Annotated in this window: 43 protein-coding genes; 19 read left to right on the forward strand and 24 right to left on the reverse strand. The window is 62.1% G+C overall.

The annotated features are described in order from the left end of the window. Positions 1 to 988 precede the first annotated feature (988 nt). The 3 genes from JQ567_RS35160 to JQ567_RS35170 all read left to right on the forward strand — a co-directional run bounded on the left by JQ567_RS35160 (position 989) and on the right by JQ567_RS35170 (position 2,868). Positions 989 to 1,324, forward strand: coding sequence for a hypothetical protein (locus tag JQ567_RS35160; RefSeq protein ID WP_212443060.1), 336 nt, complete (start codon positions 989 to 991; stop codon positions 1,322 to 1,324). A 537-nt stretch (positions 1,325 to 1,861) separates the two neighbouring features. Further along, complete coding sequence (locus JQ567_RS35165) at positions 1,862 to 2,146, forward strand: hypothetical protein (protein WP_212443061.1); 285 nt, start codon at positions 1,862 to 1,864, stop codon at positions 2,144 to 2,146. 551 nt (positions 2,147 to 2,697) lie between these two features. Continuing rightward, positions 2,698 to 2,868, forward strand: coding sequence for a hypothetical protein (locus JQ567_RS35170; protein WP_212443062.1), 171 nt, complete (start codon positions 2,698 to 2,700; stop codon positions 2,866 to 2,868). 108 nt (positions 2,869 to 2,976) lie between these two features. Here JQ567_RS35170 and JQ567_RS35175 read toward each other — a convergent pair whose 3' ends face one another. From JQ567_RS35175 to JQ567_RS35220, 10 genes are all read right to left on the reverse strand, one after another. Then, entirely contained in the window at positions 2,977 to 3,231 is a 255-nt protein-coding gene (locus JQ567_RS35175; RefSeq protein WP_212443063.1) for a hypothetical protein, read from the reverse strand. A gap of 55 nt (positions 3,232 to 3,286) precedes the next feature. Continuing rightward, a complete protein-coding gene (locus JQ567_RS35180; RefSeq protein WP_212443064.1) occupies positions 3,287 to 3,496 on the reverse strand; it encodes a hypothetical protein in 210 nt (69 codons plus the stop codon). Between the two features lie 142 nt (positions 3,497 to 3,638). Further along, entirely contained in the window at positions 3,639 to 4,145 is a 507-nt protein-coding gene (locus tag JQ567_RS35185) for a ferritin-like domain-containing protein (RefSeq protein ID WP_192736919.1), read from the reverse strand. Between the two features lie 229 nt (positions 4,146 to 4,374). After that, positions 4,375 to 4,587, reverse strand: coding sequence for a hypothetical protein (locus JQ567_RS35190; RefSeq protein WP_212443065.1), 213 nt, complete (start codon positions 4,585 to 4,587; stop codon positions 4,375 to 4,377). A gap of 171 nt (positions 4,588 to 4,758) precedes the next feature. Continuing rightward, positions 4,759 to 5,037, reverse strand: a complete 279-nt coding sequence (locus JQ567_RS35195) for a hypothetical protein (protein WP_212443098.1) — start codon at positions 5,035 to 5,037, stop codon at positions 4,759 to 4,761. A gap of 75 nt (positions 5,038 to 5,112) precedes the next feature. Further along, entirely contained in the window at positions 5,113 to 5,325 is a 213-nt protein-coding gene (locus JQ567_RS35200) for a hypothetical protein (protein WP_249165936.1), read from the reverse strand. 106 nt (positions 5,326 to 5,431) lie between these two features. Further along, a complete protein-coding gene (locus JQ567_RS35205; RefSeq protein WP_212416675.1) occupies positions 5,432 to 5,662 on the reverse strand; it encodes a hypothetical protein in 231 nt (76 codons plus the stop codon). Positions 5,663 to 5,823: 161 nt separating this feature from the next. Further along, complete coding sequence (locus JQ567_RS35210; RefSeq protein WP_212443067.1) at positions 5,824 to 6,066, reverse strand: hypothetical protein; 243 nt, start codon at positions 6,064 to 6,066, stop codon at positions 5,824 to 5,826. Positions 6,067 to 6,330: 264 nt separating this feature from the next. Then, on the reverse strand, positions 6,331 to 6,471 hold the full coding sequence (locus tag JQ567_RS35215) for a hypothetical protein (RefSeq protein WP_212443068.1): 141 nt from the start codon (positions 6,469 to 6,471) through the stop codon (positions 6,331 to 6,333). 204 nt (positions 6,472 to 6,675) lie between these two features. Then, positions 6,676 to 6,855, reverse strand: a complete 180-nt coding sequence (locus JQ567_RS35220) for a hypothetical protein (RefSeq protein ID WP_212443069.1) — start codon at positions 6,853 to 6,855, stop codon at positions 6,676 to 6,678. 188 nt (positions 6,856 to 7,043) lie between these two features. On the opposite strand from JQ567_RS35220, the gene JQ567_RS35225 reads away from it, so the two are divergent. Next, positions 7,044 to 8,087 carry an HWE histidine kinase domain-containing protein gene (locus JQ567_RS35225; RefSeq protein ID WP_212443070.1) on the forward strand — a complete coding sequence of 348 codons (1,044 nt, stop codon included), beginning with the start codon at positions 7,044 to 7,046 and terminating at the stop codon, positions 8,085 to 8,087. A gap of 212 nt (positions 8,088 to 8,299) precedes the next feature. Here the strand turns inward: JQ567_RS35225 and JQ567_RS35230 are convergent, their stop codons facing one another. The 3 genes from JQ567_RS35230 to JQ567_RS35240 form a co-directional block, all read right to left on the reverse strand. Beyond that, positions 8,300 to 9,604 (reverse strand): M20/M25/M40 family metallo-hydrolase, encoded by a 1,305-nt coding sequence (locus JQ567_RS35230; RefSeq protein ID WP_212443071.1) that lies wholly within the window; start codon positions 9,602 to 9,604, stop codon positions 8,300 to 8,302. Between the two features lie 28 nt (positions 9,605 to 9,632). Further along, positions 9,633 to 10,148, reverse strand: a complete 516-nt coding sequence (locus JQ567_RS35235) for a hypothetical protein (protein WP_212263482.1) — start codon at positions 10,146 to 10,148, stop codon at positions 9,633 to 9,635. Positions 10,149 to 10,280: 132 nt separating this feature from the next. Next, the gene (locus JQ567_RS35240; RefSeq protein ID WP_212443072.1) at positions 10,281 to 11,825 is read right to left on the reverse strand and encodes an acetolactate synthase large subunit; all 1,545 of its coding nucleotides are present in this window, start codon (positions 11,823 to 11,825) and stop codon (positions 10,281 to 10,283) included. A 221-nt stretch (positions 11,826 to 12,046) separates the two neighbouring features. Between JQ567_RS35240 and JQ567_RS35245 the strand changes: the two genes are divergently transcribed. Together JQ567_RS35245 and JQ567_RS35250 are read left to right on the forward strand one after the other, a co-directional pair. Further along, a complete protein-coding gene (locus tag JQ567_RS35245; RefSeq protein ID WP_212443073.1) occupies positions 12,047 to 12,628 on the forward strand; it encodes a L,D-transpeptidase in 582 nt (193 codons plus the stop codon). 163 nt (positions 12,629 to 12,791) lie between these two features. Next, positions 12,792 to 13,571: a DUF2927 domain-containing protein gene (locus tag JQ567_RS35250; protein WP_249165937.1), complete on the forward strand. Its 780-nt coding sequence runs from the start codon at positions 12,792 to 12,794 to the stop codon at positions 13,569 to 13,571. A gap of 209 nt (positions 13,572 to 13,780) precedes the next feature. On the opposite strand, the gene JQ567_RS35255 is transcribed toward JQ567_RS35250, so the two are convergent. Beyond that, on the reverse strand, positions 13,781 to 14,713 hold the full coding sequence (locus JQ567_RS35255) for a hypothetical protein (RefSeq protein ID WP_212443075.1): 933 nt from the start codon (positions 14,711 to 14,713) through the stop codon (positions 13,781 to 13,783). 397 nt (positions 14,714 to 15,110) lie between these two features. Between JQ567_RS35255 and JQ567_RS35260 the strand changes: the two genes are divergently transcribed. Beyond that, positions 15,111 to 15,422 carry a hypothetical protein gene (locus JQ567_RS35260; RefSeq protein WP_212443076.1) on the forward strand — a complete coding sequence of 104 codons (312 nt, stop codon included), beginning with the start codon at positions 15,111 to 15,113 and terminating at the stop codon, positions 15,420 to 15,422. Positions 15,423 to 16,621: 1,199 nt separating this feature from the next. On the opposite strand, the gene JQ567_RS35265 is transcribed toward JQ567_RS35260, so the two are convergent. Next, positions 16,622 to 18,424 (reverse strand): sulfatase-like hydrolase/transferase, encoded by a 1,803-nt coding sequence (locus JQ567_RS35265; RefSeq protein WP_212443077.1) that lies wholly within the window; start codon positions 18,422 to 18,424, stop codon positions 16,622 to 16,624. 654 nt (positions 18,425 to 19,078) lie between these two features. Continuing rightward, positions 19,079 to 19,834 carry a methyltransferase domain-containing protein gene (locus JQ567_RS35270; protein WP_212443095.1) on the reverse strand — a complete coding sequence of 252 codons (756 nt, stop codon included), beginning with the start codon at positions 19,832 to 19,834 and terminating at the stop codon, positions 19,079 to 19,081. 573 nt (positions 19,835 to 20,407) lie between these two features. Between JQ567_RS35270 and JQ567_RS35275 the strand changes: the two genes are divergently transcribed. After that, entirely contained in the window at positions 20,408 to 21,397 is a 990-nt protein-coding gene (locus tag JQ567_RS35275; protein ID WP_212443078.1) for an ABC transporter substrate-binding protein, read from the forward strand. Positions 21,398 to 21,505: 108 nt separating this feature from the next. Here the strand turns inward: JQ567_RS35275 and JQ567_RS35280 are convergent, their stop codons facing one another. Both JQ567_RS35280 and JQ567_RS35285 read right to left on the reverse strand, forming a co-directional pair. Then, entirely contained in the window at positions 21,506 to 22,348 is an 843-nt protein-coding gene (locus tag JQ567_RS35280) for an alpha/beta fold hydrolase (RefSeq protein ID WP_212443079.1), read from the reverse strand. 13 nt (positions 22,349 to 22,361) lie between these two features. Beyond that, entirely contained in the window at positions 22,362 to 23,405 is a 1,044-nt protein-coding gene (locus tag JQ567_RS35285; RefSeq protein WP_212443080.1) for a tripartite tricarboxylate transporter substrate binding protein, read from the reverse strand. A gap of 117 nt (positions 23,406 to 23,522) precedes the next feature. Here JQ567_RS35285 and JQ567_RS35290 point away from each other — a divergent pair, with 117 nt between their 5' ends. Next, positions 23,523 to 24,521: a LysR family transcriptional regulator gene (locus JQ567_RS35290; protein ID WP_212443081.1), complete on the forward strand. Its 999-nt coding sequence runs from the start codon at positions 23,523 to 23,525 to the stop codon at positions 24,519 to 24,521. 21 nt (positions 24,522 to 24,542) lie between these two features. Here the strand turns inward: JQ567_RS35290 and JQ567_RS35295 are convergent, their stop codons facing one another. The 3 genes from JQ567_RS35295 to JQ567_RS35305 all read right to left on the reverse strand — a co-directional run bounded on the left by JQ567_RS35295 (position 24,543) and on the right by JQ567_RS35305 (position 28,140). Next, positions 24,543 to 25,667: a M48 family metallopeptidase gene (locus tag JQ567_RS35295; protein WP_212443082.1), complete on the reverse strand. Its 1,125-nt coding sequence runs from the start codon at positions 25,665 to 25,667 to the stop codon at positions 24,543 to 24,545. 66 nt (positions 25,668 to 25,733) lie between these two features. Beyond that, positions 25,734 to 26,885 carry a DUF898 family protein gene (locus JQ567_RS35300; RefSeq protein WP_212443096.1) on the reverse strand — a complete coding sequence of 384 codons (1,152 nt, stop codon included), beginning with the start codon at positions 26,883 to 26,885 and terminating at the stop codon, positions 25,734 to 25,736. Positions 26,886 to 26,967: 82 nt separating this feature from the next. Beyond that, complete coding sequence (locus JQ567_RS35305) at positions 26,968 to 28,140, reverse strand: isovaleryl-CoA dehydrogenase (protein WP_192736591.1); 1,173 nt, start codon at positions 28,138 to 28,140, stop codon at positions 26,968 to 26,970. 233 nt (positions 28,141 to 28,373) lie between these two features. Here JQ567_RS35305 and JQ567_RS35310 point away from each other — a divergent pair, with 233 nt between their 5' ends. The 4 genes from JQ567_RS35310 to JQ567_RS35325 all read left to right on the forward strand — a co-directional run bounded on the left by JQ567_RS35310 (position 28,374) and on the right by JQ567_RS35325 (position 32,351). After that, positions 28,374 to 29,660 (forward strand): cytochrome P450, encoded by a 1,287-nt coding sequence (locus JQ567_RS35310; RefSeq protein WP_212443083.1) that lies wholly within the window; start codon positions 28,374 to 28,376, stop codon positions 29,658 to 29,660. A 107-nt stretch (positions 29,661 to 29,767) separates the two neighbouring features. Further along, positions 29,768 to 31,042, forward strand: a complete 1,275-nt coding sequence (locus tag JQ567_RS35315; protein ID WP_212443084.1) for a cytochrome P450 — start codon at positions 29,768 to 29,770, stop codon at positions 31,040 to 31,042. A gap of 152 nt (positions 31,043 to 31,194) precedes the next feature. After that, a complete protein-coding gene (locus tag JQ567_RS35320; RefSeq protein WP_212443085.1) occupies positions 31,195 to 31,761 on the forward strand; it encodes a thiamine pyrophosphate-binding protein in 567 nt (188 codons plus the stop codon). Beyond that, complete coding sequence (locus tag JQ567_RS35325) at positions 31,761 to 32,351, forward strand: thiamine pyrophosphate-dependent enzyme (RefSeq protein ID WP_249165939.1); 591 nt, start codon at positions 31,761 to 31,763, stop codon at positions 32,349 to 32,351. Before JQ567_RS35320 ends, JQ567_RS35325 begins: the two co-directional genes overlap by 1 nt. A 207-nt stretch (positions 32,352 to 32,558) precedes the next feature. Here JQ567_RS35325 and JQ567_RS35330 read toward each other — a convergent pair whose 3' ends face one another. Further along, a complete protein-coding gene (locus tag JQ567_RS35330; protein ID WP_212443087.1) occupies positions 32,559 to 33,482 on the reverse strand; it encodes a LysR substrate-binding domain-containing protein in 924 nt (307 codons plus the stop codon). A 110-nt stretch (positions 33,483 to 33,592) separates the two neighbouring features. On the opposite strand from JQ567_RS35330, the gene JQ567_RS35335 reads away from it, so the two are divergent. The 4 genes from JQ567_RS35335 to mdlC all read left to right on the forward strand — a co-directional run bounded on the left by JQ567_RS35335 (position 33,593) and on the right by mdlC (position 38,530). Then, positions 33,593 to 34,762: an acyl-CoA dehydrogenase family protein gene (locus JQ567_RS35335; protein WP_212443088.1), complete on the forward strand. Its 1,170-nt coding sequence runs from the start codon at positions 33,593 to 33,595 to the stop codon at positions 34,760 to 34,762. 9 nt (positions 34,763 to 34,771) lie between these two features. Next, positions 34,772 to 35,899, forward strand: a complete 1,128-nt coding sequence (locus JQ567_RS35340; protein WP_212443089.1) for a CaiB/BaiF CoA-transferase family protein — start codon at positions 34,772 to 34,774, stop codon at positions 35,897 to 35,899. Next, on the forward strand, positions 35,896 to 36,750 hold the full coding sequence (locus JQ567_RS35345) for a MaoC family dehydratase N-terminal domain-containing protein (protein ID WP_212443090.1): 855 nt from the start codon (positions 35,896 to 35,898) through the stop codon (positions 36,748 to 36,750). Before JQ567_RS35340 ends, JQ567_RS35345 begins: the two co-directional genes overlap by 4 nt. Positions 36,751 to 36,901: 151 nt before the next feature. Further along, a complete protein-coding gene (mdlC, locus tag JQ567_RS35350; RefSeq protein WP_212443091.1) occupies positions 36,902 to 38,530 on the forward strand; it encodes a benzoylformate decarboxylase in 1,629 nt (542 codons plus the stop codon). A gap of 129 nt (positions 38,531 to 38,659) precedes the next feature. On the opposite strand, the gene JQ567_RS35355 is transcribed toward mdlC, so the two are convergent. Next, entirely contained in the window at positions 38,660 to 39,454 is a 795-nt protein-coding gene (locus JQ567_RS35355; RefSeq protein ID WP_212443092.1) for an SDR family oxidoreductase, read from the reverse strand. A 230-nt stretch (positions 39,455 to 39,684) separates the two neighbouring features. On the opposite strand from JQ567_RS35355, the gene JQ567_RS35360 reads away from it, so the two are divergent. Next, the gene (locus JQ567_RS35360) at positions 39,685 to 41,148 is read left to right on the forward strand and encodes a YcjX family protein (protein WP_212443093.1); all 1,464 of its coding nucleotides are present in this window, start codon (positions 39,685 to 39,687) and stop codon (positions 41,146 to 41,148) included. After that, entirely contained in the window at positions 41,145 to 42,176 is a 1,032-nt protein-coding gene (locus tag JQ567_RS35365; protein WP_212443094.1) for a YcjF family protein, read from the forward strand. Before JQ567_RS35360 ends, JQ567_RS35365 begins: the two co-directional genes overlap by 4 nt. On the opposite strand, the gene JQ567_RS35370 is transcribed toward JQ567_RS35365, so the two are convergent. Continuing rightward, positions 42,096 to 43,673 carry a glycosyltransferase family 39 protein gene (locus JQ567_RS35370; protein WP_212443097.1) on the reverse strand — a complete coding sequence of 526 codons (1,578 nt, stop codon included), beginning with the start codon at positions 43,671 to 43,673 and terminating at the stop codon, positions 42,096 to 42,098. The two genes, JQ567_RS35365 and JQ567_RS35370, sit on opposite strands and share 81 nt — an antisense overlap. Positions 43,674 to 43,899 lie beyond the last annotated feature (226 nt).

Consider the following 43,899-nt stretch of genomic DNA (forward strand, 5'->3'; position numbering starts at 1 on the left):
AGAGGGCGCAGGGAATGCCGGATGCGCGCTGCACCCGCGGTCTCGTGTGCGATTGTGCAATAGAAAGCTGCACACGAGCATACAGGGCAGCGGAGAGCATCCGACATTCCCTGCGCAATGGCTTTACGGCTTATAACGCGATCTCCCCGGTCGGGCCGTGCTCGTTGTCACCGTCGCCGCGCAGGGCGTGAGCCCTTGCGCAACTTGACGCCAGCATACGGGGCGTCAGGACCACGCGTCTTTACCGTACGCCTTTGCCGCGCTCGTCAGTCGCGACATCAGCGTCCACCGCAACCCGTCCCTCGTTGTGACGATGGCCAACGCCCCTCTGAGCAGGACGGGATGGCGATATATGTGCCCCTGATTTGCCTTCGGGAAAAGCGAAATATTTTTTATTTTGGGGCTTGACATGACTTCCGATAACCAGAAGTGATTTGCCCGTCGGGTCAGTTTGTCGCGCAAAGGAGCAGACCGATCAGCGCGCAGACTGCATTTGCCGAGGCGGATTCGGAAGCGTCGCGGCTTTCGCGTTTTCCGACCGCTCATCGGCAATCGCTTTGGTCACCTGCGATAGCCGTCGCGTTTCGGAGTACTCCGGAAGAGTGACTGCAGCTCGCTGACGAGCCGGGCTATGATGCCCATAAGTAGGAACGCGACTTAGGATGGAAGACAAGATTTACTTCGCGCTGGTCGGCGTAGCCGGGCTGATCGGATCGTTTGTCACTGCAGCCTTCATGCCGTTGAGTGGGCGATAGGCAATATCTGACCGCCTCTTCTCTCACCTATCTGCCTGACGGGTCCGGCCGAATGCGGTGCAGGTCTCTGCAGGGTCTTGGCTATTGATGCCACGGAAAGTGCGGCGGTTGGCAAGAGCGGATGTACCTCTTGCCAATGCCAAGGCCCCGGAGCGATCCGGGGCCTTTTCGCAGTCCGGAAGCAATCACTCTGCGCTGTTGTGATTGCGGGTATCGTTGCGTGGAGTTGCTTGATGAGTAAGTCCATCTGGACGCTATCGATCGTTCCAAACGAGCACAATCGAGAAGTCTACCTGGTGGTCGATGACTTTGGCTCCCTCGGCCGAGCATGGCGGGGGAGCGGTGTCGGCGATACCGGCCTGGAAACGGTCGTGCGCGATCTGTTGGAGGGTCAATACTGCAACCCCGTCCGCGTTGCCGGTTTTAATGTCGCTGAGGGATGGTGCAGAGACGTTTCAGCAGAGGTCGCCCACGAACTGCAGAAACGTTGCTCAGATCAGATGCGAGAGCTGCCGAGCTTCCTGCAGGAGTTCGTCCACCGGCATGCCGGGAAAGCGACGGCCAGGTAGCGCCTGCCTGGCAGCACGTTGCCGACCAAACGAGTCTAATCTTCCCACGTGCGCTGGCCGCACCGGCATTCAAACATGTGGACGATGCAGCCGGTGCGAGGATTCACTATCGTTCGAATCAGGGCCAACCGCTTCCCGCATGTGCTGCAGATCTTGTTGGTGTGGCTTTCCAAAACAGCCACCTCCTCACCGCGGATTAATTCCATAACCGCCTCCGTGCCGATTCTGTTTTGAGGGGTCAGACCTTAAGTCAGGTCCCCGACATAGTACGAGGGGGCGCGAACTATTCCAAATGAATTCGAAGCTGCGCCTCCATTCGAAAAGGGTCAGCCTGCAATACCTACCGCTCCGCGCTATTCGCAATACACGCAAGGTCGCCGAAGAGACGGAATGCTGGCACAGCTTCGCCCGGATCGGGAAAATGCAGCAACTGACTGCAATGAATTGTCGGCTAGCGGGCAGACAACGAAACCAGAAACGATTTCAATCTGTCCCCGCCTGAAGGCTGTGCAATCGCTCAATTGAACAGGTGGACGGATGGCTCACCAAATCAACAGATTGATTGTCGGCACTCGTTTCAAGGTGAATCAACTCGGATCAGTCCGGTGCCCGGCGCTGGCCGGCAAGACCGGGACCGTTACCGGAATTAGCTATCGCAACACGGGCGTTGCCGTGCTGTTCGATGGCACCAAGAGACCAACTTACCTGCACAGGGATTTTATCAGCTCCGTCTCCGATCATTCGTTGACGACAAACGAGGCGGGTTACGCAAACGCTAACCCGCACCACGAGCTCAAGCGAAGCAATCGGCTGCATGCATAGCTAACCATCTCGTCGACGCGAGACTGTGCCGCTGGCTTCTGCGAGCGCGGATTCTCGCTCGCAGTGTGCCCGACGGGTCAAATTTGTCCCACCGGGAAGAAGGCCGCTCAGCGCGCGGACCGGTTGCCGAAATATTCCGCACCGGACGATTGCCGACGCTGCCAATCCTGTCCCGCAGGCTATGGATTTTTTCGCCCAGCGTGGATTGATAGCGCGGGAGGTCGCTCGCGAATTGGTTGACCTAACTCGCATCTCTCCACAGATATGGCGTGCACTGCGATATTGATCGGGAAGAAATGGCAAATTGCCGATGCCTCGCGCCTCGTTGCTTCTTCGCAGACAGGAACGGAACCAAATCTGACCACTGCGGTTTGATCGGCTGATCACGTCGTCTACAACGCCACCAAGGATCAACTCAAGGCGCTGCCGGAATTCAAATACTGATTCGAATGGCCCGGCTTGGTCGTCGGGCCATTTTCAGGAAGCTTCATACTGCGATTGGGATTCTTCAGGCGACACGAAAAGCGCGCCGCCTATGGAGGTGGCAAATCATGGTTGACCAACATCAGGTTAACTCGATCATCGCGGACGCGATTTGCGAATGCTTCAAAGATCATTCCGAGCGAAGCATTGGCTTTGAGGAAGCCAAACAAATGGCAAAATGCGTCGTCGAGGCCCTGGCTGACGCCCGGCTGGAGATCCGCGTGCGTCAACAGGATTGAATGTTTGCGAGGCGCCTGGGCTTCCATACTGCCGTCGACGACGGCGGACTACAGCGGGCCCGCGCTTCGCGCGGCCCCTGCCGGGTTAATCCGCCTGATGGTCTTTCATCACTGAATCGTTTCATGCACGTCGAGAATGGGCACGTCCGGCGTGTTCATGATCTCGGCAATGATATTGTATGACACGTCAACCGAGCCGGGCTTGTTCGGGTTCATCTTGACCGCCTTGACGTGAAGCGTCGCGCGAACCAGCCGGCCGTCGCTCAGGGTTATCTCGGTGACGCCGTGACGAACGCGGGAAACGACAGTTTCCGGGCGACGACCGATGTTGAAAGAAAATGGTTGTGCGTAACCGAACTTCATCGCCTCACCCTCGCATTTAACTCGCAGTCTCGTAACTTGCGCACGTGCTTCCCGATCAGATTTTCGGCGCCCGGCCTGCCCGGTCGAATACCGGCACCTTCTCGACATCGTCGGGTGCAGCGGCAGACGGCGTATCTTCGGCAGCATGCCGCAGTGCCTCGGTCTCGGCGTCGAGGCCGTCAACGGTTTCATTGGCCTGGCTGCCTGAATCGTGCGGTCGTGTCGGAACCTGGCCGTCAGTCTTGGCTGGATTCTGCTTTGCCATTGTCTGTCTCCTTTGGAGGTCAACACACCAATGAACCGCGGCGCGGTCGGTTCCGTTGCGTTTACGTGATCGCAAGTGAGCAAACGCAGAAAGGCCCCAGCGTAAGGCTGGAGCCTTTCGTCGATGATGTCCGCTTGCCTGATTACGCGGCTTGCGCGGTCTCGGCGTGACGGTTTACCTCGGATTCCGCGAGCTGGCTCAGGGCGCTGTCCGTCGCCTTTTCTTCTTTCAGCGTCGCGTCGAGCAGTTTTACGGCGTCCTTGTAACCCAGTTCACTCGCCCAGGTCTTCAGCGTGCCGTAACGGGAAATCTCGTAGTGCTCGACGGCCTGCGCGGCAGCCAGAAGGCCGGCATCAAGCGCGGGCATGCCCTTGTACTCGTCCATGACTTCCTTGCCCTCGTCGAGAATTCCCATGATGGCATCACAGGTCTTGCCCTTCGGGGTCTCGTCGATCGACGCAAACACCTGCTCCAGCCGCTCGACCTGGCCATCGGTCTCGGCCAGATGCTTTTCAAAGGCTGCCTTGAGCTTGGGCGACTGCGCCGCCTTGGCCATCTTCGGCAATGCCGAGAGGATCTTCTTTTCCGCGAAGTAGATGTCCTTCAACGTATCGAGGAACAGGTCTTGCAGTGCTTTTTCTTTCGCCATAACGGCCTCCGGCTGTTGGATTGTGTTGCGGTAGAACCAGCCGTACCGGGAGTTGTTCCTCAACTGCGTCCCGCTGTGACGATTCATTTTTCTCGGCTCATTTTGTTTTTCGGCGGCGCTGCAGCGGCTGTAGGTGAATCACAAAGGCGCTCGTTGCACTCGTTGTCGCGATATCGCTTACGACCGGTTTGCCTGGATCGAAGGACGCGGCCACAACCCACGTCAACGGTCAGAGCGTGATCGGAAAGGCCGCTACCGACTGATCGATGGAACGGAATCCCTCACTGCTTTTGCTCGGGATGGCGCGCGGCCTTTCGGCCGTCATTTGCTTTATCAAACCGGCGATCCCGTCCAGCGTGAGCTGGTCAGTCACGTAGCTTGATATGCGCTTGTGGTGTTCGATCTTGCCGTCGAGTTCGGCGCACCTTTGCGCATTGCTCACCCTGCATATTCAGGCGGGAGCACGACACTCTCATCGCCGGTGGAGGCCAGGGCGGGACGGCGATAAGACGGCAACTCCGATCATTATGTCGGGTTCTCTGACCTAATGACCCAAGCTGGATCGCCCGGGTGAGGCAGATTAAACGGCCACCGGCAGCGATGCTGCGACAGGTTACCCATAGCGGGAGGGCTTCGAAGGCAACGCACGCGACGGAGTAGCCATCGTCTTCGGCTGCGAAGGCGCGACGCGTGGCATTCCTGTTTCGATGGCCGGTTTGGCGCCCTCGGCCGCGCGATTCTCGCGGGAAGCCAGGATCTGTTCGGCGAGGTATTCCCACCGCTCGGCCTCACCGAGCAACCTCCAGCTATTGTCCGGATCGCACGCGGCCTGTTGACGGCAGAGCAAGGCCGTCGCGCGATACGCTTCAGCGCTCTTGAAACCGCTTTCCATAAGATCCTCCCCAGCTTTCGCGAGGTGCGACCATCCCCGCGTGAGGAGCAGAACGTTCCAGCCGGAGCCCTGTTCCTATGACGCCAGCGACAGGCCCTGTTCGGCTCGAAAACGCTGGTAGGAGGCGATGGCGGTGTTGGAGAGAAGCAGCCGGCGGCGCTCGCCGCGGCGAACCATCGTCTCGATCGTGTCGAGCAGGTGATTGGCCGCGGTGTCGGGATGGCCGAGTTCGCCCGTTGCCTCCAGATAGTCCCAGGCGATCTGGAAGGAATCTTCAATCGTTGTCATCAGCGTCTCGGTCATGAAGGCAAACGCCGCCGAGGATGACCTGTTCCGTGACCATCTGCCGCTTGAAGTACGTCGCGCGCGCCAGCGGTTCGGGCGATGTCGCGCCTCAAGGAACGTGATCGTTCCTGCTGCCGCCGATGCGATGCGGCTTGTTCAGGAAGTATCCGCGATTGCCGAGTGCGGCTTCCGCGTATTGGTCGATCGAGACGATGATGGCCTGGACGTGCTGGTAGCACCAGCCTTCGCGGCAGGCCAACATCCGGACTTCGGCGAGCGCCTTGATCCAGGGCGGATTATCCGCGTTGTGGTCGTACCATTTCAGCGGATCTGACGGCATCGGAATGGCCTCGCTTCATCAAATCTTCCAGCTCCGCCCGCTTGCGCGAAAGCAGGAGGTCGGCCGTCGCGTTGTCGAGGCCGGCTTGATCCAGCCGGCGAACTGCCGAGCCCAGTTCGGCAAGCTGCCTGCGCAGCTTTTCGATTCTTGATTTCCAGGCCTCATCGCACACGGCGGCCGCGCGCACCTTTCAAGAGCCCCTTGAAAGGCCCCTTGCCGACGGCGCGGCAATCCGCTTTCAGCCGCTCATCGACATCGAGCAGGCGTTCTTCGCCGCCGAGCCTGTTCCGCTCGCTGATCAGCCCGAGCATCACGACGCGCATGGCCATCAGCTGCATCGAGGCCTCCGCGCAGTCCTCGTCGCGGTTGATGTGTTGGCGGATGGTACTCTCGGCATCCAGCATTTCAGAGCGCAAGAACCTGATTTTCCTACGGATTTCGTTCAAGCTGTTGTCCATGGCTCACCTCACCGGGGTTGGAGCCTATAGAGAACAAACAAAGAACAAATATCAAGTTAAGAATGCGGGCGGAGCCAAAAATCTTTGCAGGATCTTTGCCAAGGATCTTTGCCAAGGATCTTTTGGGGTCAGGCCGGATCGGCTGGTGAACGGGCACAGGCGCGGCGGGCTCGTAACCGGCGACAAGCGGTCGGGCGAGCAATCACGTCATCAGATCCCGAACACCCAGACCGCGACGATGGTGATCAGGGTCGCGAGCCCGCTGATGGTCCATCCGGTTGCGTAGAGGATGTTGTCCTGGCCGGTGCCGCGCATCGCGTCGGCATCCGCGGTTGCTGATCGCCAGTGCATGGCGCATCTCCACAGAGAGTCTGCCCGGATAATAAACGCCGGCTGAGGTTCCCGGTTCCATCATTCGGATTACACCATCGACCATTCCGGACTACACCATCGACGCCAGGACCAAGGCCAAAACCGGCGCCGCGAGCAGCGCACAAAAAAGGCCGCCCTCGGGGCGGCCTTTTTCATTCCTCGCGCCATCGACGCGGATACCCGTCACACCGGCAACAGACGATCCATCTTCACGGGCGCCAGCTCATCCTCGTCCCTGACGATGATGGTGACGTCCCAGCCTTCGCTGGCCCACACCCGCGCCTTCGCGAGCGCCATTAGCGAACTCGTCCTGTCCATCCTGACGGTCTCGTTTTCCCGTTCCGCCACGATCCTGTACGCCATTCTGGTTCCCCTTACGCGTCGTTCTGACTAGCGGGAACATTTGAATCCGGCTTTGACCGCAATTTGCTGACAATTTGTCCAATTGGCGGCCTAGCGGGCGCGCCGACGGCAAAAGGCCATATTTCGCCGCCCCCCGGGAACGTTTGCCTTTGTGACGAATTAGCGCAGTTCGGGCGGGGAGAGACAGTATGTTGAATTTGTTCAGGCATTCAGACGAAGCCGACCTCGAAAATATCCTGGCCCGGCACGCCATCAGGAACACCGCCGCTGCTGACGACACGGAATCGCAAGAGAAGCAGTTCCGTGATCTGCTGCAGGCGCTGCCCGCCGCCATCTACACCACGGATGCCGAAGGCCGGATCACATTCTTCAACCGCGCCTGCATCGAGTTCGCCGGCCGCACCCCGAAGATCGGCGACATGTGGTGCGTGACCTGGAAGCTGTTCTGGCCGGACGGCACGCCGCTGCGCCACGAAGACTGTCCGATGGCGATTGCGCTCAAGGAAAACCGCCCGGTGCGGGACGTCGAGGCGATCGCCGAACGGCCCGACGGTTCGCGTATCTGCTTCATGCCCTACCCGACGCCGCTACGCGACGAGGCCGGCCGGCTGCTCGGCGCCGTCAACATGCTGGTCGACATCACCACCCGCAAGCAGGCCGAAGAGCGCATGATGCTGCTGACCGGCGAAGTCGATCATCGCTCGAACAATCTGCTCGCCGTGATCCAGGCCATGCTGCGGCTGACCAAGGCCGACACGGCGGAAGAATTTCAAGCCGCGTTCCAGGGCCGGCTCCGCGCGCTCGCCAATGTGCAGCGGCTGTTCTCGGTGTCGCGCTGGACCGGCGCCTGCATCCAGACCATCATTCAGGAAGAACTTCGCCCCTATGGCTCGACGCGGGTCAGCATGACCGGGACCGACGTCCGGCTTCCCGCTTCACTCGCGCAGGCCATCGCGGTGGCGATACACGAACTAGCGACCAACGCCGCCAAATACGGCTCGCTCTCGGGCCCCGCGGGCAAGATCGACATCCACTGGCAGATCGATGAGGCTGACAGCCTCCTGCTGCGCTGGACGGAATCCGGCGGTCCCCAAATTGCCCAGCCGATGCGGAAAGGTTTTGGCGTCGACGCCATCGACGGCATGGTCCGCACCCTCAGCGGCCGGATCACGCGGCAGTGGAAGCCCGAAGGACTGGACTGCGAATTGTCGTTCCCGGGCATCGGGGCGTAGGGTCGCGGTTAGCGCCGGCGTTCGTTTAACCTCGCCCCGCTTGCGGGGAGAGGTCGAATTGCGAAGCAATTCGGGTGAGGGGGTACCGGTTTAACAACGCGCCCAAGACTCGCGGAGAGAGCCCCTCACCCCGACCCTCGAAGAGCGCGCTTCGCTCGTCTCGACCCCGCAAGCGCGGGGCGAGGGTGAAGAGTTCATCGCGGTCGCCTTACTCACTTCCCCTGCCTGATCACCAGCGCCGGCTTGGTCACGCCATCCAGCCCCGTCAGCATCAGAACCGTCAGCAGTGCGTTCTGCGGGCCGAAATACGCATCGGTCGGCTTGTACCATTCGTTGCGCGAGTGCCAGTTGCCGCCCTCGCCGCCGCCGCCGATGGTGACGGCGGGAATGCCGAGCGACATCGCGATGTTGGAGTCGGTCGAGGAGCCCGCAAAGGTCACGCGCGGCGCGCGGGTGACGGCGGCGACCGCGCGCTGCGTCGCCTGAACGATCGGGGAATCCATCGGCACGATTCCGGCGGGCCGGTCGCCGATCATCTTGGCCTCGACGTTAAGCTTGTCGGACTTCCAGCGCGCGTTTTCATCCGCCACCGCTTCCTTGACCAGATCGAGCAGGCGCGCCTCGAGCTTGAGCAGCTCGTCGGTCGAATTCGAGCGCATGTCGACCGCCATCCGCGCTTCGGCCGCGATGGCGTTGACCGAGGTACCGCCGACAACGGTGCCGACCGTGAAGGTGGTCTTGGGATCGGACGGCGGCTGCAGCTCGGAGATTTTGGCGATCGCGCGGCCCATGGCGTGGATCGCGCTCGGCAGACCGAATTCCTGGAACGAGTGGCCGCCGGGGCCCCTGAAGATGAACTCGTAGCGATGGCTGCCGGTCGCCTGGTTGACGACGCGGGTGATGCCGAGCCCGTCGATCGAGATGAAGCCGTCGATGTCCTTGTGATCGCGGAACAGCGCCTTGACGCCGCGCAAATTGCCGAGTTCCTCCTCGCCGACGGTGCCGACGAACATGATGTCGCCAACGGTCGCGATCTCGTTGGCGTTCATCGCCTTGATCAGCGACAGCAGCGCAGCCAGCCCGCGGGAATCGTCGCCGATGCCGGGCGCGACAAGGGTGCCGTCCTTTTCCTTCACCGTAACGTCGGTGCCTTCGGGGAAGACCGTGTCGAGATGCGCCGACACCACGAGTTTCGGACGGCCACCGCCCGACCCCTTGCGCAGCGCGATGACGTTGCCCTCGCTGTCGATCGCGGCGTCCTTGAAGCCGAGCTCCTGCATCCGCTTCTGGTAATATTCGGCACGGACCTTTTCCTTGTAGGGCGGCGCCGGAATTTCGGTGATGCGCTTTTGCTCGTCGAGAGTTCGCGCATCGTCGGCCTTGATGTCCTCAAGCGTCTTGGCGACCTTGGGATTGGCGAGGATGGCTTCCACCGCCGGCGCGGGCGCGGCCTGCCCCCAGGCCTGCGAAGCTGCCGCGACAAAGGCGATTGTCAGGATCGCGTGTTTCAAACCCATGAATGACTTCCCTCTCTCCTCGCAGGTCTCAGCCTGCACTTAAGCCTGTATCCTTCAGCCGTTCGGCGAACCAGATCGACAAAGCCGGGTCGATCACGCCGCCGGTATAGACTTCCGACATCGCGACCTGCTTCTTGCCGAGCGTCACGAACACGCCGATCCAGTAGGCGAACCACAGATGCGGATCGGTCAGCGCCCGCAGCTTGTGCTGGTCGTGTTCCAGCGGCTGGTGATTGGCGGATTTCCGGACCTCGATCGTGAGCAGATTGTTGGGGATCTCGCGCTGATGCACGACGATGTCGGGGTAGATCGATTTGCCGAGATGGTCGTCGGTCGAGATGATCGAACCGTGCGGCAGCCGCAGCGTCCGCTCGCCGAGCCTGTCGTAGTCGCAATCGACCTGCCAGCCGGCGAACTGATGTTCAAGATGCACCGCCAGCCGGTGCGTCAGCGGGCGCTCGCCGACGTCCTTTTCGAGCAGGAACGTCTCGTGCGCGTAAAACTCTGATAGCGCCGTGACGACCTTGTTCAGCTCGGTCTGCATGTCGCCTCCGACCTTCCGTCATTCTGGGATGGTCCGAAGGACCAGACCGCAGGTGCGCAATTGCACACCGGGGAATCTCGAGATCCCGGGTTCGATGCTTTGCATCGCCCCGGAATGACGGCTTCAAAGCCGTCACATCTGCACTTCGATCAATCGCGGCCCCGGCTCGGCGATGGCTTCCGCCAGCGCCTTGACGAGATCGTCGACATTGTCGACCGCGCGTCCCGGCACGCCCATGCCCTTGCCGAGCGCGACGAAGTCGATGGTCGGGCGGTCGATCTTGAGCATGTCGAGCGCACGCTGTCCCGGCTCGCCGGCACCGACGCCGTCGAACTCGCCACGCAATATCTGGTAGATGCGATTAGCGAACACAATCGTGACGACGTTGAGGCCTTCGCGCGCCTGCGTCCACAGCGATTGCAGCGTATACATCGCGCTGCCGTCGCCGACCATGCAGATCACCTTGCGGTCCGGGCAGGCGATCGCGGCTCCGGTCGCGACCGGCGTCGAATATCCGATCGAGCCGCCCAGATTCTGGATCCAGTCGTGCGGGGCGCCGGCCGCCATCACCGGAAAGAATGCTCGCCCTGTGGTGACCGACTCGTCGACGAGGATGGCGTTGTCCGGAATCGCCATGGCGATCGCCTGGGCAATCGAGGCATGGTTCAAGGCGCCGGTCGGCTTGACGAGTTCGACCTTGGCTTGCGGCTTCACGTCCGCCGGCTTGGCGCCCACCGCGGACGCCAGCGCCTCCAGCGCCGCGACCGAATTCTCGCCGCTCGAAGTCATGCGATGGACCTCGCACCCCTCAGGCTTCAACAGGCTGGGCTTGTTCGGATAGGCGAAAAACGCCACGGGATCGTTGGCTTCGACCAGCACGATGTGCCGAAAACCCTTCAGCGCCGCTTGCGCCTGTTCGATCACGTAAGGCACCCGATCGATCGAAAACCGCCCGCGGCCGCGCGCCATTCTCGGACTGGCCAGCGGGCCCATCACCCTGCAGCCGGTCTTGCCGGCGATTTGCGCCGCCAGCGCCAGCCCCTTCTCCGTCACCGCGCTGCCGGTCATCAACAGCAAGGTCTGTTCGCCTCCGCGCAGCACCTTTGCCGCCTTCTCGACGGCCTGCGGGGAGTAGCTCTGACGCTGCGATTCCACCGGGACTTCGGCCACGCCGTCGGCTTCGTTCCACGCGGTGTCGGCCGGCAGGATCAAGGTTGCGATCTGCGGCGGCGCACCGCTCGCCGCGGCGATGGCGGCAGCGCCGTCACGGGCGACCGATTTCGCGTCCGGCGAAGTCCGAACCCAGGACGACATCGGCCGTGCCAGGCCCTCGATATCGGAGGTCAGCGGCGCATTGTATTCGATGTGGTAGGTGGCATGCTGGCCGACGATGTTGACGATGCCGGAATTGGCCTTCTTGGCGTTGTGCAGATTGGCAAGACCGTTGGCGAGCCCGGGGCCGAGATGCAGCAGCGTCGAGGCCGGGGTGCCCTTCATGCGGAAATAGCCGTCGGCAGCCCCCGTCACCACGCCTTCGAACAGGCCCAGCACGCAACGCATGCCCTCGACCCGGTCCAGTGCGGCGACAAAATGCATCTCCGAGGTGCCGGGGTTGGTGAAGCAGACGTCGACGCCGCCTGCGACCAATGTCCGCACCAGACTTTCCGCACCGTTCATGGTCTCGCCCCCGTTCGCGATTGTTCTCAAGAGGGCTCAAGATCAATCATTGTTCACCCGTTTCGTCAAAGGTTTAGCCGACAATGCAGCCATCGCCTCCGATGTGTTGCCTTTTTTAACCGCCGCGTCCGAAAATGGCTCTCTCACGGGCTCTTTGCTTGCGAAACCGCGGCAGTTATGGCCTGTCTCGCTGCATATTCTGATTTTTCACGAGGAAGAAAATGACCCGGGTTTTAGCTTTGTTATTTGCGGCGTTGACTTTGCTGGCTGGTGTCGGCCAGGCGCAAGCCCAGGACTTCGGGGGCTTCTTCGACTCGCGCGACATCTTCGGCGGCGGCCCGAACTTCCGCGGCGGATCGAGCCCGATCCGGCGGCAGACCGTGAACTTTGCGGGCAACTATGCCCCGGGTACGATCTACATCAACACCGCCGAGCGGCGGCTGTATCTCGTGACCGGCAACGGCCAGGCGCTGCAATACGGCATCGGCGTCGGCCGCGACGGTTTCCGCTGGAGCGGAACCCACCGCATCACCGCGAAGAAGGAATGGCCGAGCTGGACCCCGCCGTCGCAGATGCTGGCGCGGCGGCCCGATCTGCCGCGGCACATGAAAGGCGGCATCGACAATCCACTCGGCGCCCGCGCGATGTATCTGGGATCGACGCTCTACCGCATCCACGGTTCGAACGAGCCCGAGACCATCGGACAGGCGGTATCGTCCGGCTGCTTCCGCATGACCAATGACGATGTGACCGATCTCTATAGCCGCGTCTCGGTCGGCACCCCGGTGATCGTCAAGAACTAGCCGCATCCAGCGTCAGGGAACCTGCTGCGTTTGCGTTGACGCGCGAACAAGACTTGTTGACCTGAACCGGCCTCGCCAGACGTGAACAAGTCTTGCGCGCACGCGCCGATTGCGGCAGCGTCGAGCCATAATGAGCGCAATTGGCCGGCCTCGATTCCCGCGAATGCTCGCAGCCGCTCTGGCTGCCGTAGCCCTCGGCGAAGTGTTGCTGTCCGCCGCGGCGTTGGCCGAGCTTCCCGCCGTCGCCCAGCGTCAGCGCGCCCAGAAGAAGATATTCACCGACAGCGAGATCATCGAAGGCTTCTTCAAGATCGCCTTCGGCGCCGAGTATCACCTTGCCGGCCGCGTCGACCGCATCCGGAAATACGAAGCGCCGGTGCGGGTGTTCGCCGACGGCACCCGCGCCGACCGCAAGGCCCAGCTCGCGAAGATCGTCGCCGACATCGCGGCACGGGTTCAGCACCTGGATATCGCGATGGCCGCGAACAACGACGATGCCAATGTGCTGGTCAAGCTGGTGCGGGACCGCGACCTCAACCGCACCATCATAACCTTCTACGGCAGCGAGCGGGCGCGCGAGATTCGTACCTCGCTCGACCCGCAATGCCTGAGCGGCTTCCGCAAGAACGAAAGGTTCGAGATCGAGCATTCCGACGTGATCCTCACCGTCGACAATGGCGACTTCGTCTTCTTCGATTGCGCCTATGAGGAATTGCTGCAATCGCTCGGCCCGATCAACGACACCCCGACCGTGCCCTGGACCATGTTCAACGACAATGTGTCGATGGGCTATTTCGGCGTCTACGACCAGTACCTGCTCAACCTGCTCTACGATCCCCGGATCAAGGCCGGCATGACCGTGCAGGACGTCAGGGCGATATTGCCTGACGTGCTCGCCGACGTCCGTGCATGGGTGCGCAAGGTCAACAATCTGACGGAGTGAAATCCATCACGATCGCTGCGTTGACCTCCGCTAACTTCCCTATCCTTCCCGACGCCGCCGTTGCGATGACCGCTTCGAGGGGGAAGAGCGGTGGTCTTGGCCAGACTGTCAAAACGACGCGAATGACCCAGAGCAGTCCTTGGAGGCTGAGAGAAGGTGGGAATGGTTGCTTGAGCGGCAATGCCCGCCAATAGCAGGCTGAGCTTCTCTTAGTTGAGCATCCAGATAGCGGCTGCTGGAACGTAGATGGCAGTAAAAGCAATTATGATGACCGCGCTGGAGCTTTGCACCGGCTTTTTATCAAAAGCCAGCATGGGAACGATCCAATGCCTTACACGATCGAGCCACCAAATCGCGCTCATGGTCCACAAGATCGCCTGACACGTTAGCCCGATGAAGAATATCATAACGCCAGTTAAGAATGACGCTATGCCCAGTACGATCGCAAAATATAAGGGACTATAGTTATTCAGTGCGTCGTACGTAGAAAATGTTGGCACCGGGTGTGCAAACTGAGATTGATACTGCTTGTTCAAAAAGTCATCTAGTGGCGGTACCCACAGATCCATCAGCTTGATCGCAACGAAACTAATTCCCACGGCCAAAGCAAGCGATATGACGAGATCAGCAAGAAGCATCAGAATCTTAATCACTGCCCCCCGATGCCATGTCCAGTGAAGAACTGTTCTGGTCTTTATAAAGCTCAAGTAGTCAGTAACTGCACCCAACACAACGAGATGCGTTGCCAGAAGCGATATGCCAAGCATGGTGTCCGATTTTACCAGGCCCTTCAAAGGCTGCAGATAAAGGCGAGTCCAGAGAGGATCCTCCCGGCTGGGCTCCGGAATCGCAAGGACGAAACAATACAAGATGCAAATCGCAGCGATTGTCGCAAGAAATGAGTTCCGAACTCTTGGCACTAAAAACGCGCCCCGCGGGACGAAGCCGAGAACCCTATCGAGGCCGCGAATTGAAAGAGCAAAGGAGTTTTGAAATACAGCGGCGAGGTAGGAATGCGCAAAGCGCTCGCCTATTGCGAGACCAATATCTTTCCGAAGAATCTCGTCGAGACTTTGCGCGACCACATAAATCGTTCCAACGATGCCAACGTATATGCCCCAGGCAGCAATCAAATCTGTCATGAGGTGGTTGCCTGAATGACGAATGAAAATAAAGCCGGTCAGCAGCCCAACTGACTGATTGGAAACCTCGGTTGCAGTATATCCTAAGAGCAGTTTGTAGTCGAATAGTTACTTAAGGAAAGGCAGCGAAGCAGAAGCTGATTCTTTTCCTGGTGAAGGTCTGCTTGTGGCACTTTTGAGACATGCCGAGGCGATCTGATTATGTCCGATGTTCGGGGAAGACCGGAAGTGACTGGCAACCGACCAAACCGTCGCGAATGACCCGTTTCGGAAGTCGCTACGAAAAACAGTCTGGCATTGGCGTCAATTTGTCGCTCGACACGGCGCACCGGTTGCTTCGGGGCAGGCATCGCCTGATAATTAACACGTGAAAGTAGGTAACCAGCGGGGACCTGCCATGGCTAATATCGAAGAAACACCGCGCAAGCTCGTTTTGAAAGCAGGCTCAACAACGCTTACGCTCGACAAGGATTCCGGCAAGGCAACGCTGCAGCAAAAAATGTTGCTGTGGAACAAGAAGCCTGTCGAGTTCGCGCTCTCCAATATCGACGACATCGCGGTGAAGTCGAACGTTGACGGCCTTTCAGGCGCGGCAATCCATCACAGCGTCTTGCACGAGCGTACTGGCGAGATCATCGTCCTGACCACCGAGGAAGCCAAGGACGCCGCCGAAACGGTCAACAAGCTGCGTGGATTTATTGGACTGTAAGGGCTCATGAGCAAGACGATTACCGCTCGGCTTCCGCACTTGTGCGGACACGCGCGTTCCTGCTGCGATGTCTGCCATTTGGCACTTTTCGGACTTGCCGTTATGGCCTGACGATGTCCGCTCCTGAGGGGATTGTGTTGAAAAACTCAAAAAGCGCGGGGTTCTGAAAATCTCGCAAATGTAGCGCATTGGCGATTTGAGCCGCTGCAAGTCTCTGTAGAATCAATACGAGGGCCATCGATCGTTTTTGCGGCAATTGATGTGGTCCCTCAGCTCGCAACGAGAGACACGCACCAGCGGTCCTGAGAATTTTCAGTCATCAGTGAAAAAGGACTTTTTCAACACAATCGAGGGTAGAACGGACATCTCTGTCACGAGGCCCAAGTTCCGAAAATGACCCAAAACCAACAACCACTTCGCACGCCAGCGCGCCGCGGGCGCGTAGATTGCAGTCTCGAGATGTCAGTCGTCGCGGTAGCGGTACGGCGGTCGGACACGGATCGAGCGGCCCCGCCGCTCCTCCCAGGCCTCGATACGCTGCCATCCGCGGCTACGGCCGCGGCCGTCCTCAATCACCAGCGTGTCGATGCGACTGCAGCGGCCGTTTGAGCAGTTGGATGAGGAGTTCGATGACTGACTTCCGGCCATCACTGGAGAGACAGCGAGGCTCGCAGCGGAGGCAAGGCCGAAGATAGCGACACGGAGTTCGCGCCTGTTGCGGTAGGGCATGAGAGGTTCTTCCGCAGGTTTGATTGACAACTTCGGTTCCCCCTAAAGCGTTCCATCAGCCGGCCCAACAATGATGCAACCGGTGCGGTTTCACACGCTTATCCGAGATCGGCAATGACTGGTTTTGGCACAAAGCGTCAGTTTGCGCGGTGCAAGGCCATGTCCGGAGTTGGGGGTAAAGCCGACCTGCCGGTTGAACGCCCGGACTTCTCAGTTTGACCCGAAGCGGACCTTCCTCTGTGGTGCTAAGCCCACTGTAATTTGAACCTGGGCCCTGCTTCCATCCCGCAATGAAAATCCCTTCACGCTCAGTCAGGTTGGTTGAAAAACGCTTCTTCGGTGGGCAAGGGCGCACTGTGGACGACGCCCCTACGCTCATAGTCGTCGAGCGTCAGATTCTCGTGCGGGAATGCACCTTGCCAAGGTGATCGCCATCGGCTTGCAGCCCGGCGTAAATTCATCTCCCAGGTTCAGGCGCCTGACATTGTTTCCGCCGTGACCTCCCAACCGGCATCTATGCCACCGGGAAGCATCTGTCCGCGATCCTCACCAACCTCTGCGTCGATCAACCGATTGAGCTTCTCGTTCATGGCGACAACGAGTTCCCGGTGTTGCTTGCTATTCATCGCGAGATTGTTCATTTCGTATGGATCGGCTCTCACATCGAACAGCTCTACATCGTTCATCAGGTAAAGGTCCTCGAAAGTCGTGGGGCGGTTGTGTTGCTTCGGCGAAAAATAGCGCGTGAATTGGTACCGCCCATCGAACACCGACCGTACCGCGCCACGCTTCATCATGTCGGGGCGGATGCCTGCACTTTTGAGATCGCTCGATTTGCCTCCCTGTTGCATGTAGGTAACGGCTTTGTTGAGAAAATCCCCGTCGAGGTAAGCGAACATGTTGTAGTTGAAGAGCGCGCCGTCGCGAACGGCCGTGAACTCGGCCCGCTGAGGAGCCGCGAGGAGTCCGGACAAATCCTTTCCGGGAAGGTCTTTGACAATCCTGGCCCGTTTGTCCGGTGCGACCGCACTAAGCCCTATCAGCGTCGGCGCGATATCCACGTGCGAGGTGACGGCCCGACACTGCTGCCCGCCTGCGTGCGCGGGGTGAGCGATGATCAACGGTACGTTGTTTTGCTCGCGGTACGAGACTGCACCCTTGGCGTGAAGTTGATGCGCGCCATCCATGTCACCATGATCGGCGGTCAAGATCACGATCGTCTTGTCGGCAAGACCCGAGGCGTCCAGCGCGGCGAGAACGGTCTCGATGTTGCGATCCACATCGCGCATGCAATTCAGATAATAGTTGTGGCGCCGGCGCCAGCGGGAATCCTCGTTCGGGATGTGGCCGACCAGCGCGTCGTGGGCCCTCAGGAAATCACGGTGCGCCGGAGGGCGGCCCGGCGCGTCAAGTGCCTGAAAGTGGCTCGCCGGGAGCTTGAAGTCCCACTGCTTGGCATAGAGCGGATCGACCGGATCGCGCGCGACGCGCTTGATACCGCTTTTTGTCTGGACCACCGTGCCGGGGGCATCGGTGTTGTAGTACATTACATCGTGCGGGTTGACGAGGTTGACGGCGAGGAACCAAGGCTTGCCTTCCTGTGACAGATCGCGTGCCTTGCCGCGCAGCCAGTTGACGCCCATTGCAGCGATGATCGCGTCGTGCAGGTATCCGCCCCGCGTGTGTGCGATGATGTCGCCCACGCCGAAGTAATCGGCGAAACCGTACGCCTCCATCTCCTCCGTGAAAATCTTGGTCAGATGGCCATGTTCGTTGACCGTCTCAAATTCCCTGGTCAGATGCCACTTGCCTTTGTAGGCCGTGTAGTAGCCGGCGTCGCGCATCATATCGCCAAGGGTCGGAATCTCGGTCGACATGCTCTCGATCCAGGGGAAATTCGTGTTGTCGAACATTTTCGTGTGCTGGATGTGCCGCCCGGTATAGAGCACCGAGCGGGAAGGCGTGCACACGCATGAACCGATGCGGTGATTGACGAACGTTGTGCCTCGTTTCATCAATCGCTCGTGTGCAGGCAACCGATAACCCGCCGGGAGTTCTCCTGGCCGGAACAATCGCTCCTGGTCGACCAGGAGGAACAGGATGTTGTAGGGCTGCGCGCTCTCGCGGGCTGCCTTGGTCGAGCCAACGGCCGCATGGACTTGCCCGCTCGCATCGGCCGCGGCGCCGAGTCCCAGAGCCACCGCACCCATTCCAGCCGTGCGCAGGAAGCCTCGACGCGAGTCAGCCGGTCCCTGCGGATGATCGTTACTCATGCCCTATCCTTTCTTAGTCAGGAGGCATTGCGGTAGATAGTTGATCTTCAGCCGGTCGATCTTGCCCATTGAACTTGAAGGGAGCGCGGTCGTGGGACGCCAGCAAAGTCCAGGCAAACGCAAGTTGTTCGCCAAGATCGTTCAATTTACCGCGCGGCAGCAATCGAAATGAGGTGCCGGCCCCACCTGACGGAGCACTCCCCAGTCTGGCGCAAGGACCGAGCGGTGGCTATGCAAAAAGCAGCCAAACCTGCGGCATCATGTCCGCTCCTGGCGGCACCTTTGAGACATGCCCGCCTATCCTGAGAATGTCCGTTCACCGGCTGCTCGCCGAAGTTCATGAGAAGTTATGGACCGACCGGCCGCCGTGAGGCTCTTCCATGCGCTGCGAGGGGAGGCCAACCATGATTGCGTGGCTAGTTGCCGGTCGATTTTGGGGTTCAGTATGTCACAAAACGGCTTGTTCTGGACGCGATAAAGCGAGCGAGTTGCGCCCCGTACGCGTGCTTTGCAAATGCCGAGGTTGCAGCCATGTCCTCCGCGCTCAATCTCAACGATGGCTTGGAGCTACTTCTTCAAAGATGCCGACAGCGACGTTTGTTCGCCTTGCGCTTGAGTGGCTTCTTGGACGCGCTGCCGGCGTCCATCGGGTGGTCAGCGCGTGCCGGCACGATCCCCACAAGCAACGATATCCCGGGGAGATTTTCGACCCGCTCCCTCCGGCGGAGAGAACACCGCCAGGTATCCGCTGCCCCCTGCGAGCTTATGTGTGGCGACCGCGCGATAGCCGACAGCGGTCAGTTCGCAACGCAAGAGCTCTATTGGCGTGCCATGTTTCGACGTCGGAAGCTCAAGGTCGACAATTCCAACCCGCGCACCCCGCTTCAAGGCGGGCGAGAGATTGTAGAGGAAGGCATAGGGTTGGGCTATCTCGTGATACATGTGCACAAGGATTGCAGCATCCAGCGAGGAAGCGGGCAGGCGCGGGTCGTGTGGTTCGCCGAGCGCGAATTTGACGTTCGTCAACTTCAGGCGTTCTATTCGCCGGGCGAGCTTGACGAGGTAATCCCGCGTAACGTCCTGGGCAACGACAGAGCCTTCGGGCCCGACGAGGTGCGAGATCCTGACTGTGTGGTAACCGCTGCCTGCACCAATGTCGCCGACTGTCATGCCCGGCTTTAGTTCAAGAAGACGGGCGATTTGACCGGTTTCATTCAGGGCGTCGCGGTGCTCTTCGGCAGAGCGGCGTGGGCTGACAATCTGCGCAACAGGGCGCTGAGGTAAGGGAAACTCGTTAGCAGCGGCTCCGGGGGGAGCCAGATTACCAATGTCAGCGGCGTATGCGCGAGTTGCGGCAAACGCCACTAGCGTCGCTGCACGGGCCAGTGCTATCACGGGCCTGCCGAGCATTCGCAGCCGGTTCAGGCGCGGTCGTGCAGTTTTTGTGAGCTCAACATGTGGACTCACCGTGATGTCAACGAGGTTGAACGTCACAGCCAACTCCATCTGTTCGCCTTGCGCTGGAGCACCCAACGAAGCCTAAGTGAGGATGCTGAGTGCTCGAAGTCAACTCGTAAAGCCCGGCTGACCGTCGGCAACATCATCAGAATGCTGGCCCGCGTGCCGAAGTCCCGCGCAGGCTGTCACTTCGCTACGGCCATCGGACTGCGCGCCACAGCTCGACGATGAGGCCAGTGTCACCCGGCTGTATCCAACCATCATTCGTTCACATACTGCAACAGGATGCCTGACCATAGCTAATGTCGGTTGTTGGCACTGGCCATGCCGACCGGCCGTGGACGATGTTCGCTCCCGGGAGAAGACGAGAAATCATGATGTCGGGACAAGCCGACGCGAATGACCCAACTGAGACATCCGAGCCTGATCAGTATCTGAGGCCGGTCGGGCGCCATTTCTCACTCGCAGCGTATTCACAAAGTGCTAGGCTTTGGGCCCGGGACGAGACGTGTTCTTGGGGGATGCATGCGGCGACGCGAGTTCATCACGCTGCTGGGAGCTGCGGCGGCAGCTTGGCCGCTGGCCGCGCGCGCGCAGCAGCCCGCAGGGCGGGTCTACCGGGTGGGTTATTTCGCAACCACCTCGCGTGAACGATCGCTCCATCTCATGAAGGCGTTCGAAGAGGGCCTGCGGAGCCTCGGCTACCGTGTTGGCGAGAATGTCGCCATCGAGTACCGCTTTGCCGATGGCGAGATGGGACGGCTATCCGCGCTCGCCACAGACCTGGTCAGGCTCGGTGTCGACGTCATCGTTGCAGGGAACAATACGAACACGGTTGCCGCCATGAAGGTGACCACGACCATCCCGATCGTCGTGGCCAGCAGTGCCGATCCAGTTAGTGCCGGGCTTGTCGCCAGTCTGGCGCGCCCCGGCGGGAACGTGACCGGGATCGCTCAGGACACGGGCGGCGAGCAACATGTCAAGCGGCTCGAGTTGGTGAAGGACACACTGCCGAACGTCTCGCGTGTGGGTGTTCTGTGGAATCCGGACTTCTCGCCCAATCCCGCCCGGCTGTCGTCGATGCGGGAGGCTGCCCCGGCGCTGGGCTTGACCCTTGTCCCGGCTGAAGCACGCGGGCTGGACGCACTCGAACAAGCGTTCGCGACGATGGTGAGAGCGCGCGCGCAGGCGCTCGTCGTACTGAGCGATGGCGTGCTCTTCAACTTTCGTGGACAGATTGGCGTCATGGCCATCAGAGATCAGCTGCCGGCAATCGCTGCCGCAAGAGAATATGCTGAGACGGGTTCTCTTCTGACGTACGGGATTGATTTACGAGATGGATTTCGTCGATCCGCCGCCTTCGTCGACAAGATTTTCAAGGGTGCAAAGCCTGCCGACCTGCCGATCGAACAACCGACCAGATTCGAGCTAGTGATCAATTTGAGGACCGCGAAGGCGCTTGGCGTTATCATGCCTCCAGCGCTGCTAGCCCGCGCCGACGAGGTGATTGAATAGGGATACAATTTTCTGCAGTGCACGAGTCCGCTGCTGACACTTTAAGTCAGGAATAGGCACCCAAAGCGGACATCAGCCGACCGCTCTGATCCATGATTGGCGAAATGGCTATTCCCGGCAAACAATCCCGTCATGGGCTGCGGCAAAATTCAGGATCTGTTCGGCGCAGGCCCGCGGCTGCAGCATCCCGAGCATCGCGTAGGGTGTGTCGAGATGCGTCACGCGCACGGAGGCGATGTTGTCGCGCAGCGCGGCTTCCTGATCGGCGGACGAGATATTGCTGCCGGTCGGATAGAGTGCGAGCGTCGGAGCCTCGATCTTTTGCAAATACGGCCTGGCGTCGACGGAGCCGGCGAAATCGACCATCGCAGCGACGACATCGACGTCGGCCTTCCCTACTTCCCTGGCGTACCAATCCATGAAGGCCGGATCGAAACCGGCGGGAAATCGCGCCAGCGTGTTCGACTTGCGCACCCAGCCCTCGACGCCGAGCGCCCTGATGGCCTCGACCCAGCTTGGAAAGCCGACCGCATAGGCGCTGCGGATCCAGTCATTGGCCCACACCGCCGGCGCCAGCACCGACAGCGTGCGCAGGCGCTGCGGCCGCTCGGCGGCGAAAATCAGCGTGATGGCGCCACCGATCGCTTCGCCGACCAGGTGAAAATTCGTGGCGCCCGCGTTGTCGGCCACCGCCTCGATGTCCCCGACATAGGCGGCAAGCGAGAGCGCGTGCGCCGGATCATTCAGCGGCGTCGATTGTCCGAGCCCGCGCAAGTCAGGACAGATCACCCGGTAGAACCGCGCCAGATACGGCACCATGTTGAACCAGAACTCGCCCGATCGGGCGAAGCCGTGGATCAGGATGATGGTCTCGGCCTTGCGCCAGCGGTCGGTGTAGTCGTGAACCGCGTAGTGCAACGGTGTGCCGTCAGCGGCCTTGACCGTCGGCATGGCGGCGCTACCGTCAGTTCGGTTTCAGACGGAGTTCTCTGGCGAGCTGCTCCATCTGGACGAATTCGCTTTGCGCGTATTTGGCGGCGTCTTCGGCGCTGATCACCCAGACCTCCTCGCCGCGCTTGGCCGCCATCGCCTTGAATTCGGGACTTTGCGCCGCCCGGGTCAGAACGTCGCGCAGGTTTTCAAAGCGATCCTGGGGGATATCGCGCGGCGCGATGACCGCGCGCCACAGCAATGTCTGGGATGGCGCCATCTTGACGTCATCAAGGCTTTCGACGTCGGGCAGCGTCGGAAAGCGCCGCGCCGTGGTCAGCAGCAGGCACTTTGCTTTTCCTTCGGCGACAAATTGCGCGATCGAGGCGATGGCGCCGCCATAGATGTCGATGGTGCGGGACAGGAAGGCCGTCACGGTCTGGTCGGCGCCGGTAAAGGGGATGATCCGCTGGCGGATGCCCTCGGGTTGAAAAATCCGTGCGGTCGAAAACTGCACGAAGGCGCCGACGCCGTCCGAACCATAGGTGTATTTGTCGGGGTTGTTCTTTAGCTCGGCGAGGAACTCGGTAGCGTTCTTCGCCGGAAAATCCGGGTGGACGCAGAGCACGCCGGCGGCCTGCGTGATCATCGCAACAATGCGGTAGTCGGCCTGCTGGAAGCTTTGCGCCGCGACATGCGGGGCCATGGTGATGGCGCCGCTCGGCACCCCGCCGATGGTGTAGCCGTCCGGCTCGGACTTCGTCACAAAGCCGACGCCGATGGTGCCGCTGGCGCCGGGCTTGTTCAGGATCACGATCGGCTGGCCGAGCATCGGCGCTGCGACCTGGGCCAGCGACCTCATGATGGTGTCGGTGCTGCTGCCGGGCCCGGCGGGCACCACCAGCTGAACCGGCCGTTCGGGATAGTTGTCGGCCGACGCCGGCGAAACTACGCCGGCCATGAGGGCAGCTACTACGGCGACCGCGCCGATTCGGGCCAGCCCGGCAAACCGGCGCGACCAGGGGCAGCACATCATGTCAGCGAGTTTCTCCGTCGTGTCCTTCGCAATTGCCAGCAAGCGCCGTGACCTGAGTTCCGGCCGGCGACAACGCTGGGTTTTGCCTACGAAAACTTGTGACTTGCGGGAGCAAATCTTGTCTAATGAGTTAAAGGAAATCGGGTATAAGCTTTTCAAATGAATGACCTCCCCCGTACCCAGGCCCTGCGCTGCTTCATTACCGTGGCGCGCGAGGGCGTTGTGTCGCGCGCGGCCAGTTTGCTGAACCTGACCCAGCCGGCCGTCAGTTTGCAGCTAAAAGGGCTGGAGGAAAGTACCGGCCTGCTGCTTTTCAACCGAACACCGGGCGGCTTTACCCTGACCGAAGCCGGCGCCGCCCTGCTGCCGCTGGCGCACAAGGCGATATCGGCCTCGTCGGACTTCAAGACGATGGCGGATTCCCTGCGCGAGTCGGTACGGGGATCGCTTCGGGTCGGCACGATCCTGGATCCCGAGTTCATCCGGCTTGGACCTTTCGTGCGGAGCCTCGCCACTTCCTTAAAACAGACCGAAGTCTTCCTGCGCTACGGCATGAGCGACGACGTGCTGGCGCAGATCGGCAGGGGTGACCTCGACGTCGGATATTATGTCGACGCCACGCCTCCGGAATCGCTGTCGTTCCCGAGCTTCTCCGAGCGCCACATCGACGACGGAAAGTACCAGCTCGCGCCGCTGATGAGCTACCCGTACCGGGTGATTGCCCCAGCGGAATGGAGCGACCGGGTGATCGGCAAGGACTGGCCCGACCTGATCGGCCTGCCGTGGCTCGCGACGCCGCCGCACTCGGCGCATCGGCGCCTGCTCGACAATATCTTCCGCCCCATGGGCTCGCTGCCGAAGCGCGTGGCCTATGCCGACCAGGAAGAGGCCATGATCGACTTCGTCGAATCCGGCATCTGCCTCAGCCTCGCGCGCGACTGCACCCTCGATCGCATCACCCGCAAGCGGAACTTCGTGATCGCCGACAAGGTGACGGTGACCTGCGACCTCAGCTTTGCCTGCCTGACATCGCGGCGGCACGAACCGGTGATTTCGCACGCTTTCTCGGCCATGCAGGCGGTGTGGGATTTGAAGCCGACCAATGCGCTGCCCGCGCCGGTGGTGACGCCAAGGTCGCGGAAAAGCGCACGAAGATAACCAGACCCGCCGAATTAGCCGTCAGATCTTGCCATCGGAATCGCAGATCGATTTCAGCGCTCGCCATTCCTCAGGCGTCAGCAGCGGCGGCTTGCTCGCCGGCCGGTCTTCCCGGGTCATCCGCGCCAGCCGATCCTCGCTCATCGGATGGCTGGAGATGATGGACAGGCCCTTGCCTCCCTTGCCGGTGACGCGAACCAGCAACTCCCCCATCGGCTTGGTCGGCCGGCCCAGCCGGTGCATGACATCGATCGAGAAGCCGTCGGCATCCTGCTCGGCCTCGCGCGAATGCGACGAGGTGACCAGCGTCTTTGAAGCAAAGATCAGGGCGCTGGAGCCCGTGATGTCGCCGAACAGCAACCCGACCAGAAACGCTGTGCCGCCGTCGCGGATCAATCCCCGCATGTTGTCGCGATGCTTGTGGTGGCCGAGTTCATGCGCCAGCACGCCCGCGATCTCGTCGGCGCTCTCGGCCTTCGCCAGCAATCCGTTGAACATGTAAACCCTGCCACCCGGCAGCGCGAAGGCATTGGGCACCGCCGAAGACAGCACGCTGGATTGAACGGCCGTATCCATCCCAGCGGATTCGCGTATCGCGGTCATGAGCTTGACGAAGGCTTTTTGTCCGGCCGCATTGTCGCAGACCTTGGCGTCGAAGATCGTCTTGACCTGACTTTCGGCCGCCTCGCCGAGCCGCCGTTCAAAGGCCTCCGGCACCAGCGGCGCCAGACGATCGGCGGCGAGCGGGACACCGAACAATACCACCGCGATGATCGAAACCGTGGCGGCGAGCGACCAGCCGACAATCGCGGCGACACCGCGGCGGCCCGGCGTGTTCTCGTCCAGAGTTGCGCAACGCGAGACCAGGTCGGCCGCGACCGCGGCATCGCGAACCTCCAGGCGCGCCAGCGCCGGTGCCGTCAGAGCACTGAGGCGCAGCATGCCGGAGGGACCGTCGGCGCGGCGGATATCGGCATAGGCCCATGCCGCAACGGTCGTTTCGCCGTCGCGGATTTCCAGCCGGTGAGCAAAGTGCAGCGTGACCGCGCGCCGCTGGTTCGACTTGCCGTCGAAATAGATCGCCGAACCGCCCGGCTGCGATTTCGGGCCGTCAGGCGTGTCGCTGTCCGTGACGGTACCGGTCATGCGGTAGACCCTTTTTTTGACGCGTTTTCTTGACGCGAACCGGTACCCACCTCGCTTGAAAACGCTTTAGAAGCCCGCGACGTCAAGGCCATCAGCAAAACCTTCACCAAGCGCATTGGCCAGTTCACCCCTTGCCGAAACATTGGCGGCCGCTTCGATGCCGTGGATGTTGATCGATTCCAACACCCGCACCCAGAGATCGCGCATCAGATAGACGCGGATCACGACGTTGAGCGCCAGTGCGAACACCAGGTAGCCGAGGCCTGCGAGCACCAGCAACAGGATGCTCTGAGAAGATTCCTGCGACTTGAAGAACTCGCCAATTCCCTCGCCGCTCATGCTGGCAACCAGCGCCGTGGCAGCTGCGAGGTAGACCGAGAAAACCAGACCTAGCACGACCATCCAGCCGACCACCTTCCAGTACAGGCCGATCAGCCGGCTGCGCGGCAATTCCGATTCCAGGCGCACGCCGCCGATCCGGATGCCGGACAGCCACCAGCGCCATTCGACCGCCTTGAACGCGCCGTAGATGAAGGGTGCGAACAGCGGCATCAGGAATGCCATCGGTGCGAGCAACCACAGCCACCAGCCGCGCTTGAAGAATTCCCAGCCGCTTCCCTCGAACTTCCCCTGCAGATCGCCATAGTATGAATGGCGCATCTTGTAGCGCTCGAGCGCCGCCGTGCGCCATGGCAGCGCCAGGCCGAAGGTCACCATCGACAGCAGGCCCCACAGCGACGCCTGCAAGGCATAGATCCAGCCCGAGCCACTCATCCAGAACCGCACGCCGCGCCACACCGTGCGCGTCAGGCGATAGCGGCGGGCGCGAAAAATCGCGAACTGCCCGAACAGATAGAAGAAGGCGACCAAGGGAATGCTGGCGAACGCCTTGTAATGCTCGGCTTCGAGGCCGGCGAGAAAGTAGGCCAGATAGATCGGCACCAGGATCGCCAGCGCAACCAGGAACCCGATCAGCAATTCCCGGCCCCGGCCGGTATATTCGGCGCCATCGCCGTCGATCTGGGTATTGCTCCAGAGATGGCGGCGGATGTCGGTGGTGAGCCAGAAGCGGTAGAAGCCCAGCGTCACCAATTCCAGCCCGGCGCCGCGCTTCACCAGATGAAAGAATTCATCACGCTTGCCGGAAAACCCCACCGGCATCGGCGGCGGTTTCGGCAGCGGCGGCGGCGATGGCGGCCCGAGCGGGGTCCAACTCATCTCGTTCACGGGTCAACTCCAAGGCAGCGGGCAACAAATCGGGTTTACACGAATTTGTCGACTGGAGTGTGATCCGGTTCACTTACGCCGACTTGTCGAACAGCTCCCGCCCGATCAGCATGCGCCGGATTTCGCTGGTTCCGGCGCCGATTTCGTAGAGCTTGGCGTCGCGCAACAGCCTGCCGGTCGGATAGTCGTTGATGTAGCCATTGCCGCCGAGCAGCTGGATGGCGTCGAGCGCGCATTGCGTCGCCTTCTCGGCGGCATAGAGGATGGCGCCGGCCGCGTCCTCGCGCGTGGTCTCGCCGCGGTCGCAGGCTTTCGCCACCGCGTACACATAAGCGCGCGAGGCGTTCATCGTGGTGTACATGTCGGCGATCTTGCCCTGCACCAGCTGGAAGGTGCCGATCGGCTGGCCGAACTGCTTGCGCTCATGCACGTAAGGCAGCACCACGTCCATGCAGGCCTGCATGATGCCGATGGGACCCGCGGCCAGCACCGCGCGTTCATAATCGAGGCCCGACATCAGGACGTTGACGCCGCGGCCGACTTCGCTGAGCACGTTCTCTTCCGGCACCTCGCAATTGTCGAACACCAGTTCGCAGGTATCGGAGCCGCGCATGCCGAGCTTATCGAGCTTTTGCGCGGTCGAGAATCCCTTCATGCCCTTCTCGATGATGAATGCCGTAATGCCGCGCGGGCCGGCATTGGCGTCGGTCCTGGCATAGACCACCAGCGTGTCGGCGACCGGGCCGTTGGTGATCCACATCTTGCTGCCGGTCAGCACGAAGCGGTCGCCCTTCTTGTCTGCGCGCGTCTTCATCGACACCACGTCGGAGCCGGAATCCGGCTCCGACATCGCCAGTGATCCGACATGTTCGCCCGAGATCAGCTTCGGCAGATATTTGCGCTTCTGCGCGTCGTTGCCGTTGCGGCGGATCTGGTTGACGCAGAGGTTGGAATGCGCGCCGTACGACAGGCCGACCGCCGCGGACGCCCGCGACATTTCCTCGACCGCAATACAGTGCTCGAGATAGCCGAGCCCGGTGCCGCCATATTCCTCCTCGACGGTAATGCCGTGCAGGCCGAGCGCGCCGATCTTGGGCCAGAGATCCCTTGGAAACTGGTTGCTCTTGTCGATTTCGGCCGCGCGCGGCGCGATCTCCTTGCTCGAAAAGGCAAACACGGTCTCGCGAATGGCATCCGCGGTTTCACCGAGATCGAAATTGAACATCCGGTACGCATTGGGAATCATGGTCGGGCGACCTCCGGCGAAATATCGTTGTTGGGATAAGCCTTAACCCCTGCAGGCGCGCTTGTCACGGGGAATGATACGGCTCCGTATCAGCTCCGACCGGGTGTAAAGTTCAATGCGGCCGAAGCATCAAAACTGTCCCTTGCCCCGGCACGTACGAACGGCTGTAATCGGCCCAAAATACCGCCACCGGGCGAATCCCGGCGCGCGGAGAACAATCAGGGAGCCGCTCCATGCAGGGAACCATCGAACTCACCCAGGATTCCATTGAACTGGACTCCCGGCAAAAGGCCGCACGCGAGCGCGCCTATTCGCTGCCGCTGGCCGAGTTCGACCCCGGCGATCCCGAACTGTTCAAGACCGATACGTTCTGGCCGTATTTCGACCGGCTGCGCCGGGAAGCGCCGGTGCATTACTGCAAGGACAGCATGTTCGGGCCGTATTGGTCGATCACCAAATACAACGACATCATGGATATCGAGACCAACCACGCGGTGTTCTCGTCGGCAGCCTATCTCGGCGGCATCACCATCCGCGACGTCGCAACCGATCTGCGCCGCGAAAGCTTCATCGCCATGGACCAGCCGCGCCACTCGGCGCAGCGCAAGACCGTGGCACCGATGTTCACGCCGACCCATCTCGACCAGCTTGCGATCAACATCCGCAAGCGGTCGGCCGAATGCCTCGACAATCTGCCGCGAGGCGAAGTGTTCGACTGGGTCGACCGGGTCTCGATCGAGCTCACCACGCAGATGCTCGCGGTGCTGTTCGACTTCCCCTGGGAGGACCGCCGCAAGCTGACGCGCTGGTCCGACATTGCGACGACGATACCCGGGCCCGGCGGCCTCGTCGCGACCGAAGAGGCGCGGCAGGCCGAGCTTCTGGAATGCGCGACCTATTTCGCCACGCTCTGGAAAGACCGGATCAACCAGCCACCGAAGAGCGATCTGCTGTCGATGATGGCGCACAGCGAAGCCACGCGCGACATGGACCCGAAGAATTTCCTCGGCAATCTGATCCTCTTGATCGTCGGCGGCAATGACACCACCCGCAACACGCTGTCGGGCAGCATCTATGCGCTCGCCAAGAATCCGGATCAGTACAGCAAGCTGCGCGACAATCCCGCGCTGATCGACAGTTTCGTTCCCGAGGTGATCCGCTGGCAGACGCCGCTGGCGCATATGCGGCGCACCGCGCTCGAGGACATCGAGTTCCGCGGCAAGCAGATCAAGAAGGGCGACAAGGTCGTGATGTGGTACGTCTCGGGCAACCGCGACGAAGAGGTGATCGATCGCCCCTACGAGTTCATCATCGACCGCGCCCGACCCCGTACCCACATCTCCTTCGGCTTCGGCATCCACCGCTGCGTCGGCTTGCGGCTGGCGGAACTGCAATTGAAGATTATCTGGGAAGAGATCCTCAAGCGCTTCGACAAGATCGAGGTGATGGATGAGCCGAAGCGGGTTTATTCAAGCTTTGTCAAGGGTTACGAGACCCTGCCCGCCCGCATCGCCGGCTAGGCCAGCAGTTCCGCCCAAACCGGCACGGGCTTTGCGCATCGGGCGTATGCAAGTTATAGTCTAATACATTTCCTATTGCGTTTGCTTGCACCCAGGGATGACTGACGATGAACGTCCTGACCGCGATCCGAGCCGACAGACAAGAGCTTCTGCGCGCCGCGCGCGAGGAGGCCTACTCGACGCCGCTCAGCGAATTTCACCCCGGTGCGCCAAAGCTGTTCCAGAACGATACGTTGTGGCCGTGGTTCGAACGGCTGCGCAAGGAAGAGCCGGTGCATTACTGCACCAACTCGCCGATCGAGCCTTACTGGTCGGTGACCAAGTACAACGACATCATGCATGTCGACACCAACCACGGCATCTTCTCTTCCGACTCGACGCTCGGCGGCATCTCGATCCGTGACGTGCCGCCAGGTTACGACTATCCGAGCTTCATCGCGATGGACCAGCCGCGGCACTCGGCGCAGCGCAAGACGGTGTCGCCGATGTTCACGCCGACGCATCTGGACGAGCTGGCAAAACTGATCCGCGAGCGCGCCTGCAAGGTGCTGGACAATCTGCCGCGCAACGAGACCTTCAACTTCGTCGACCGGGTGTCGATCGAACTGACGACGCAGATGCTGGCGACGCTGTTCGACTTCCCCTGGGAAGAGCGCCGCAAGCTGACGCGCTGGTCCGACGTCTCGACCGCGCTGCCCAAGAGCGGCGTGGTGGAATCGCCCGAGCAGCGACGCCAGGAAATGGACGAATGCTATGCCTATTTCTCAAAGCTCTGGAATGAGCGCGTCAACAGCGAGCCGCGCAACGATCTGCTCTCCATGATGGCCCATAGCGAAGCGACGCGGCACATGGACCCCGATAATCTGATGGGCAACATCATCCTCTTGATCGTCGGCGGCAACGACACCACCCGCAACACCATGAGCGGCTCGGTGCTGGCGCTGAACGAACATCCCGAGCAGTACCAGAAGCTGCGCGACAATCCGGCATTGATCGATTCCATGGTGCCGGAAGTGATCCGCTGGCAGACGCCGCTGGCGCATATGCGGCGCACCGCGCTGGTCGATACCGAAATCGGCGGCAAGAAGATCGCAAAGGGCGATCGCGTCGTGATGTGGTACGTCTCCGGCAACCGCGACGAAGAGGGCATCGAGAAGCCCGACGAATTCATCATCGACCGCGCCCGGCCCCGTACGCACCTTTCGTTCGGCTTCGGCATCCACCGCTGCGTCGGCATGCGGCTGGCCGAGCTGCAGCTGAAGATCGTCTGGCAGGAGATGCTGAAGCGGTTCGATCGCATCGAGGTGGTCGGCGAGCCGAAGCGGGTCTATTCCAGTTTTGTGCGCGGCATCGAATCGCTGCCGGTGCGAATCCCGGCCTAGTGGTGGGCAGGCTTGCGCTTTGCCCACCGCTCAAGCTCCCTATAACATCGCGGCATGGCAGCTTGAACCAGATGAGAAGGCTGCACTGCGGTCTTCTGGGCTAAACCTTGGGCGTGGTCACGCAGGAGACGTGGCCCGGAACCGAGGCTGCCATGAACGATGCTGCTGTCAGGGATGACGCCAAAGACGATACCCAGGCCGGCCAAAGCTGGCCGCTCCAGATCTACAGGACCCTGAAAGCGCATGGCGTTGCACAGATCTCCTATGTTCCCGATGCCGGCCACTCCCGGCTGATCGAGCTGTCGCACGCCGATCCCGCGATCCAGACCACCGTGCTGACCACCGAAGAGGAAGGCGTCGCGCTGTCCGCCGGCGCATGGCTCGGCGGCGACCGCTCGGTGCTGTTGATGCAGTCGAGCGGCGTCGGCAATTGCGTGAACATGTTTTCGCTGGCCGCGAGCTGCCGCCTGCCGTTCCTGACATTGGTGACGATGCGCGGCGAATGGGCGGAATTCAACCCGTGGCAAATTCCGATGGGCAAAGCGACGCCGCAGGCCTTCGAAATCATGGGCGTGACGGTGTTCCGGCTCGAGCGGCCTGAAGATGCGGAAGAGATTATTTCGGCCGCCTGTTCGCTGGCATTCGAGAGCGACCAGCAGATCGCGGTGCTGATTTCGCAGCGCATGCTCGGCCGCAAGAAATGGACGGAGACGAAGTGATGGTCCAGAATTTTACGCTTGGTCGCCGCGAGGCCGTCAGGTCGTTGCTCGCCGATCGCAAGGACCTGCTTGTCGTGACCGGGCTCGGCTCGGCGTCCTACGACGTGTTCGATGCCGGTGAGCATCCCGGTAATTTCTATTTGTGGGGCGCGATGGGCGGGGCCGGCATGGTCGGCCTTGGCCTTGCGCTGGCACAACCGAAGCGGCCGGTCGCCGTCATCACCGGCGACGGCGAGCAGCTGATGGGCATCGGCAGCCTGCTGACGATCGCCACCAAGACGCCGGGCAATCTGACCATCGTCATTCTCGACAACGGCCATTTCGGCGAGACCGGCATGCAGGTCAGCCATTCCGGTCTCGGCGCCCAGCTCGACGTGATCGCGACCGGCGCGGGCTTTCGCTCGGTCACCGAGATCACCGACATCAAGGGCATCAATGATTATCGGCCGACGCTGCAGCGCGTCGACCAAGGGCCGCGGCTGGCGCGCATTCGCATCGCTACCGGCCATGTCGATCGCGCGCTGCCGCCGCGCGACGGCGTGTTCCTGAAGAACCGGTTCCGGGAAAATCTGGGGTTTGCGGTTTCGTAGAGCGTGATGAGGCTAAATTGGACTGGTGTGGCGGCATACTCTCTGCACCTCTCCCGCTTGCGGGGGAGGTCGACGCGCGAAGCGCGGCGGGTGGGGGCTCCCTCCACACGAAGAGTCTCACTCGTGGATAGACCCCCACCCCAGCCCTCCCCCGCAAGCGGGAGAGGGAGCGCACTGCCTTCTCGGTTACTAGTGGACTTTGGCTCTTCAGCCGACCTGGATATCCCAAAGGCCTTCCTTGCGGCAGGCATCGACCTCCTTGCGGAGCAGATCAGTGACGAGCGTGATGGCGGTCGAACCGGGATGCTCGATAGGGGAAGCGATGGTGAGTTCGCGCATCGGCGCCGGTTTCGAAATCGTGGCGACTTCCAGCCGGCCGTCGGCGACTTCCGCGCGCAGCGAGGACGGCGGCAGCAGGGCGTATCCGAGGCCCTCCTCGACCAGGCTGGTCAGGACGCGAAACGAGTCCGCCTCGACCTGGACATCAAGCTTCAGTTTCTTCTTTGCCGCCGCATGCTCGATCAGCGTCCGGAGCCCGTGCGAATGACTGGGCAACACCAACCGCTGCCGCAGCAGCCAGTCGATATCGACCTGCTTCTTCTTCGTCAGCCCGCAACCGCGCGGGCCGACGGCGACGATCTTGTCGCGGCCAAGGTGTTGCACGGTGAGGTGCAGATCGGCCGACGGCCCGTAGATCACGGCCAGATCCATCTGGCCGCGGTGCAGCCACTCGATCAAATGTCCGCTGTAGCTCTCGACGATGCAGAGCGAGATGCCCGGATAGCTTTCGACCGTGCGGCGGGCGAGGCGCGCGGAAATCACGCAGCTCACAGTTGGAACCAGCCCCAGCACCACCCGTCCCGACGGCGGCCCGCCGGAGGACTGGATATCGTCGCGAATCTGATCGATGTGCCGGACGATGCCGGCGGTCCGCGCCAGCAGCAGACGGCCGGCCTCGGTCAGCACCATGCCGCGGCCGTTGCGGGTAAACAGCTCGGCGCGCAGCTCGTGTTCGAGCAGCTTGATCTGGCGGCTCAGCGCCGGCTGCGCGATCCGCAGCGTGTCGGAGGCTTTGCTGAGGCTACCGAGCTCAGCCACGCAACTGAACGTCCTCAGCTGTCGGAAATCCATGCTTGCCAATCTTGGAATGCAAGTTAATACGCTATAACAATTAAGCATAGGGACTTCACGGTGGTTTCACAACTGCAAGCCCATCCCCAACCACAACGACGGCACTTCAAATGACCGCACACGAACAACCCGACGAGTACGCCGATATCCGCAATGCGGTCGCGAAACTCTGCGCCCAGTTCCCCGGCGAATACTGGCGCAAGCTCGACCGCGAGATGAAATATCCGAGCGAGTTCGTCGATGCGCTGACGCAGGCCGGCTATCTCTCGGTGCTGATCCCCGAGGAATACAACGGCGCCGGGCTGAAACTGTCCGCGGCGGCCGCGATCCTCGAAGAAATCCAGCGCGCCGGATGCAATGGCGGCGGCTGCCACGCCCAGATGTACACGATGGGCACGCTGCTTCGGCACGGCAGCGACGAGCAGAAGGCAAAATGGCTGCCCAAGATCGCCAGCGGCGAATTGCGGCTGCAGGCGTTCGGCGTCACCGAACCGACCAGCGGCACGGACACCTCCTCGCTGAAGACCTTTGCCAAACGCGACGGCAACAACGGCTACATCGTCAATGGCCAGAAGATCTGGACCAGCCGCGCCGAATATTCCGACCTGATGATCCTGCTGGCGCGCACCACGCCGAAGGAGGACGCCAAGAAGCGCACCGATGGTCTGTCGGTGTTCATCGTCGACATGCGCGAAGCGAAAGGCAACGGCCTCGAGATCCGCCCGATCCGCACCATGATGAACCACGCCACCACAGAAGTGTTCTTCACGGACATGCGGGTGCCGGCCGAAAACCTGATCGGCGAGGAAGGCAAGGGTTTCCGCTACATCCTGTCCGGCATGAACGCCGAGCGTATCCTGATCGCGTCCGAATGCATCGGCGACGCCAAATGGTTCATCGCGAAAGCGACCGCCTACGCCAAGGAGCGCGTGGTGTTCGGCCGTCCGATCGGCCAGAACCAGGGCGTTCAGTTCCCGATCGCCAAGGCCTATGCGCAGATGCGCGCGGCCGAGCTGATGGTGAAGGAAGCCACCCGCAAATATGAAGCCGGGCTCGATTGCGGCGCCGAGGCCAACATGGCCAAGATGCTGGCGGCGGACGCTTCCTGGGAAGCCGCAAACGCCTGCGTGCAGACCCATGGCGGCTTTGCATTCGCCGAGGAATACGACGTCGAGCGCAAGTTCCGCGAGACGCGGCTCTATCAGGTGGCGCCGATCTCGACCAATCTCATTCTGTCCTTCGTGTCCGAGCATGTGCTCGGCATGCCCCGCTCCTACTGAGAACAAATAATGCTGCCGCTCGAAGGATTGATCGTCGTCGCCGTCGAACAGGCGGTCGCTGCGCCGTTTTGCAGTTCGCGGCTGGCGGATGCCGGCGCCCATGTCATCAAGGTGGAACGCCCCGAGGGCGATTTTGCCCGCGGCTATGACGCCGCGGCGAAGGGACAGAGCAGCTATTTCGTCTGGCTCAACCGCGGCAAGAATTCCGTGGTCGTGGATCTCGCCACCAAGGACGGGCGCGCGGCGATGGAAGAACTGATCGCGAGCGCCGACGTGTTGCTGCAAAACCTCAAGCCCGGCTCGATGGACAAGCTCGGCTTCTCGCTGGAGCGTTTGCGCAAGGATTATCCGGCGCTGATCTGCTGCACCATTTCCGGCTATGGCGATGACGGCCCCTATGCCGACCGCAAGGCCTATGATCTCTTGATCCAGGCGGAGAGCGGCCTCGCCTCGATCACCGGCGGACCGGAAGGCCCGTCCCGCGTCGGCATCTCCGTCGTCGATATCGCGACCGGCGCCACCGCCCATGCTTCGATCCTCGAAGCACTCATTGCGCGCGGACGCACGGGCGTGGGCGCCGATATCCGGATCTCGATGTTCGACGTGATGGCCGACTGGATGGCGGTGCCGCTGATCAATTCAGAAGCCGGCAATCCGCCGAAGCGGATGGCGCTGGCGCATCCTTCCATTGCGCCCTACGGCGTTTTCCAGTCGAAGGACGGCAAGGGCATCCTGATCTCGATCCAGAGCGAGCGCGAGTGGAAGAAGCTCTGTGCCGAGGTGCTGGATCAGCCCGATCTACCAAACGACCCGCGGCTGGCCAACATGGTCGAGCGCGTCAGGAATCGCGCCGTCACCGACCAGATCGTGGCCGACAGCTTTGCGACGATGAATCGCGTCGATCTCCTGAAGCGCCTGGCCAACGCCGACATCGCGTTTGCCGAGGTCAACACCATGGCTGACCTTGCCGTACATCCCCATCTGCGCCGCATCGAGGTCGATACGCCGAAAGGCAAGGTGAGCTACGCCGCGCCCGCCGCGATCTTCGTCGGCGAGAACAGGCATTATGGCGCGGTGCCTGCGATCGGCGAGCACGTCGAACTCCCCAAAGCTTCTGCACGGGCAAAATCGTCATGACGGAAAAACTCGACCTCGATCATTTGCGCGGCTGGATCGGAAAAACCACCGAGGCCTCGGACACCGTCACCGCGCAACTCGTGAAGGGTTTGCGCGCGACGCTGTTTCAGGAGATCGGTGAGCCCAGGACCGGCGATGCTGCACCCTGGACCACGCATTGGTGCCTGGCGCAGCCGGTGTTTCCGATGTCGCAACTCGGGCCGGACGGCCATCCGACCCGCGGCGGCTTCCTGCCGCCGGTGCCGCTGCCGCGCCGGATGTGGGCCGGCGGCGAACTCGAATTCCTTGATGCGTTGCGCGTCGGCGATGAGGCCAAGCGAACCTCGCGTATTGCCGACGTCACGATGAAGACCGGCAGCACCGGCGCGTTATGTTTTGTCTCGGTCGAGCACACCATCACGACGCCGCGTGGCGTAGCCATCCGCGAGCGCCAGGACATCGTCTACCGGGACATGTCGAGCACGCCGCCGGCGGCTTCCGGCAAGCCGGCCCCGCCGCCACCGGTCGCAAAGCACCGCGAAAGCCACATGGCCGACCCGGTGCTGCTGTTCCGCTATTCGGCGCTGACCTTCAATGGCCACCGCATCCATTACGACCGCGATTACGTCACCAAGGTCGAAGGCTATCCGGGCCTGGTGTTCCACGGCCCGTTGCAGGCTGCCCTGATTGTCGAGTTCGCGGCCAAACTGCACGGCGGGGCGGCGCCGAAGAAACTTGGCTATCGCGGCGTGCAGCCGCTGTTCGAAGGCAGCGAGTTCTCGGTCAATGCCAACGACACCGGCGCCGGCATGGAACTGTGGACCGCCAATTCGGACGGCCAGCCAACCATGAAGGGTACGGCTACGTGGTAGAGTTGATTTGACGTCATTGCGAGCGTAAGCGAAGCAATCCATACCTCCATGCAGGACGTATGGATTGCTTCGTCGCTTTGCTCCCTTGTGCAAACGCTTCGCGTTTGTCACAGGCAATGACGGAGCCCGCAATTAGCTCTGGGAGTCACTGATGTCGTCCCGCAAGCCCACCAAGACCGAAACCAAATCCACCACCGTCAAGGACGCCACCTTCAACCTGCTGCGGGCGTTCGGCGTCAAAAAGGTGTTCGGCAATCCCGGTTCGACCGAACTGCCGTTCCTGAGCGACTGGCCTGACGACATCGATTACGTGCTTGGGCTGCACGAAGCCTCCGTGGTCGGCATGGCCGACGGCTATGCGCAGGCGACCCGCAACGCCGGTTTTGTCAACCTGCATTCCGCCGCCGGCGTCGGCAATGCGCTCGGCAATATCTTCAACGCCTACCGCAACCAGACTCCGATCGTCATTACCGCGGGCCAGCAGGCGCGCTCGATCATGCCGCTGCTGCCATTCCTGTTTGCCGAACGGGCGACGGAATTTCCGCAGCCTTACGTGAAATACAGCATCGAGCCGGCGCGGCCTGAAGACGTGCCGGCCGCGATCGCGCGCGCCTATTACGTGGCGATGCAGCCGCCGTGCGGACCGACATTCGTTTCGGTGCCGGTCGACGACTGGACGCGCCCGACGCAGCCGGTCGAGGCGCGCCAGGTCAGCCGCGAACTCGGGCCTGATCCGGCTGCGATGAAGGCGCTGGTGTCAGCGCTCACCGACAGCAAACGTCCTGCCCTGGTCGTCGGCCCCAGCGTCGATCGCGCGGAGGCCGTCGACCTGATGGTGCGCGTGGCGGAGAAAGCCCGGGCCGCGGTGTGGGTCAGCCCGTTCTCGGCACGCTGTTCGTTTCCGGAGAGGCATCCGCAATTCGCGGGCTTCTTGCATGCCTCGCCGGGACAGGTTTCCGACGCGCTGCGCGACCACGACCTCGTGGTCGTGATCGGTGCGCCAATTTTCACCTTCCACGTCGAGGGTCACGCCTCGATCTTCGATGGCGCCACCACGATCTTCCAGATCACCGACGATCCGACCGCGGCGGCGGTGACGCCATCAGGCACCAGCATCGTCGCCACGATGAAGCCGGCGCTGACGATGCTGCTGGAACTGTTGCCCGAGACCAAGCGCGTGATCCCTGCGGGCCGCGCGCTGTTGCCCGCGCCTGCGGCCGCCGATCCGATCCCGACCGAATTCCTGCTGGATGCGCTGTTCCACGCCATGCCCAAGGATGCCGCGTTGGTCGAGGAAGCGCCGTCGCACCGCCCGGCGATGCAGAAATTCATGCCGATGCGCGGGCAGGACAGTTTTTACACCATGGCGAGCGGCGGCCTCGGCTACAGCCTGCCCGCCGCGGTCGGAATATCGCTTGGGCGCCCTGATATCCGCACCGTCTGCCTGATCGGCGATGGGTCGGCGATGTATTCGATCCAGGGGCTGTGGACCGCGGCCCGGCGCAAGCTGCCGCTGACGGTGGTCGTGATCAACAATTCCGGCTACGGCGCGATGCGCTCGTTCAGCCAGGTGATGCAGGTCCGCAACGTGCCCGGGCTCGAACTGCCCGACATCGACTTCGTCAAGATCGCCGAAGGCATGGGGTGTCACGCGGTCCGCGTCAGCAAGGCATCGGAACTTGGCGCTGCGCTGAAGCGCGGGCTCGCGAATGAGGGTGCCAGCCTGATCGAGGTGATGGTGGATTCGGCGGTGCCGCTGCTTTACACGAAGAAGGATTGACGGGGGTAGCCGGCCCCCACGTCATTACGAGCGAAGCGAAGCAATCCATCTTGCCGCGGAAAGAAAGCATGGATTGCTTCGTCGCTTCGCTCCTCGCAATGACGGCTGAGGGCGTAGCGCAAGCCCTAGTCACTTCCCGTACGCTTCCCGCATCTTGGCCTGGATCTTCGCCATGCCTGATATCCAGCGATCGTAGTTCTCGGTCTTCTTGCGCATGTAACCGAGCACCTGCGGGTGCGGCAAAATCGCAAAGGTTTCCTGCTCCAGGCCCGCGAGCACATCCTGCGCCACCTGTTCGGCCGACAGGTCGCCGTCGCCGGATTGCGGGCCTTTTGGAATCGACCTGAGCATCGCGGTATCGACGCCCTGCGGACACAGGATCGAAACCTTGATGCCGTCGGCTTTGTGCGAGATCGCGAGATTTTCCGCAAAGCCGACCGCGGCGTGTTTGGTGGTCGAATAGGCCGGGCTGCCGATCTGCGACAGAAGACCCGCCGCGGATATCGTGTTGAGGAAATAGCCGCCGCCACGCGCCTTCATGCGCGGGATCAGGTGCCGCGCGGCATAGACATGCGCCATGACATGAACGGCCCAGCTTCGCGACCAGGGCTCATCCGAAGTTCCGCCCGCGTTGGTGGACAGCGGATCGAAGCCGCCGCCGATGCCGGCGTTGGAGCAGAACAACGCGATCGGGCCGAATTGCTTCTCGGTCTCCTCGATGACGTGCAGGACATCCTTTTCCTTGCCGACATCGCATTTGAAGGCCGCGCCATTGATCGGCGTGGCGACGGTTCGCGCGCCGTCCGGATTGATGTCGGCGACCACGACCTTGGCCGCGCCCGCGCGGTGGAAGGCTTCGCACAGCGCCCGGCCGATGCCGCTGGCGCCGCCGGTGACAACCACGACTTTTCCGGTCACCTGCATGGCCGTTCTCCCCTTGATTACTGTTTTCAACTGAACCCGGATCGGAAACGTAAGCCTCGCCCGGAAAATTGTCACGGAGCGATAAAACGTGCCCCCCGGATCGTCAATGCGCCGTCCGATCCCCGGCCGCCATCGCAACTGAAGCTTGATTTTGGCCCGCCAATCGCCACTTTTGCGGGTGATCGCCCGCCCATTGTCTCATTGCCCTCTCATCGAGCCCTCCACGACGCATGGCCCCCAGTTTTCAGGATATCGTCGAGGAAGCGCGGCTGTCGGCGCGGGCGCTGTTGGATTACGGCGACAGCTTCTTCCACCCGACGGTGCGGCTCGGCGTCACCGGCCTGTCCCGCGCCGGCAAGACCGTGTTCATCACGGCGCTGATCCACGGCCTCACGCGCGGCGGCCGTTTTCCGGTGTTCGAAGCGTATGCGACCGGGCGCATCGCCCGCGCCCGGCTCGAGCCGCAGCCCGATGACGCGGTGCCGCGCTTCGACTACGAGAACCACGTCCGCACCCTGATCGAGGAGCGGAACTGGCCGGCCTCCACCGTCGACATCAGCGAACTCCGCCTGGTGATGGACTATCAGCGCCAGAACGGCGCCGATCGCACGCTGACGCTGGACATCGTCGACTATCCCGGCGAGTGGCTGCTCGACCTGCCGCTGCTCAACAAGAGTTTCGAGCAATGGTCGGCCGAGAGCCTCGCGCTCTCACGCGAAGGCCCGCGCGAAAAGCTCGCCACGCCGTGGCACGAACATCTGGCAACGCTGAACGCCGAGGCCCGCGAGGACGAACCGGCGGCGCGCATGGCGGCAAAGCTGTTCACAGACTATTTGCGCGCCTGCCGCGACGAGCGTTTTGCGATGAGTCTGCTGCCGCCAGGACGTTTCCTGATGCCGGGCAATCTTGCAGGCTCGCCGGCGCTGACCTTTGCGCCGCTTGACGTGCCAATCGACGGCACCGCGCCCGACGGTTCGCTGTGGGCGATGATGCGGCGGCGCTACGAGGCCTACAAGGACGTCGTGGTGCGGCCGTTCTTCCGCGATCATTTCGCGCGGCTCGATCGCCAGATCGTGCTGGTCGATGCGCTCGCGGCGTTCAACGCCGGACCGGAGGCGCTGCACGACCTGGAAGCCGCGCTCGCCGGCATCCTCGATTGTTTCCGGATCGGCCGCAGCACGATCCTGAGCAATCTGTTCCGGCCGCGGATCGACCGCATCCTGTTTGCCGCGACCAAGGCCGATCATCTGCATCATTCGAGTCATGACAGGCTGGAGGCAATACTGCGGCGAGCGGTCGCCAAGGCTGCCGACCGCGCCGAATATGCCGGAGCCGCCATCGACGTGGTGGCGCTGGCCGCGGTGCGCGCCACCCGCGAGGCGATGGTCGCGCGCGGCCGGGAAAAATTGCCCTCGCTGCTCGGCACGCCCGCCTCAGGCGAAGTCGCCAATGGCGACACGTTCGACGGCGAGACCGAGGTGGCGACCTTTCCGGGTGACTTGCCCATCGATCCCGAGGAACTGTTCAAGGGCACGTTCCGTGGGCTCTCCAGCACGCCTTCCGAAAAAGCCGACTATCGCTTCCTGCGCTTCCGGCCGCCGCTGTTGCAGCGCGAAGGTGACGCAGAACCCGCTTTGCCTCACATCCGCCTTGACCGCGCCCTCCAGTTCCTGATCGGAGACAGACTGCAATGAGCGAGAAGACGCCTCATCGGCGGCCGGCAACGTTCAAGCTCGACGATCCCGGCGTGATCGTGATGGATCCAGATGATGCCAGCCGCCCCGCGCGCGGCACGGTGCACATCACGCCGGAGCCCGACCCTGCGCAGTTGCCGGTGCCGATTGACAGGCCGCTGGTCCCGGCCAGGCGCGGCTTCCGCTGGGGCACGCTGTTCTGGACCGCCACCGGCGGGCTGGTGCTGCTCGGCCTCGGGCTCGGCGTTGTCAACCTGATCGAGGATCTGTTCGCGCGCAGCCAGACAATGGGTTACGTCGCGCTGGCGTTTGCCGTCGCCGCGGCGCTGGCGCTGACGGTTGTGATCGCGCGCGAAGCCTTCGGACTGGCGAGGCTTGCCGCCATCGAGAAGCTGCACCAGCGCGCCGCCGAAGTGTTGCTCAGCGACGATCGCGCCGCCAGCCGGGCCATCGTCAACGACCTCTTGAAGCTCGCGCATCAGAACCCGCAACTGGCGCGCGCCCGCGCCACGCTGGTGGGTCACGCCGACGACATCATCGACGGCGCCGACATGATCAAGCTGGCGGAGCGCGAATTGATGGCGCCGCTCGATGAGGAGGCGCGGCGGCTGGTCTCCACGGCAGCACAACGCGTCTCGGTCGTGACCGCGGTCAGTCCGCGCGCGCTGATCGACGTGCTGTTCGTGTTCGTCGCCGCGATGCGGCTGATCCGGCAACTGGCGCGGCTCTATGGCGGCCGGCCGGGAACGCTCGGCATGCTCAGCCTGCTGCGCCACGTCATCGGCCATCTCGCCATAACCGGCGGCATGGCTATTGGAGACAGCCTGGTGCAGCAGATGCTCGGCCATGGCATCGCGGCAAAGCTCTCGCAGCGGCTCGGCGAAGGCGTGCTCAACGGGCTGCTCACCGCCCGGCTCGGCCTCGCCGCCATCGACGTGACGCGGCCGCTACCCTTCACCGCGCTGCCGCGGCCCGCGCTCGGCGATCTCGCAAAAGACCTTTTGCGCAAGCGCGACGGCGAGGAGTGACATTCCCGGCTGTGCGTTGCCAGCCAGCACGCGCCAGCGAAACAGCGGCGTGTCCGGCGGCGGCGAGAGTTCTGGCGTCCAGCCGGTCAGCTTCTCCAGCGCATAGGTATCCATCACCACGCCGCGCCAGCTGCGCTCGACCCGTTCGAGCAGCTGCCGCTTGGCTGACGTGAGATCCCAGATCGGCAGGCGGTTGTCCGGCTCGCGCGCGACATAGAGGCCGGCGTGATCCCGGATGAGGTTCATGCCGGGATCGCGAAAGCCCTGAAACCTGCCGCGCTCATTGATCTGAATGACCGGCACGCGGCCGTTGAAATACCAGCGCAGCATCGCGTAGGTGCGATAGTCCGTGGTGGCGATCCAGGTCGCGCCGGTTTTTTGCAGCTGATCCTGCGCGCGCGCCACCACCTGCTCATAGCCGGCCTCGCCGCCGACCGGATCGGCGCGGCCGATCAGGTTCCAGGGAACGGCGACATAATAGAAGAACACGCCGACGACAAAGGCGATGCCGGATATCACCGCCACCCTCGCCCATTTGACGGTGGATGTGATCATCCATTCCGGCCAGCCCTCGCGTGGCAACATTGCAAGGTTGATGGCGGTGGCGGCAAATCCGGCCGGCCACAGGAACATCGGCCAGGTGTCGCCGACGCGCAATGTCAGCGACTTCCAGAAAAAGTAGCCGAACGGCACGATGACAGCGGTCGAGAGCAGGATCGCGACCGGCTCGCGATGGCGATAGCCGCGCCACGCCGTCAGCGCCACGCCAGACAGCACGACCGGCAACAGCACGAAGCCGACGAGACCGAACTGCAGGCCGAGATAATCGCCGACGGTACGCAGCGACAATTGATGGGTCGCGACCGCGCGCACGAATTGGAACCGGAACGAGGCCCAGTCGTGCTGGTAGTTCCAGACCAGCACCGGCGCGAACATGATCAATGCAATCAGCGCCGCGGCCCACGGATAGGGACTGAGCAGCCAGCGCCGCCGCCAGTCCGGCACCAGCGCAAACGCCAGCACTGCGGGCAGCAGCATGATCATGGTGAATTTCGACAGCATCGCCAGGCCGGCGAACAGCCCCGCGGCGAGCCACCAGCGCGCATTGCCGCTTTCATGGAGCCGGACCAGCGACCACAGCATCGCGACCGCGAGCGGGATCATCGCCGTATCGGGCGCCACCTTCGCCATCAGCAGCCCGTAATAAAGCGCGGCCTCCGGCATCAGCAGGGCGAACACGATAGCGCGAAAATCATGGGTGACGCGACGGACGATATCGGCAAGCAGCAGCTGCGTGATCAGCATTGCCACGATGCCGCCGAACCGCACGCCGAGATTGGTGTCGCCGAAAATCGCAGTGCCGAACCGGATCAGCCAGGCAATCCCGGGCGGATGGTCGAGAAAAGCCAGCGCGCTCTCCTTCGACCAGGTCCAGTAATAGGCCTCGTCGGTGCGCAGCTCGATGATTCCGGCATAGATCAGCCGCATCGCCGTCATCGCGGCGATCAACGCCACCACGGCAAGCCATGGCCGGCCGGCGCGATCCGGTTTGTTGCTGTTGTCGGGGGCGTTCGTCACGGCGCTTTTTCTTCGACTCCCGAGGGGGTGTCAACGTTTCGCGGCGGAAAAGACGTGGGTCGCCCCGGCCTAGGTGGTGTGGACTCTAAGGATTCCCTTTTAGGAGCAAATCAGATTCAAGGCTGCTTTTGGGAGGCAGTCTTGG

The organism is Bradyrhizobium sp. AUGA SZCCT0431, from assembly GCF_018131065.1.
Taxonomy (GTDB): Bacteria; Pseudomonadota; Alphaproteobacteria; order Rhizobiales; family Xanthobacteraceae; genus Bradyrhizobium.

What these genes read in the sequence shown, in the direction of transcription:
- JQ567_RS35160 (WP_212443060.1), top strand. Translation starts at nt 989, where the DNA reads ATGAGTAAGTCCATCTGGACGCTATCGATCGTTCCAAACGAGCACAAT.
- JQ567_RS35165 (WP_212443061.1), top strand. Translation starts at nt 1,862, where the DNA reads ATGGCTCACCAAATCAACAGATTGATTGTCGGCACTCGTTTCAAGGTG.
- JQ567_RS35170 (WP_212443062.1), top strand. Translation starts at nt 2,698, where the DNA reads ATGGTTGACCAACATCAGGTTAACTCGATCATCGCGGACGCGATTTGC.
- JQ567_RS35175 (WP_212443063.1), bottom strand. Translation starts at nt 3,231, where the DNA reads ATGAAGTTCGGTTACGCACAACCATTTTCTTTCAACATCGGTCGTCGC.
- JQ567_RS35180 (WP_212443064.1), bottom strand. Translation starts at nt 3,496, where the DNA reads ATGGCAAAGCAGAATCCAGCCAAGACTGACGGCCAGGTTCCGACACGA.
- JQ567_RS35185 (WP_192736919.1), bottom strand. Translation starts at nt 4,145, where the DNA reads ATGGCGAAAGAAAAAGCACTGCAAGACCTGTTCCTCGATACGTTGAAG.
- JQ567_RS35195 (WP_212443098.1), bottom strand. Translation starts at nt 5,037, where the DNA reads ATGGAAAGCGGTTTCAAGAGCGCTGAAGCGTATCGCGCGACGGCCTTG.
- JQ567_RS35200 (WP_249165936.1), bottom strand. Translation starts at nt 5,325, where the DNA reads ATGACAACGATTGAAGATTCCTTCCAGATCGCCTGGGACTATCTGGAG.
- JQ567_RS35205 (WP_212416675.1), bottom strand. Translation starts at nt 5,662, where the DNA reads ATGCCGTCAGATCCGCTGAAATGGTACGACCACAACGCGGATAATCCG.
- JQ567_RS35210 (WP_212443067.1), bottom strand. Translation starts at nt 6,066, where the DNA reads ATGCTGGATGCCGAGAGTACCATCCGCCAACACATCAACCGCGACGAG.
- JQ567_RS35215 (WP_212443068.1), bottom strand. Translation starts at nt 6,471, where the DNA reads ATGCACTGGCGATCAGCAACCGCGGATGCCGACGCGATGCGCGGCACC.
- JQ567_RS35220 (WP_212443069.1), bottom strand. Translation starts at nt 6,855, where the DNA reads ATGGCGTACAGGATCGTGGCGGAACGGGAAAACGAGACCGTCAGGATG.
- JQ567_RS35225 (WP_212443070.1), top strand. Translation starts at nt 7,044, where the DNA reads ATGTTGAATTTGTTCAGGCATTCAGACGAAGCCGACCTCGAAAATATC.
- JQ567_RS35230 (WP_212443071.1), bottom strand. Translation starts at nt 9,604, where the DNA reads ATGGGTTTGAAACACGCGATCCTGACAATCGCCTTTGTCGCGGCAGCT.
- JQ567_RS35235 (WP_212263482.1), bottom strand. Translation starts at nt 10,148, where the DNA reads ATGCAGACCGAGCTGAACAAGGTCGTCACGGCGCTATCAGAGTTTTAC.
- JQ567_RS35240 (WP_212443072.1), bottom strand. Translation starts at nt 11,825, where the DNA reads ATGAACGGTGCGGAAAGTCTGGTGCGGACATTGGTCGCAGGCGGCGTC.
- JQ567_RS35245 (WP_212443073.1), top strand. Translation starts at nt 12,047, where the DNA reads ATGACCCGGGTTTTAGCTTTGTTATTTGCGGCGTTGACTTTGCTGGCT.
- JQ567_RS35250 (WP_249165937.1), top strand. Translation starts at nt 12,792, where the DNA reads ATGCTCGCAGCCGCTCTGGCTGCCGTAGCCCTCGGCGAAGTGTTGCTG.
- JQ567_RS35255 (WP_212443075.1), bottom strand. Translation starts at nt 14,713, where the DNA reads ATGACAGATTTGATTGCTGCCTGGGGCATATACGTTGGCATCGTTGGA.
- JQ567_RS35260 (WP_212443076.1), top strand. Translation starts at nt 15,111, where the DNA reads ATGGCTAATATCGAAGAAACACCGCGCAAGCTCGTTTTGAAAGCAGGC.
- JQ567_RS35265 (WP_212443077.1), bottom strand. Translation starts at nt 18,424, where the DNA reads ATGAGTAACGATCATCCGCAGGGACCGGCTGACTCGCGTCGAGGCTTC.
- JQ567_RS35270 (WP_212443095.1), bottom strand. Translation starts at nt 19,834, where the DNA reads ATGCTCGGCAGGCCCGTGATAGCACTGGCCCGTGCAGCGACGCTAGTG.
- JQ567_RS35275 (WP_212443078.1), top strand. Translation starts at nt 20,408, where the DNA reads ATGCGGCGACGCGAGTTCATCACGCTGCTGGGAGCTGCGGCGGCAGCT.
- JQ567_RS35280 (WP_212443079.1), bottom strand. Translation starts at nt 22,348, where the DNA reads ATGCCGACGGTCAAGGCCGCTGACGGCACACCGTTGCACTACGCGGTT.
- JQ567_RS35290 (WP_212443081.1), top strand. Translation starts at nt 23,523, where the DNA reads ATGAATGACCTCCCCCGTACCCAGGCCCTGCGCTGCTTCATTACCGTG.
- JQ567_RS35295 (WP_212443082.1), bottom strand. Translation starts at nt 25,667, where the DNA reads ATGACCGGTACCGTCACGGACAGCGACACGCCTGACGGCCCGAAATCG.
- JQ567_RS35300 (WP_212443096.1), bottom strand. Translation starts at nt 26,885, where the DNA reads ATGAGTTGGACCCCGCTCGGGCCGCCATCGCCGCCGCCGCTGCCGAAA.
- JQ567_RS35305 (WP_192736591.1), bottom strand. Translation starts at nt 28,140, where the DNA reads ATGATTCCCAATGCGTACCGGATGTTCAATTTCGATCTCGGTGAAACC.
- JQ567_RS35310 (WP_212443083.1), top strand. Translation starts at nt 28,374, where the DNA reads ATGCAGGGAACCATCGAACTCACCCAGGATTCCATTGAACTGGACTCC.
- JQ567_RS35315 (WP_212443084.1), top strand. Translation starts at nt 29,768, where the DNA reads ATGAACGTCCTGACCGCGATCCGAGCCGACAGACAAGAGCTTCTGCGC.
- JQ567_RS35320 (WP_212443085.1), top strand. Translation starts at nt 31,195, where the DNA reads ATGAACGATGCTGCTGTCAGGGATGACGCCAAAGACGATACCCAGGCC.
- JQ567_RS35325 (WP_249165939.1), top strand. Translation starts at nt 31,761, where the DNA reads ATGGTCCAGAATTTTACGCTTGGTCGCCGCGAGGCCGTCAGGTCGTTG.
- JQ567_RS35330 (WP_212443087.1), bottom strand. Translation starts at nt 33,482, where the DNA reads ATGGATTTCCGACAGCTGAGGACGTTCAGTTGCGTGGCTGAGCTCGGT.
- JQ567_RS35335 (WP_212443088.1), top strand. Translation starts at nt 33,593, where the DNA reads ATGACCGCACACGAACAACCCGACGAGTACGCCGATATCCGCAATGCG.
- JQ567_RS35340 (WP_212443089.1), top strand. Translation starts at nt 34,772, where the DNA reads ATGCTGCCGCTCGAAGGATTGATCGTCGTCGCCGTCGAACAGGCGGTC.
- JQ567_RS35345 (WP_212443090.1), top strand. Translation starts at nt 35,896, where the DNA reads ATGACGGAAAAACTCGACCTCGATCATTTGCGCGGCTGGATCGGAAAA.
- mdlC (WP_212443091.1), top strand. Translation starts at nt 36,902, where the DNA reads ATGTCGTCCCGCAAGCCCACCAAGACCGAAACCAAATCCACCACCGTC.
- JQ567_RS35355 (WP_212443092.1), bottom strand. Translation starts at nt 39,454, where the DNA reads ATGCAGGTGACCGGAAAAGTCGTGGTTGTCACCGGCGGCGCCAGCGGC.
- JQ567_RS35360 (WP_212443093.1), top strand. Translation starts at nt 39,685, where the DNA reads ATGGCCCCCAGTTTTCAGGATATCGTCGAGGAAGCGCGGCTGTCGGCG.
- JQ567_RS35365 (WP_212443094.1), top strand. Translation starts at nt 41,145, where the DNA reads ATGAGCGAGAAGACGCCTCATCGGCGGCCGGCAACGTTCAAGCTCGAC.
- JQ567_RS35370 (WP_212443097.1), bottom strand. Translation starts at nt 43,673, where the DNA reads ATGACGGCGATGCGGCTGATCTATGCCGGAATCATCGAGCTGCGCACC.